The 57,671-nt window shown below is 41.2% G+C and carries 51 protein-coding genes (1 of these 51 running past the window's edge); 39 read left to right on the top strand and 12 right to left on the bottom strand.

Annotated features, from left to right (window positions below; translation table 11 throughout):
- The 12 genes from MKX41_RS14745 to MKX41_RS14690 all read left to right on the top strand — a co-directional run.
- Positions 1–360 carry the 3' portion of a hypothetical protein gene (locus MKX41_RS14745; RefSeq protein ID WP_340971461.1) on the top strand. 186 nt of this gene lie to the left of the window's left edge, so only the last 360 of its 546 coding nucleotides appear in the window; the start codon falls outside the window, past its left edge; the stop codon is at positions 358–360.
- 18 nt (positions 361–378) lie between these two features.
- Positions 379–810: an HIT family protein gene (locus MKX41_RS14740; protein WP_340971458.1), complete on the top strand. Its 432-nt coding sequence runs from the start codon at positions 379–381 to the stop codon at positions 808–810.
- A 233-nt stretch (positions 811–1,043) separates the two neighbouring features.
- Positions 1,044–1,688, top strand: coding sequence for a YhbD family protein (locus tag MKX41_RS14735; protein WP_076284615.1), 645 nt, complete (start codon positions 1,044–1,046; stop codon positions 1,686–1,688).
- An 11-nt stretch (positions 1,689–1,699) separates the two neighbouring features.
- The gene (locus MKX41_RS14730; protein ID WP_340971455.1) at positions 1,700–2,383 is read left to right on the top strand and encodes a hypothetical protein; all 684 of its coding nucleotides are present in this window, start codon (positions 1,700–1,702) and stop codon (positions 2,381–2,383) included.
- The gene (locus MKX41_RS14725) at positions 2,380–3,036 is read left to right on the top strand and encodes a hypothetical protein (protein ID WP_340971453.1); all 657 of its coding nucleotides are present in this window, start codon (positions 2,380–2,382) and stop codon (positions 3,034–3,036) included. Before MKX41_RS14730 ends, MKX41_RS14725 begins: the two co-directional genes overlap by 4 nt.
- 46 nt (positions 3,037–3,082) lie before the next feature.
- Entirely contained in the window at positions 3,083–4,621 is a 1,539-nt protein-coding gene (locus MKX41_RS14720; RefSeq protein ID WP_340971450.1) for an MDR family MFS transporter, read from the top strand.
- Positions 4,622–4,912: 291 nt separating this feature from the next.
- A complete protein-coding gene (locus MKX41_RS14715) occupies positions 4,913–5,872 on the top strand; it encodes an ABC transporter permease (RefSeq protein ID WP_340971448.1) in 960 nt (319 codons plus the stop codon).
- Between the two features lie 17 nt (positions 5,873–5,889).
- Positions 5,890–6,786 (top strand): carbohydrate ABC transporter permease, encoded by an 897-nt coding sequence (locus tag MKX41_RS14710; RefSeq protein WP_042190000.1) that lies wholly within the window; start codon positions 5,890–5,892, stop codon positions 6,784–6,786.
- A gap of 92 nt (positions 6,787–6,878) precedes the next feature.
- Positions 6,879–8,714, top strand: a complete 1,836-nt coding sequence (locus MKX41_RS14705) for an ABC transporter substrate-binding protein (RefSeq protein WP_340971445.1) — start codon at positions 6,879–6,881, stop codon at positions 8,712–8,714.
- Between the two features lie 139 nt (positions 8,715–8,853).
- The gene (locus tag MKX41_RS14700) at positions 8,854–10,599 is read left to right on the top strand and encodes a sensor histidine kinase (RefSeq protein ID WP_340971443.1); all 1,746 of its coding nucleotides are present in this window, start codon (positions 8,854–8,856) and stop codon (positions 10,597–10,599) included.
- Complete coding sequence (locus MKX41_RS14695; protein WP_340971438.1) at positions 10,592–11,995, top strand: response regulator transcription factor; 1,404 nt, start codon at positions 10,592–10,594, stop codon at positions 11,993–11,995. Before MKX41_RS14700 ends, MKX41_RS14695 begins: the two co-directional genes overlap by 8 nt.
- Complete coding sequence (locus MKX41_RS14690; protein ID WP_340971436.1) at positions 11,992–13,662, top strand: extracellular solute-binding protein; 1,671 nt, start codon at positions 11,992–11,994, stop codon at positions 13,660–13,662. The genes MKX41_RS14695 and MKX41_RS14690 overlap by 4 nt, the downstream gene beginning before the upstream one ends.
- 305 nt (positions 13,663–13,967) lie before the next feature.
- On the opposite strand, the gene MKX41_RS14685 is transcribed toward MKX41_RS14690, so the two are convergent.
- Positions 13,968–14,387 carry a MarR family winged helix-turn-helix transcriptional regulator gene (locus MKX41_RS14685; RefSeq protein WP_340971434.1) on the bottom strand — a complete coding sequence of 140 codons (420 nt, stop codon included), beginning with the start codon at positions 14,385–14,387 and terminating at the stop codon, positions 13,968–13,970.
- Between the two features lie 164 nt (positions 14,388–14,551).
- On the opposite strand from MKX41_RS14685, the gene MKX41_RS14680 reads away from it, so the two are divergent.
- Entirely contained in the window at positions 14,552–16,015 is a 1,464-nt protein-coding gene (locus MKX41_RS14680; protein WP_149646877.1) for an MFS transporter, read from the top strand.
- A gap of 28 nt (positions 16,016–16,043) precedes the next feature.
- Here the strand turns inward: MKX41_RS14680 and MKX41_RS14675 are convergent, their stop codons facing one another.
- Both MKX41_RS14675 and MKX41_RS14670 read right to left on the bottom strand, forming a co-directional pair.
- Positions 16,044–17,117: a glycosyltransferase WbsX family protein gene (locus MKX41_RS14675; protein ID WP_340971430.1), complete on the bottom strand. Its 1,074-nt coding sequence runs from the start codon at positions 17,115–17,117 to the stop codon at positions 16,044–16,046.
- Positions 17,118–17,130: 13 nt separating this feature from the next.
- Positions 17,131–18,168 carry a glycosyltransferase family protein gene (locus MKX41_RS14670; RefSeq protein ID WP_340971428.1) on the bottom strand — a complete coding sequence of 346 codons (1,038 nt, stop codon included), beginning with the start codon at positions 18,166–18,168 and terminating at the stop codon, positions 17,131–17,133.
- A gap of 206 nt (positions 18,169–18,374) precedes the next feature.
- On the opposite strand from MKX41_RS14670, the gene MKX41_RS14665 reads away from it, so the two are divergent.
- A complete protein-coding gene (locus MKX41_RS14665; RefSeq protein WP_340971426.1) occupies positions 18,375–18,785 on the top strand; it encodes a hypothetical protein in 411 nt (136 codons plus the stop codon).
- 89 nt (positions 18,786–18,874) lie between these two features.
- Here MKX41_RS14665 and MKX41_RS14660 read toward each other — a convergent pair whose 3' ends face one another.
- Positions 18,875–20,230 (bottom strand): PFL family protein, encoded by a 1,356-nt coding sequence (locus MKX41_RS14660; protein ID WP_256716384.1) that lies wholly within the window; start codon positions 20,228–20,230, stop codon positions 18,875–18,877.
- A 13-nt stretch (positions 20,231–20,243) separates the two neighbouring features.
- Positions 20,244–20,513, bottom strand: a complete 270-nt coding sequence (locus MKX41_RS14655) for an ACT domain-containing protein (protein WP_340971424.1) — start codon at positions 20,511–20,513, stop codon at positions 20,244–20,246.
- Between the two features lie 217 nt (positions 20,514–20,730).
- Here MKX41_RS14655 and MKX41_RS14650 point away from each other — a divergent pair, with 217 nt between their 5' ends.
- From MKX41_RS14650 to map, 6 genes are all read left to right on the top strand, one after another.
- Positions 20,731–22,362, top strand: a complete 1,632-nt coding sequence (locus tag MKX41_RS14650) for a diguanylate cyclase (RefSeq protein WP_042189978.1) — start codon at positions 20,731–20,733, stop codon at positions 22,360–22,362.
- Between the two features lie 21 nt (positions 22,363–22,383).
- Complete coding sequence (locus tag MKX41_RS14645; RefSeq protein ID WP_076284629.1) at positions 22,384–22,758, top strand: response regulator transcription factor; 375 nt, start codon at positions 22,384–22,386, stop codon at positions 22,756–22,758.
- The gene (locus tag MKX41_RS14640; protein ID WP_340971420.1) at positions 22,745–26,002 is read left to right on the top strand and encodes an ATP-binding protein; all 3,258 of its coding nucleotides are present in this window, start codon (positions 22,745–22,747) and stop codon (positions 26,000–26,002) included. Before MKX41_RS14645 ends, MKX41_RS14640 begins: the two co-directional genes overlap by 14 nt.
- Before the next feature lie 267 nt (positions 26,003–26,269).
- Entirely contained in the window at positions 26,270–28,132 is a 1,863-nt protein-coding gene (locus MKX41_RS14635) for an assimilatory sulfite reductase (NADPH) flavoprotein subunit (RefSeq protein WP_340974924.1), read from the top strand.
- A gap of 45 nt (positions 28,133–28,177) precedes the next feature.
- Positions 28,178–29,902: an assimilatory sulfite reductase (NADPH) hemoprotein subunit gene (cysI, locus tag MKX41_RS14630; RefSeq protein ID WP_340971418.1), complete on the top strand. Its 1,725-nt coding sequence runs from the start codon at positions 28,178–28,180 to the stop codon at positions 29,900–29,902.
- 239 nt (positions 29,903–30,141) lie between these two features.
- Positions 30,142–30,888 carry a type I methionyl aminopeptidase gene (gene map / locus MKX41_RS14625; RefSeq protein ID WP_042129378.1) on the top strand — a complete coding sequence of 249 codons (747 nt, stop codon included), beginning with the start codon at positions 30,142–30,144 and terminating at the stop codon, positions 30,886–30,888.
- 81 nt (positions 30,889–30,969) lie between these two features.
- On the opposite strand, the gene MKX41_RS14620 is transcribed toward map, so the two are convergent.
- Complete coding sequence (locus MKX41_RS14620) at positions 30,970–31,374, bottom strand: CBS domain-containing protein (RefSeq protein ID WP_042189973.1); 405 nt, start codon at positions 31,372–31,374, stop codon at positions 30,970–30,972.
- A gap of 181 nt (positions 31,375–31,555) precedes the next feature.
- Between MKX41_RS14620 and MKX41_RS14615 the strand changes: the two genes are divergently transcribed.
- From MKX41_RS14615 to MKX41_RS14595, 5 genes are all read left to right on the top strand, one after another.
- Positions 31,556–33,664, top strand: a complete 2,109-nt coding sequence (locus MKX41_RS14615) for a methyl-accepting chemotaxis protein (protein WP_339266073.1) — start codon at positions 31,556–31,558, stop codon at positions 33,662–33,664.
- 284 nt (positions 33,665–33,948) lie between these two features.
- Positions 33,949–34,149, top strand: coding sequence for a cold-shock protein (locus MKX41_RS14610; RefSeq protein ID WP_036685790.1), 201 nt, complete (start codon positions 33,949–33,951; stop codon positions 34,147–34,149).
- A gap of 121 nt (positions 34,150–34,270) precedes the next feature.
- Positions 34,271–34,498, top strand: a complete 228-nt coding sequence (locus MKX41_RS14605) for a helix-turn-helix domain-containing protein (RefSeq protein ID WP_042189969.1) — start codon at positions 34,271–34,273, stop codon at positions 34,496–34,498.
- Positions 34,499–34,702: 204 nt separating this feature from the next.
- Entirely contained in the window at positions 34,703–35,794 is a 1,092-nt protein-coding gene (locus MKX41_RS14600; RefSeq protein WP_340971413.1) for an LCP family protein, read from the top strand.
- A 44-nt stretch (positions 35,795–35,838) separates the two neighbouring features.
- Positions 35,839–36,324, top strand: coding sequence for a DinB family protein (locus tag MKX41_RS14595; RefSeq protein WP_340971411.1), 486 nt, complete (start codon positions 35,839–35,841; stop codon positions 36,322–36,324).
- 18 nt (positions 36,325–36,342) lie between these two features.
- Here MKX41_RS14595 and MKX41_RS14590 read toward each other — a convergent pair whose 3' ends face one another.
- Positions 36,343–36,552, bottom strand: a complete 210-nt coding sequence (locus tag MKX41_RS14590) for a hypothetical protein (protein WP_042189964.1) — start codon at positions 36,550–36,552, stop codon at positions 36,343–36,345.
- 123 nt (positions 36,553–36,675) lie between these two features.
- Here MKX41_RS14590 and MKX41_RS14585 point away from each other — a divergent pair, with 123 nt between their 5' ends.
- Positions 36,676–37,827 carry a GntR family transcriptional regulator gene (locus MKX41_RS14585; protein ID WP_340971409.1) on the top strand — a complete coding sequence of 384 codons (1,152 nt, stop codon included), beginning with the start codon at positions 36,676–36,678 and terminating at the stop codon, positions 37,825–37,827.
- Between the two features lie 228 nt (positions 37,828–38,055).
- On the top strand, positions 38,056–40,164 hold the full coding sequence (locus tag MKX41_RS14580; protein ID WP_340971407.1) for a DUF5054 domain-containing protein: 2,109 nt from the start codon (positions 38,056–38,058) through the stop codon (positions 40,162–40,164).
- Positions 40,165–40,239: 75 nt separating this feature from the next.
- Here MKX41_RS14580 and MKX41_RS14575 read toward each other — a convergent pair whose 3' ends face one another.
- A complete protein-coding gene (locus MKX41_RS14575; RefSeq protein ID WP_340971406.1) occupies positions 40,240–41,547 on the bottom strand; it encodes an ATP-binding protein in 1,308 nt (435 codons plus the stop codon).
- Positions 41,540–42,277, bottom strand: coding sequence for a LytR/AlgR family response regulator transcription factor (locus MKX41_RS14570; RefSeq protein ID WP_339266062.1), 738 nt, complete (start codon positions 42,275–42,277; stop codon positions 41,540–41,542). Before MKX41_RS14570 ends, MKX41_RS14575 begins: the two co-directional genes overlap by 8 nt.
- 193 nt (positions 42,278–42,470) lie before the next feature.
- Here MKX41_RS14570 and MKX41_RS14565 point away from each other — a divergent pair, with 193 nt between their 5' ends.
- The 8 genes from MKX41_RS14565 (at position 42,471) to MKX41_RS14530 (ending at position 49,664) form a co-directional block, all read left to right on the top strand.
- Positions 42,471–43,382, top strand: a complete 912-nt coding sequence (locus tag MKX41_RS14565) for an ABC transporter ATP-binding protein (protein WP_339266060.1) — start codon at positions 42,471–42,473, stop codon at positions 43,380–43,382.
- Between the two features lie 3 nt (positions 43,383–43,385).
- Positions 43,386–44,183 (top strand): ABC transporter permease, encoded by a 798-nt coding sequence (locus MKX41_RS14560; RefSeq protein ID WP_339797273.1) that lies wholly within the window; start codon positions 43,386–43,388, stop codon positions 44,181–44,183.
- A 156-nt stretch (positions 44,184–44,339) separates the two neighbouring features.
- Positions 44,340–46,127 carry an ABC transporter ATP-binding protein gene (locus MKX41_RS14555; RefSeq protein WP_339266058.1) on the top strand — a complete coding sequence of 596 codons (1,788 nt, stop codon included), beginning with the start codon at positions 44,340–44,342 and terminating at the stop codon, positions 46,125–46,127.
- A 94-nt stretch (positions 46,128–46,221) separates the two neighbouring features.
- Positions 46,222–47,496, top strand: a complete 1,275-nt coding sequence (locus MKX41_RS14550) for a radical SAM/SPASM domain-containing protein (RefSeq protein WP_340971403.1) — start codon at positions 46,222–46,224, stop codon at positions 47,494–47,496.
- Positions 47,493–48,554: a TIGR04066 family peptide maturation system protein gene (locus MKX41_RS14545; RefSeq protein WP_340971399.1), complete on the top strand. Its 1,062-nt coding sequence runs from the start codon at positions 47,493–47,495 to the stop codon at positions 48,552–48,554. Before MKX41_RS14550 ends, MKX41_RS14545 begins: the two co-directional genes overlap by 4 nt.
- Positions 48,555–48,568: 14 nt before the next feature.
- The gene (locus tag MKX41_RS14540) at positions 48,569–48,796 is read left to right on the top strand and encodes a hypothetical protein (RefSeq protein ID WP_339242538.1); all 228 of its coding nucleotides are present in this window, start codon (positions 48,569–48,571) and stop codon (positions 48,794–48,796) included.
- A 94-nt stretch (positions 48,797–48,890) separates the two neighbouring features.
- Positions 48,891–49,034, top strand: a complete 144-nt coding sequence (locus MKX41_RS14535; RefSeq protein ID WP_280786537.1) for a hypothetical protein — start codon at positions 48,891–48,893, stop codon at positions 49,032–49,034.
- 270 nt (positions 49,035–49,304) lie between these two features.
- Positions 49,305–49,664, top strand: coding sequence for a hypothetical protein (locus MKX41_RS14530; protein ID WP_340971394.1), 360 nt, complete (start codon positions 49,305–49,307; stop codon positions 49,662–49,664).
- Positions 49,665–49,698: 34 nt separating this feature from the next.
- On the opposite strand, the gene MKX41_RS14525 is transcribed toward MKX41_RS14530, so the two are convergent.
- Positions 49,699–50,961, bottom strand: coding sequence for a serine hydrolase domain-containing protein (locus MKX41_RS14525; protein WP_340971392.1), 1,263 nt, complete (start codon positions 50,959–50,961; stop codon positions 49,699–49,701).
- Positions 50,962–51,027: 66 nt separating this feature from the next.
- Between MKX41_RS14525 and MKX41_RS14520 the strand changes: the two genes are divergently transcribed.
- The 4 genes from MKX41_RS14520 to MKX41_RS14505 all read left to right on the top strand — a co-directional run bounded on the left by MKX41_RS14520 (position 51,028) and on the right by MKX41_RS14505 (position 56,267).
- The gene (locus MKX41_RS14520) at positions 51,028–51,711 is read left to right on the top strand and encodes a response regulator transcription factor (protein WP_076300532.1); all 684 of its coding nucleotides are present in this window, start codon (positions 51,028–51,030) and stop codon (positions 51,709–51,711) included.
- Between the two features lie 3 nt (positions 51,712–51,714).
- Positions 51,715–52,983, top strand: a complete 1,269-nt coding sequence (locus MKX41_RS14515) for a HAMP domain-containing sensor histidine kinase (protein WP_339266047.1) — start codon at positions 51,715–51,717, stop codon at positions 52,981–52,983.
- 165 nt (positions 52,984–53,148) lie between these two features.
- The gene (locus MKX41_RS14510; protein ID WP_340971389.1) at positions 53,149–53,922 is read left to right on the top strand and encodes an ABC transporter ATP-binding protein; all 774 of its coding nucleotides are present in this window, start codon (positions 53,149–53,151) and stop codon (positions 53,920–53,922) included.
- Between the two features lie 2 nt (positions 53,923–53,924).
- Complete coding sequence (locus MKX41_RS14505; RefSeq protein ID WP_340971387.1) at positions 53,925–56,267, top strand: ABC transporter permease; 2,343 nt, start codon at positions 53,925–53,927, stop codon at positions 56,265–56,267.
- Between the two features lie 87 nt (positions 56,268–56,354).
- On the opposite strand, the gene MKX41_RS14500 is transcribed toward MKX41_RS14505, so the two are convergent.
- Positions 56,355–56,783 (bottom strand): VOC family protein, encoded by a 429-nt coding sequence (locus MKX41_RS14500; RefSeq protein ID WP_042189935.1) that lies wholly within the window; start codon positions 56,781–56,783, stop codon positions 56,355–56,357.
- A gap of 190 nt (positions 56,784–56,973) precedes the next feature.
- Positions 56,974–57,372, bottom strand: a complete 399-nt coding sequence (locus MKX41_RS14495) for a DUF2871 domain-containing protein (protein ID WP_042189934.1) — start codon at positions 57,370–57,372, stop codon at positions 56,974–56,976.
- Between the last annotated feature and the right edge of the window lie 299 nt (positions 57,373–57,671).

The following is a 57,671-nucleotide window of genomic DNA, read 5'->3' as shown; positions in this document are numbered from 1 at the left end:
AAGGACAAACAAGGCAACTTTATTGGAGATAATCAAGAAGATTTAGTCACATATACGAAAAACAAAGGGAAACTGGAGAAGTTAACAAAGGAACAAAAAGCGTCCAATGAAAGAGAAATCATCTACGGACCTTATCAAGGAGAAACACTCATTGAAATAACCTATAGCAATAATCAAGTTGATTTGAATGATGCTGATATTATTGGTATTAGCGGCGATCAGGTGCAAAAAATAAAAAAAGATGATTATACGTTTTTAGCATTCAATGCTTCAAAAGGTTCAATCACTTTAAAGTTCAACAGTTTGGATGAGGATACAATTCTAAGCATTGCTCAACAAGTAGTAAATGAAAATAAATAGGATGGAGTGCTGCTGTACATGGAATGCTTAGGATGTAGAATCGCTAACGGTATTGAACCTGACTTGAATATTGTTTATGAAAATGAATTTATTACTTGTGTGCTTGATATTGCTCCTTTTAATGAAGGACATACTCTAATCCTCCCCAAAAAGCATTACTGTGATGTCGAAGAGATGGAGTCAGAGACTGCTTATGCTATCATGGATGCTTCGAAAAAACTTTCAATTGCTTTGAAAAGCGTGTTTAAACCTGACGGTATAAGAATTTGTCAAGATGGAGGGAAGTTTAACGACCTTACCCATTACCATATGCATCTCATTCCGAGGTACGAAGGTGATGGATTTATCTGGGGTGAACCATTACACCCACATGGTGCTGAAAAACGATTAAGCCAAACCAAAAAAAAGATTCTGAAGACATTAAGTGAGGAAAAGAGAAGGAGTGGATAAAGACTCCTTCTCTTTTTGTCATAAATTAATATGCCTAGCTTAAATCAAAGAATACAGTGCGGGTAAAAGAGCGAAGATCCTCCTCTAGACGGAGGTACGCTCTTTTTTTATGCCGTAAAATCTTGGAGGGAAACTTTAATGCAATGATTTGTTTCAGTAGGAGATTTAAGGGGGAGTGTTTTATTTACAACGTAACAGTGTTATGTTACGATGTTTTCGAGGAGTGATCGCATATGGAAGATGATTTGATTTCGAAGAAGCAACTGCTGGATTTAACCGGTATTTCATATGGGCAATTGTATCGCTGGAAAAGGAAGCAGTTAATCCCCGAGGAATGGTTTATTCGCAAATCTACCTTTACTGGACAAGAGACTTTTTTTCCTAAAGAGATGATCTTGTCGCGAATTCACAACATTGTGAATATGAAAGATGGGCTTTCTTTGGATGAAATGGCTGATAAGCTATCGGATAAGGCATCCTTTGAGAAGGTGAGTTTAACTGCTAAGGAAATTATAGAACGTAACATTGTTTCGACAACAACACTGAGGAAATTTGGAGAAAGTCTCGGTGATGAAAGTAAATATACTTTTGAGGAGCTCGTTCATTTATTCGCTGTAGACCGCCTGCTTAGTGCTGGGGAAATGAGTATGGAGGAGGCGGAGCTTCTGTTTCGCACTTTGCAGGAGAAAGTTTCAAGGCTCGAGAGTGGAAGCTGGGAGTTGTTTTTTGTCCGGAAAATGGGGGTTTCATCCTTCATTCTGGCACAAGCGCCTGCGGAGTTATGGTTTGATGAAGGGGTTAGATTAGTCAGTAAAATGACATATGCAGATTTGATCGAACAATTGAAAGGTAAGCTTGCCTACAAGCTTGTTGAATAGGAGGAAGAGTAATGGACAAAAATCAGCTGCCTGATTTAATAATAAACGGGGTTAGTGGTGGGGCCGGAGGTACTTACAACAACGTAAACATGGATGGTGTAGGTAAAGTAGTCGGACCGATTGTGGCGCGAATGTTTAAAGGAAATGGGCATATGAATTTGAATGATGATCTCGCAGCAGAAGAAGCAGAATGCAACGGGGTCATCAAAGTGATGGGTAATATGCGTTTTGGTACCCTAAAGGTGGATGGGGTTCTTAATGTAGGTAAGAGTTTTCGAGGTGAAAGCTGTACCCTTAACGGAATGGTGAGTATCAAAGGGGATTGTGAACTTGAGGATTTCGTAGGTGAAGGTAGCTTTAGTGTTGGTGGTTTACTAAGTGCCGGTCATGTGGATTTCAAACTGCAGAGTCAAGGGAAGGCTAATGAAATTGGTGTGGAAAGCCTCGTGATACGGCAAGTGAATAATGGGTTTTGGAGTAAGATGTTTAGCGGAATCATCCCTAAGCTTCGGCCTGAGCTATGTGCTCGAACGATCGAGGGAGATTTTATAGATGTAGAATATACAACTGCGGATATCATCAGAGGAAATATTGTCATTATTGGCCCAGGCTGTACACTCGGACGGGTAGAGTATCGCGAACAAATTACAGTGCATCCAGAGGCTAAGGTTGGAAAGGTGGAGAAGGTCCTGTGAATGATAATCTGAAAATAATTGGAACAACATCTTCAGCCGGTGGTTCTTTCAAAGATGTTAAGATCACTGGAGAATGCAAATTCGCTGGAGATGTGAATTGCGAAAAGATGAATCTGACTGGAAATGCCAATATAGCTGGAAATCTGCATATGAAGCAAATGAAAATCACTGGCGAAATTGCACTCGAGGGTAATCTTGAAGGGGATTCCTTACGTGGACAGGGTGAAATAAAAGCAGCCTCCGTAAAAATCGATGAGCTTCATCTCTACGGAAATTTGGATGTGAAGGGTGATTGTGAAGGGGAAAAATTACAAATTTCTGGTGCCTTAAGCGTAGCTGGATTACTTAGTGCTGAGCATTTGGAGATTAAATTGTTTGGTCCAAGTAGTGCGAAGGAGGTTGGGGGCAGTATCTTAACCATTAAGAAGAGTAAAACGGGGAGACTGCTGCATATGATGAAGCCAACTTTGAAAATACTGTTTGAAGCGGGGCTAATCGAAGGCGATGCTATTGATCTGGTCAATACAAAGGCTAATATGGTAAGGGGAGAACGTGTAATCATTGGTCCGGATTGTGAAATTGAAACGGTGGAATTCCGCGATACACTAGAAGTTCATAAGCACGCAACAGTGAAGCATCAAGTGAAGATATAAAGAGAATTGTATAATCATTTTTTTGAGAAAAAGAGGAGTGGAACATATGAGTGCTGCCAAATCGCCCAATCTGGGTATTGTAATCGCAGGTCTCCTATTAGGAATTCTTATGGCCTCCATGGACAGCACCATCGTTGCAACTGCAATGGGTAATATTGTTGGGGAGCTTGGCGGAATGGACAAATTTGTCTGGGTGACATCAGCCTATCTCGTAGCCGAGATGGCGGGTATGCCCATTTTCGGCAAGCTGTCTGATATGTATGGTCGTAAGAAGTTTTTTATTTTTGGAATTATCGTATTCATGGCGGGTTCGGCTCTCTGTGGAACGGCTGATACAATAACTCAGTTAGCTGCGTACCGGGCCATTCAGGGCATTGGTGGCGGGGCGCTGGTGCCAATCGCTTTTGCCATCATGTTCGATGCTGTTCCGCTGGAGACGCGGGGCAAGCTCGGCGGGGCATTCGGAGCAGTATTTGGATTGTCGAGTATATTTGGTCCATTACTGGGGGCGTATATTACCGATCATATTGCTTGGCAATGGATATTTTACATTAACTTACCCCTTGGACTGTTGGCTTTTGCGATGGTCGTATTCTTTTATAAAGAATCGCATGAGCATTCTAAACAGCCCATTGACTGGTTGGGCGCGGGTACGCTGCTTGGTTCAGTCATTTGCTTAATGTTTGCGCTGGAGCTAGGCGGGAAAGAGTATGCTTGGAATTCTTCCATGATTTTTGGTTTATTTGCAGCCTTTGCCATCCTTGCAGCAGTGTTTCTTGTTGTAGAGACTAGAGCGAAAGAACCGATTATTTCCTTTGCCTTGTTTAAAAAAAGATTATACGCGGTGAGCATTATCTGTGCACTATTTAGCGGTGCAGCCTTTATTGTGGCTTCTGTGTATATTCCGATCTTTATTCAAGGGGTGTTGGGCGGATCAGCTACAAATTCAGGACTTGTATTGCTGCCAATGATGGTTGGCTCAGTGGTTACAGCTACGATGGGCGGATTTCTGATGTCAAAAACCAGTTACCGCAGCCTGCTGATTCCTACATTCGCACTTTTGGTGATCGGTACTGGACTTGTAGCGACACTCACGCCGGATGCTTCACGACTGCTTGTTACTTTATATATGATTTTAATTGGGCTAGGGATTGGTGCTTCATTCTCAGTGCTAAGTACGGCATCTATTCATGGATTGACGGCACAGCAACGTGGATCTGCCAGCGCAACGCTGAATTTCATTCGTTCACTGGGCATGACCATAGGCATTACCACCTTCGGTATCATTCAAAGTCACTATTTCTCAGGCAGTCTTACCAAGCTACTCTCGGCTAATGGTGGAGGAGCGGCTCCGGCGGGAGTTATGGATTTTAAAGATCCGCATGCTTTGCTCTCACCTGAGACTAGGGCGCTCATTCCACCTGAAATTCTGGGTAAGATTACAGCTGGGTTGTCCTCATCCATTGTAAACACCTTTGCTTGGGCGGTGATTCCCGCTGCTTTAGCGTTACTGGCTTCGTTCTATATGGGACGTCAGAAGATGGATGCCTCTGCGGAGGGGGATGTTCAGGCGTCTGGGCATTAGCATGTAGTCTAGATAATATTCGTTTGGTTATGTTTCAGTGAAAATAGACATATAAAAAAACGACCACCACTTCGGGTACTTTCTAAGTGGTGGTCGTTTTTTGTCTAAAGTCATATATGCCCTCCATTACTAGTCCCGCAAACAGGTAGAAAATGGTCGATTGTACTGCGAATTTGGTTCACAAGTATCTGACGGTTTCCCTGATAAGGCGTTCTGCTCTCTATCTCGCCAGAAGCTCAGATTCTGATACTCTGAAAACGTAATCAAAATCTGGGTATAGGAGATTCCGATATGGGGGTACCTGCTGGCGAACTGCTTCCCAGCGTCGATCCGGTTCATCGATCCCGCTGGAAGATGAAGAACAAACATAAGTTGTTCTTCATGGCTTTTCCATTTCTTGTTGTCACCTTTATTTTCTATTATCTGCCGATCAGCGGATGGATTTATGCCTTTTATGATTTCATTCCTGGAATACCGTTGTCAGACACGCCTTACGTTGGTTTGAAATGGTTCAAGACGATTGTATCTAATCCGACGCAGACCGCAGAGGTTCTGCGGGTGCTGAAGAACACGCTTGCCATGAGTTCACTCGGATTAATTACATCCATCTTTCCAGTGATCTTTGCCATTATGTTGACTGAGATTAAGTCAGGCTGGTATCGCAAGTTGGTGCAGACACTAACCACGATTCCAAACTTTATCAGCTGGATTCTGGTATATGCATTGGCATTCTCGTTGTTCTCTGTAGATAACGGTGTCATCACTCACATTTTAGTGCAGTTTGGAGTGGTAGATGAAGGGTATAACTTCTTAGCCTCCAGCTCAAATATTTGGGTCACGATGATCGTTTGGTACTGGTGGAAATCGTTAGGCTGGGGTGCCATTCTCTACCTTGCTGCAATCGCAGGCATTGATCAGGAATTGTACGAAGCTGTTGAGGTGGATGGTGCAAGTCGGTTCCGCAAAATTTGGCATATCACCATTCCAGGTCTGATTCCAACCTTTTTTGTACTGCTTCTGCTCTCCATAGGTAATCTAGTCAATAACGGGATGGAGCAGTACTTTGCCTTTCAAAATGCGATGAATAAGGATTCTATTGAGGTGCTGGATCTTTATGTATACAACATCGCCTTCGCGAACAACTTTCCTTTTGCCACGGCCGTCAGCATGTTGAAATCGGTTGTCAGTGTAATTCTACTATTCGCAGCGAACACGTTGTCTAAGATGGTGCGTGACGAATCTATCATTTAAGTCAGGGGTGATCCCATTTGAGAAAGAAAAAACTAACGGCTGGAGAACTTATCTTCCAGATTATGATCTATACACTCTTTGGATTGTTCACCCTGTCATGCATTTACCCATTCTATTATTTGTTCATCAATACGATCAGCTCGAATGATCTTAGTGCAGCGGGGGATATCAAATTTTATCCAAGACAGATCCATTTTGATAACTATAGTAAGGTGCTAAGAATCAGCGGTTTAGGACATGCGGCAACAGTCTCCGTGTATAGAACGGTTGTCGGGACGTTGCTTACTGTGGGGTCTTCAGCTTTTTTAGGATATTTGTTCACCAAAAAGGAAATGTGGGGCCGGAGTATTTGGTACCGGAGTGTCGTGGTTACGATGTATTTTAGCGCAGGTCTGATCCCTTGGTATATTACAATGCACAATTTGCATCTGACCAATAATTATCTGGCTTATATTTTGCCTACGATTATTACGCCATTCAACATCATTTTGGTCAAAACCTTCGTTGAGGCCATTCCTCCATCCCTTGAGGAGTCAGCGTCTATGGATGGCGCTGGTTACATGCGGGTGTTCTGGAGCATTATTGTACCGCTTACTACGCCAATTTTGGCTACGATTACGATTTTTTCCGCAGTGAATCAGTGGAACTCATTTATTGATACGGCGTTTCTGATGACAGATACGAAGTACTTTACGCTCCAATTCTTGTTATGGCGTTATTTGAACGAGTCCAGCTCGCTCGCAGCTTTAATTCGTAATTCACCAGATATGGCCGCTAGTGTAGCGAATATGCAGACTCCAACCTCTGTACGGATGACCGTAACGATGATCGTCGTATTGCCGATTCTAATCGTGTACCCATTCTTCCAGCGCTTTTTCGTCAAAGGGATTATGATCGGTGCGGTTAAGGGCTAATGAGCTACCGGATCGGTAACGAAATGGGGTTTTCCTCTGCTAGGAGCAGAGTTGAACTATAAGTGAAGATACGAAAGGGAGGGTATAAAGCAATGAGACTAAGAAGAGCATCGCTTGTCATGCTATCCGTAATCCTGGTCTTTGTTCTGGCAGCATGTGGCGGGGGGAATAATACGGCTAACTCGGGTAAAAACATGAGCACAGAGAAGCCTACTTCCGCTGCAACGAATGCGCCGGCGGAAGAAACAGCAGCACCGGATGACGGAGCACTTGATCATTCCAAGCCGCTTAAGCTGACCGTATTCTCTACAACAGCTAACTATGCGGGTCCACAAACCGGATGGTTTGCCAAAATCATCAAAGATAAGTTCAATATTGAGATGGATATTGTAGCTTCAAACCTTACAGGTGGAGATACCAAAATCTCTGCAATGATGGCTTCCGGAGATCTTGGGGATATCATTATTTTCGGTGATGACAAAAACCATTATCCAAATGCGATCAAAGGAAAGCTTCTCTTAGACTGGACACAAGACGGACTTCTGGACAAATACGGAAAAGACATTGGGAGTACATTTCCAAAAGCTATTGAGAAAGCAAAGGTTGCTTTTGGTGGTGGATCATCCGTTTTTGGCATCGGAAACAGCGTAGCTTCTAATCCATCTGGACCTTCTGAAGGGAAAGATATGACTTGGGGGCCAGACCTGCGATGGGATCTTTACCAACAAATCGGAGCACCTGAAATTTCAAAGATTGAAGATTATTTGCCCGTGCTGAAAAAAATGCAAGAGCTTGAACCAAAAAATGAGCAAGGAAAGAAAACCTATGCTTTCTCGATGTGGTCTGACTGGGACGGCAACTATAAAATGACATTGGCTAAACAGTTCGCCAACATGATGGGCTATGACGAAATTCCTGATACCGCTGTATATGTTAAAGCAGACGAAGAGAAATATTATGACTTCTTATCCGAAGACAGCTGGTATATGAAGTCGCTCAAACTGTATTTTGAAGCTAACCAAATGGGTCTGGTGGATCCAGATTCTATGACACAAAAATTCGACGATGTTGTAGCGAAATACAAGGATGGTCGTCTGTTGTTCTCTTGGTTCCCGTGGCTAGGGGCAGCAAACTACAATACACCGGAAAGAACAGCAGAAGGTAAAGGTTTTGCATTAGTTCCGTTCAAGGATGAGCTGATGTATTCCACTGGCTTCAATGTATACGGTGGTAACGGTATTATAGCAATCGGTGCAAAAGCTAAAGAACCTGCTAGAATTATGGAATTTATTAACTGGATGTATACTCCGGAAGGTGCAATGATCTCTGCAGGAAGCGGAACAGCGGTGCCTAACGGACCTAAAGGTCTAACCTGGGATATGGATGCAAGCGGTAAACCTGTCGTGACTGACTTTGGTTGGAAGGCTTATGCCGATCAACAGAATACACAAGTGCCTGCAGAATATGGTGGTGGTGACTACTATTACGGCTCTAATCAAATGAACTTCTCTTTTGTAGTTCCGGCGATGGTGAATCCAGACAACAAAGAGCCATACGATCACAATCTATGGACGACAACCCTAGAGCGTAATCCGTCTAAGCTTGATAGTGACTGGAGGGCGAAGATGGGCGTTCTGACGCCTAAGGAGTATTTTGAGAAAAATAATCTATTGGCCGTAGCACCACAAGGCTTCACTGGAAAAGAACCATTGATGATGGACAAAACACTGGAGCAAAAGAACAAACAAATTGGTACGGTCATTCAACAAATTTCTTGGAAAATGGTTTTTGCTAAAGATCAAGCTGAATATGACAAATTGAATAAAGAAATGCATGATAAGGTGAATGGTCTCGGCTATGCCGAAGTTATGGATTTCTCGATTAAAAAGGCAGAGGAATTGTTCGAGGCTCGTAAAAGCGTAAAATAAGGTGTGATTAGAAAAATACAAATAGGGCGGGGCGGCGTGGAGGCTGTTCTGCCCTATTCTATTCAATTAAGGATAAATGTGGTATTCTCACATTGATATATATAGAACGCTTACAGGAAGAAGGAAGAGGATCATTCGGATGGTAAGAGTACTTAAGCGTAATCATACCCCAGTTGTCAAATCCTTACGGAATACCTTATTCATCTATCTAGTTATCGGAACACTTCTTCCGCTTCTCTTAGTAGGATTCGTAACCTACACCTCTATTTACTCTATTCTTTCAGGGAAAATTGGCAATGGTATAAGTGCAAGCTTGAAACAGGAAGCCTCTAGCTTGGAGAATGCCATCGACAATATGGATTTTGCCTCTAAACAGTTTGCGCTGGATGGTCAGATTGTGGAAGAAATGTCCTCATTTATTCAGGAAAAGCAAATTTATCGCAAATCGCAAATGATGAACTCCATCAACCAGAAGATCAACCTCGTTAATTTTACGAATCCCTACATTGGACTTACAGCCTACATTATGCCAAGCAGTGATGATCCGGTTCTGTTTACGAATATGAGTGCGCGCAGAAATTTCGATATCAGTACGTTACCTTCTTTTATGCGATATAACGGAGCTGATTATTATGGACCGCATTCTACGATGTATGCCGTCGGCGATAATCTCGTGTTCTCAGAACAGCGCATTGTACGCGTACCAGGTGAACATAAGCTATATATTTATTTAGAGACGAATTACAGCCTGCTTCGCAAAATATTTAATCAGGAATCTTACGGAATGCAAGTAAACCATCTACTTGTGAATCAAGAGGGCACTAGCACTTATGTCATTGATGGTAAATTACCTCAAGGAATTATCAAAGCTGCTGGAAGCAACTCTAATCTATCACATGAAACACTTACCGGATATCATCTGTTTCGATACGCTAGTCCACAGGGATGGAAGCTTATTGCAGTAGTTAAAAAGTCCGAATTCAACAGTGAAATTTATTCTTGGTTCTATAAAATGATCCTGCTCGCGTTCTCGACACTACTCTTTGCCGGAGTTCTGGCTTGGATGATTTGGAAAAAGATTTATGGTCCTTTGCGCAAGGTTAACCTTGAAATTAATCGAATGGCGGAAAATGTTACCTCTCCGGTTGCCTACACGAATGTGGAAGAGTTTGATTTTGTGCTTAGTAACTTCCAGCAGATGAAGAAACAGGTGAATGAGCTGATTGTTGCGGTAGCCCATAATGAGAAGCAGAAAAGCCAATTCGAGATTGAAAAGCTACTTAGCCAGATTAACCCTCACTTTTTGCATAATACATTGAATACGGTGCAGTGGATGGCAAGGCTTAACGGTCAGAAGGAGATCGACAAGCTGGTTACTCTTCTTGTAAAGGTGCTGCATTATAATCTGGGCAAACAAAGCATCATTGTTACCCTTGGAGAGGAAATTGAAGCGATCCGAAATTATATGGAACTGCAGCGCATCCGTTATGACTATGAATTCGAATTTAACGTGGAGGCTGATGAGGATGTATTGTCTGTGGCTGTCCCCAGATTCTTACTTCAACCTCTTGTTGAGAACTCGATTTATCATGGACTAAGCGATAATGGCAGGGTGGACGTCTTGATTACAGAGCATGGTGAAGGAGAAGTTCAGCTGTGTGTAAGAGACAATGGGGCTGGAATGGATGTGGATACGTTAGATCAACTGCTGTCAGAGGATGGCGCCAAGAAACGGGGGCTCGGAATCGGATTCTCGTACGTGAACCGGATGCTCAGAACCTACTATGGAGAACAAATGAAGCTAGAGATGTACAGCAAGCTAGGGGAAGGTACGGTTGTATCTATCGTGATTCCGAGGAAAGGTAAGGAGGACTTCGATGATTAAGGCTGTAGTGGTTGATGACGAGAGACTTGTGCGGAAAGGCTTCATATCTCTAATTGATTGGTCATCCTTAGGGGTTGTGATTGTCGGCGAGGCGGGAGATGGCAAATCGGCCTTGGAGCTACTTCAACAACAGGATGTGGATCTGTTATTTGTAGATTTGACCATGCCCGGCATTTCTGGGTTCGAGCTAATTAAACTAGTAAGGCAGCGTTTCGCAGGTATTCGCTGTGTTGTGCTTACTTGCCATCATGAGTTTGACTATGTGCAGGAGGCCATGCGTTTAGGAGCCGTTGATTATATTGTCAAAACTCTATTGGAGATGGAAAATGCGGACGAGACTATACGTCGCCTGGTCGATCGCATCAAATGGGAGGACAATACAAGGGATGCACTGGTTCATGGTGAAGGTAAAAGGATAGCTGCAGACAAGGCACTGCTCTATTTACCATTAAGCAGCCACTGTAATGAAGAAGAGTTATTTCACCTATCCTTCGTGAAGAATAATCCGCTGATTACCTTTCATGAGATGTGGATGTCGCCCTTGCTTCACCGGTTCTCGGAAGAAGAGGGGAAGCGTGAGATTAAGAACCAGCTTTCTGGGAGATGGCAGACCGCGCTCATCAGTGGGTTAAGAGATCAGTCACTACAGGAATTGGAGGAGCAGCTAACCACGAAGCTTCGGCATATGCTATTTTATCATTCTAGTGCTGAAGAACTGACCTGTCTGAATTATGAGGAACTAAAGAAGGAAATAGCGGTTCCCCATTTAAAACCGGATGAAGCTGATCTATTCGTGCAAGCTCAAAATCTCAAGTGGACGATTGATGGAAACGAATGGGAGAATTTTGTAACGAACATACTCTTGCAGAAGCCAAGGCAGGATAGATTTCTAACGTTCGCCCATTCCCTTTTGCAAAGCTGGAGTTCTTTACTTTTGAAGTCAGAGGATGCTGTTCAACTGGAACGGGATATTTCGTTTAATTTGAACTGGTGCCATTGGAAGACTTGGCTGCGCCGATTTTCTGATCATGTGGGAAGGAGAATGCTCGAGCTAGGATTGACTAAAGAGGTGATGTCTTGCCTTATTCGCGCAGTTCGTTACATGCAGAGCCATGCAGGTGACAAAATCAATCAGAGCGACGTAGCGGCGGAAATTAATATGAGCCGTGGTTATTTCAGTCAATGTTTCGCTCGTTTTGCCGGGGAGACATTCGGTGAATGTTTACGGGGAATGCGGCTTGAGTTGGCTAAATCATTATTGCGGGAGACTTCATTACCCGTCTGTGAGATTGCTTCAAGGTCTGGCTTTGAAGATGACCGTTACTTCAGTAGACTGTTCAAAGAACGTATTGGTCAACTCCCGAGTGAATATCGTGCGGAGGGGAAGGACCAATGATGAGATTGTGTAGATCTATCCTCTTACTTGTAATGATGATCGGACTTACATCATGCCGTGACCAGAACAAAACAGTAGATTCTACTCGAAGTCCTCAGGGTGAGGTCGAAGATGCTTCTATAGCGTATAGCAAATACGAAGATCCGATCGTGATTCGTGTAGGATTTAAGGTTCCCGATTCCAGGCTAAATACAGGTGACAGCAACGACAACAATCCTATCACCCGTTATTTGGAGAGCATTACGAATATCAAGGTAGTTCACTCTTGGGAAGCGAAGGGTGAAGATGCTTTTAATCAAAAAGCACAGCTTGCGATCGATAGCAATGATTTGCCGGATGCGATGGTTGTTGATCGAGATCAATTGAAGAAACTCATTGATAATGACATGATAGAGGATCTTACAGAGACCTACAATGTATATGGCTCTGATTTAATTAAGGATATGTACAATTCTACTCAGGGTGAGGCATTATCCGATGCTTCTCGATACGGCAAATTATACGGATTGCCTAATGTAGCCATTGATGCGGATTCGCCTGTTCTGCTCTGGGTGCGTCAGGATTGGCTGGATAAACTGGAGCTGCAGGCACCGCAAACCTTCGAAGATATTGAGAACATAGCGAAGGCTTTTATTGAGAAGGACCCCGATGGCAATGGCAAAAGAGATACGGTCGGACTTAGCGGCTACAAGAATATCATCTATGGGACAAAGCCATTAGTAAATGGTCTGGATGCTGTGTTTAGTGCATTGCATGCTTTTCCCACCAATTGGATCAAGGATAACGCTGGGAATATTGTATATGGATCCATTACACCTGAGACCAAACAAGCGCTTGCCAAACTGGCTGATTGGTATAAAAGAGGGCTCTTGGACCCTAATTTTGCACTTTATAAAGAAACGCAAGAGCCTATTATTACAGGGAAATCAGGCATGTTCTTTGGCCCGTGGTGGATGCCATATTATCCTTTGTCAGAGGCGGTTGCTCTCGATACGAAGGCAGAATGGAGAGCGTATGCTGCTCCACTTGATGAGTCTGGTAAGTTTGTTGCTCATTTGGCTCCGGTAACAGACCGTTACCTTGTTGTGCGTAAAGGTTTCGAGCATCCAGAGGCGATTATGAAGCAGTTGAACGTGTTTACAAGACTTGAGAGAAGACAAGACCCTAATTCGGAGGAAGTTAAGAAGCTGGATGATTTCTCTGCGCAAACAGGAATTCAGCTGCGTGCTTATTATCCGTTTGACCTTTTAATTGATTATTCGGATGCGATAGAGAAACATTATGCAGATATCCAGCAAGCTTTGCATGGCAAAATAGACCCAGATACATTAAATCCAGATACCCGTCTCATTTATGATCAATGGGTGGAGGACACTGAACAACCAAAGAAAGATCTGGAAGGCTGGAAAGCAGCGAATGCATATAAATATGGAGTTGCCGTCTTAACCTCAACTGCTATTGAGGGAGTGCGGGGAGTATTTTACGGAAACACCCAACTAATGAAGAGTAAGTGGACGGAGCTGCAAAATCTGGAGAGCGAGACATTTTTGAATATTATTGTGGGCGATTCACCGCTTAGTGACTTTGATGTTTTTGTAGCGAAATGGAAGAGCCTTGGTGGGGATGAGATTACGAAAGAAGTTGCTGAAACTGTAAAGGTGAAGTGAGCACGGGATGATATAGATTTTTTCGCTAAAAGTAGCGGAGCGAATGGACTGATTGTGGAAAAGTGGAGTGTCCTCACCAAGGAAACTGGAGCACTGATCGATAATTAGGGAATTCCTCCCTGTAATTCTGAGATTTCTGCTCATCTGACTAATAATTAGGGAAATTCTCCCTATAATTTCGCTGATTTGTTGGCAAATACCGATATTACTCTGATTTTTAGGGAGCTTTTCCCTAATAATTCTCAAAAAAAGAAGCTGTCCCTTAAGTAGCCTTTACTACTTTTGAGACAGTTTCTTTTTTTGTCCTATTCTTCGTCAGTGCTGATTTTTTGAAGTAAGTAGCGAAGCTGCTCTACTTCCTCGCTGGTTAATTTACCAACTAGGCTCTTGTTATAATCATCTAAAATAGACTGAAGAATAGGCGAAAAATCGATTGCGTTAGGCGTTGGATACAGTAGTTGAGAGCGTCGATCATTAGGATCTGGTTTACGTTCAATATAACCCGAATCCTCTAATTGCTTCACGGAGCGTGCGGTGGTGGCTTTATCGAATTTTAGTTCAGAAGTTAGTTGATCTTGTGTAATCCCTGGTCTGGAAGTAATTAGTTTTAGAAAACTATGTTGCCCGCCACTACCTATTCCATAGGGCATGAATTTTTTTACCAATTGCTTTTGATTTTGACGATGAAAATAGGAAATCAACTTTCCTATAGGCTCTTTTTCCAAGATATAGACACCTCTTTGGGTTTATAGTTCGCGCATTTGCTACTCTGAGACAAAGTGTACAATAAAGTCGTTGCGTGCGCAACTAAATTGATGTACACTGGGTAAGTAAGTTTTGTTGCGTACGCAACTAAACGTTGATTTTATATTCAATGAGGTGTTAGTTTATGAGTTCTATTAGCGCAACCTATCAGGAAGACAAGGAAATTCAGAAGAAACGCTGGATGATTTTAATTGTTCTGAATATTTTCACCTTCATGTCCACACTTGATGGTAGTATTGTCAACATCGCTCTGCCAGAATTATCGAAACAATTGAAGCTGCCTATGGCACAAATCGAATGGGTAACCACAGGATATTTGATGGCAATTTGTGCTGCGATTCTTTTCTTCGGGAAGCTTGGAGATATTGTCGGGAAGATTCGAATCTTTAAGATTGGTACGATAGTTTTTGTTATTGGTTCTATGCTGTGTGGATTTAGTTTAAGTTTACCTGCTTTACTTGCTTCGCGTGTCATTCAGGCTATCGGAGCTTCGATGACAATGGCGAACAGCCAGGGAATCGTTACGGATATCTTTCCTGCCAATGAGCGGGGTAAAGCGCTTGGTTTCATAGGTACATTCGTGTCTCTGGGAAGTATAGCTGGCCCTAGCTTAGGTGGGATTATGGTTTCGACATTAGGCTGGGAGTATATCTTTTGGGTGAACATTCCTATTGGAGTGATCGCTATCCTGTTAGGCTGGAAGGTATTGCCTAAGGATTTAACTAGGACGAAATCTACAATAGACGTTCCGGGTAGTTTACTCTTCGCTATTTTTATCATAAGTTTGTTCGCAGGGCTTTTATTGGGACAGCAGCTCGGTTATGGCGATAGCTTAATTGTGACGTCTTTAATCGTAGCTATAGTCAGCTTCATTGCTTTCTTATGGACGGAGCTTCGCCGGAAAGAACCGCTACTGCAATTGTCATTATTTAAGAATCCGTTGTTTTCATTAAGTATTTTATGTGGGTTTCTCGTGTTTACAGCGAACTTCTGCTTTAATATCATCGCGCCGTTTTATGCACAGAATATGCTGAATCTATCGCCCTTTGAAGCGGGATTCCTGTTGATGCTGTTACCGATATGTATGGTAGTCGTAGCACCAATAAGCGGTGCTTTATCGGATAAAATCGGGTCTGAATTCCTAACTTTTGCAGGGCTGGTAGTCATGGTTATTGCTCAGTTTGGATTAGCTGAGCTTCATGAAGGAAGCTCTGTTGTGCTGGTAGGCGTGTGGATCGCTATGTTAGGAATAGGGAGTGGTCTGTTTCAGTCGCCAAATAATTCACTTGTGATGTCTAAGGTGCCTAGAACTCAGCTTGGTTCTGCGGGCAGCGTCAACTCGCTTGTTCGTAATGTGGGGATGGTCGTTGGTATTACGATAGCTACGACGATTCTCTTTCATGTGATGAGCAGTGAAGCTGGTTATCGGGTAACAGGTCTAGTTCCAGGTCGACCAGAGTTATTCATCAGTGGGATGCATGTAGTGTTCATGACTTCGGCATCCATATGCTTTGTGGCTGCACTGCTAACGGGTTGGAGAATGATTAGTGCAAGAAGCGCCAGAGTGCAGACTTCGGAAAGACCATAAGGAATAAAAGAAGAAGATCCTTCTGACGCTACGGCGTGGAAGGATCTTCTTTGTGATGATATTGAAGGGCTTTCTTAATGGCTTGCAAGTATTGATACCGATAATGATCATCCGGTTCTAAATAGGCACCCTCAGCCCACTCGTTCCAAGCGTTAATATAAATAAAATCACTTTTGAACATCTTCTTGGTCCTCTCAATTTGTCGTGACAGGTATTGACCGAATTTGTGAGGATTTGCACCTAAAGTACTTTGTCCGGCAGCACCTTTGCGTGGTGTATTATCCCAGTTAACAAATGCTCCCGGATATATAATTTCCCCATCCCTATGAGGTGTCCGTTCTAACATAGATTCCCATAATTCATCGTAATCAATGACAATATGCTTTTGATCCTCCACCTGCTTGGAACTCCATAAGTGCTTTACACCACCATGTGCGAATGTGTAGTGAGGCTCGAATTCTAGACTGGCGTCGAACCCGTGCTCTGTCTTTAGGGGGAATCCGCCCAGTGTCCGGACAAGATGAAGGCCCTTAAGTCCGTTTTGCTGTGCTAAATCACGCCAACATTGAAGCATTTCATCACACCGAGGGATGCTGGAGGATCTATAGATAATAAATACTGGTTTGCCGTCTACGCAAATATATCGTTCATCTTTGAAGGCCTCTAACAAAGCATAAAAATGCATTCGCCAATCCCGTTCTTCTCCATATTCCTGTGGCATCAAGACATCTTCTTCAGTGCCATCCCAGCTTCGTGTCCAAGGTTCGTTAGCCCAAGACAGACAAAAGGGGAAGTCAGGCTCTTTGCTGGCAAGAATCTGCTGAACCGGTTGTTCCAGAAGTCGCCTGCCATTGAACCAATAGTGATAATAACAAAAACCGTAAATGCCATGAGCTTTTGCAGTTTCTGCCTGCCATTGTTTCACATTAGAGTCCGTTAAATCGTAGTAGTTATTATTTAATGGTTTTTTCGGTTGATCATGTTCAGGATAAAGGGCTGTAGCCTTCCTGACATTTGTCCATTCTGTAAATCCCTCTCCCCACCAGGAATCGTTCTCTGCTATCTGATGAAACTGAGGCAATACAAAAGCGATGCATTTCAAGTCAAGTCACCCCCTATGGTTCCGTGAATATTTTTTTGAGAAGCAGCTTTCCCTGCTGAAGATACGAATGATTGTACTTCACTTCTTTTAGAGCACGAGTGGCCGAACTTCTCCTTGCATCACTATGAGCAATATAGTACTTGAAGCTCTCAGAGAGCTCTTTAAAGTTTTGGAAACGAATAAGGCCTTCTTCTGTGATGGGGTAACTTTGAAAATGGGGATGATCTTCCACGAACTGAAATACGCCGCAAGCAGCGACCTCCATAATTTGCTGCACAGATCCTGTGCAATTGATGATGATCCTTGCTCCATTATAATAGTTAGATATTTCTGCTTTATCGTAGGTGATGTCTATGAAATTTTTGGTGGGCTCCCACCCGCTACCAATGGTCATTATTTTGAGACCATGAAGTAGTTCCGAATGAGCTAGGGTGTCAAGAACACTATTCATTTGAAAATGGCCGAGAATGAGTACGTCACTGTGGTAACGGTTCTCGACACGTCTTGGATAATAGAGTTCTGTATCTGGAGCATAAGGGAGGTAGCACGAATGTTTCTCACGTAAACCTTGATAATAGATTAGATTAGCTATGTTCTGTGTGAAAATATAATCGAATAACAACGCTAGATTACGTTCTGTTCGGGTAAGGCAGGTCGCGTCTGCCATCCATACGGCCTTAGGAGCGTTATAAGCTTTGAGGGCAGGAATATTCTCCTCAGGGAACAGGGATTCTGATCCCAAGGCTAGTATCATATCAGGCTGATAGTGTGCTAAATATTCTTCTAGATTATGATGTAACTTAATGGCAAGCACTTCTTTGACCAGATGCCTTAGCTGATCTTTAAAAAGTCGTACATTAGGCATTTTATCACTTATCTCTGAGGGGACCAGAAGCAATACTCTTAATTGCTTTAGTTCCCGTGTTATGGTTTCCGCTCTATAAGAGTTCTCGAGAATGAGATTATGGTGTTGCGATTGATGAACTTGGCTGATGGAGACTTCGTGAGTTGAGGTCCTTTGAGGAGTGAGCCTAGTAGCTGTCTTCTTCATAATTCCTCCTGTATTCATTGGAGCCAGTCGTTCGCTCTAGCACCTAGTCTTGCTAATCATTATATGTGTAGGGGGTTCATTTGACTTTAGGTATAAGACCATTAATCTGAATCTTGAAGGAAAAAGCGGATTTAGTAAAAGATGTATATCTATCTATGACCGGATTGTCTTGTCTAACATAAGATATACTATAAAACCTGAAAGGGATGATCGTCTTGCCAACCTTCGATAATATTCTTGTTACAGGAAGTCAGACCATTCAAAATGATCTGCATGTCAACGGGAATGAGACTATCGATTCAAACTTGCAATTAAATGGTAGTCAGACTATTATGGGAAGCCTTCAGGTGAACGGCAGTCAGTCCCTGCTCGGTCATTTGGGGGTTACCGGTGAAATTAGCGGTGCAGGCACCATCAAAACTGCGACCCGTTTGATCGCGGTGAATCAGGCTTTGTCACCAGTTTCAGCACCTACGAGCCTTCAACAAGTCAGATATTTCGCTCTGGGAGTTGCAAGTCAGACAGGACTCGTGCTGAAGGGCACGGATGGAAATGACTATGTATTATTTATCGATTTGACCGGCGGAACACCTAATATTGGGATCCAGCGGGCTTAAATCTATAACATTAACATCTTCAAGCTCTGAACAATAAAAAACAGCAAGTCGCCTAGGTACGAATAGGGACTTGCTGTTTGAGGTTTCTATTAGTTCTTAAAGCTGTGAATTGGAGCAGGAATTCGTCCGCCTCGGTTGATAAAGTTGGCACAATTGAAGCCGTTAACAGCCATGACAGGCGCATATCCAAGTAGGCCGCCAAATTCAACGATTTCGCCTACATCCTTGCCAATGACAGGAATGACGCGAACAGCGGTTGTTTTGTTGTTGACCATTCCGATAGCAGCTTCATCGGCGATGATGCCAGAGATCGTCTCTTTGGTAGTACTTCCCGGAATAGCAATCATGTCCAGTCCCACAGAACATACACAGGTCATGGCTTCTAGCTTCTCAAGCGTAAGAGCACCACGCTGTACGGCTTGAATCATTCCGTGATCTTCACTAACTGGAATAAAGGCTCCACTGAGTCCGCCAACATAGGAGGAGGCCATCACGCCACCTTTTTTAACATTGTCATTTAGAATCGCCAGAGCGGCTGTTGTTCCTGGTGCACCAGCTTCTTCCAGACCCATGACTTGAAAGATCTCCGCAATGGAATCCCCAATTTCTGGTGTTGGAGCCAGAGATAAATCGATAATCCCAAAAGGCACGTTCATCCGTTTCGATGCTTCCTGCGCAACTAGTTGTCCCACACGCGTAACTTTAAACGCAGTCCGTTTGATCGTTTCACACAGGGTTTCGAAGTCCTGCCCCTTCACTTCCTCTAATGCACGCTTGATTACACCCGGGCCACTGACGCCAACGTTAATGACACATTCCCGTTCACCAACCCCATGAAAGGCTCCAGCCATAAAAGGATTGTCCTCGACAGCATTACAGAAGACAACCAGCTTAGCACAGCCGATGGAATCCCGATCCTTGGTGCGTTCCGCAGTTTGAATAATGATATCACCCATTAATTTCACAGCGTCCATATTGATTCCACTTCTGGAGGAGCCGACGTTGACGGACGAACAGACTCTTTCAGTGACTGCGAGTGCTTCTGGGATACTGTCGATTAGAATACGATCACCTTTGGTGCACCCTTTTTGTACAAGCGCAGAGAAGCCGCCAATAAAGTTAACGCCAACTTCTTTGGCAGCCTTGTCCAAAATTTCCGCTACAGGCACATACGTATCCGTCTTCACGGCACCAGCAGCAATAGCAATAGGAGTCACAGAAATCCGTTTATTAACAATGGGTACACCGAATTGTCTTTCCAGATCTTCACCTGTTTTGACGAGCTTCTCGGCGGATCTAGTGATTTTGTCGTATACGTTTTGGTTAAAAGTTCTCATATCTGTATGTGCACAATCCATGAGGCTGATCCCCATCGTTATAGTACGTACATCCAGATTCATTTCACGGATCATCTTATTCGTTTCTTGTACTTCCACCAGTGATATCATGGTCATCCTCCTAAATGCGGTGCATAATATTAAAAATATCCTCATGCTGAAGCTTGATTTCCACGCCGATCACTTCTCCGATCAAATGTAAATCCTCAACAATATCCTCAAATGCTTTAGTCGCGCCAGAAATGTCTACAATCATCATCATGTTAAAATAATCTTGTACAATCGTCTGAGAAATATCCAGAATGTTCAAATTGTGCTCGGCAAGATATGTACATACCTTGGCAATAATCCCTACTTTGTCTTTTCCTAATACAGTAATAATCCCCTTCATAAATACAGCCTCCCTTTGTATATGGTGATTACGCCGTGTAAACGGAATGAACCATTCCAATCATTATTACAAATGCTGAAGCAAGCTTCAACCAAAGGTTTTTTGTCCGTTTGATCATTTTTATATAAAGTCCTATGAATTTAAAGAAAATTCGATTGACAGTATATGAAAAATATGATGAAGTGAGAGATTGATACGATACTCTGAAGGAGTAAATATGACTACACAAAAATATAAAAATATGGTTGAAGAGCGGACCAAACAAACCCTCCAGGAATGGTCGGAACTGTCGGAAGTTAACGAGAAGGACATTTATCGTTTTTTGCATAATTTGAAAGGTACGGCAGGAACAGTGGGGTTACAAGAAGTTGAACAGTTTGCCGATGCAACGTTGCCCTATTTCATGGAAAGTAGCCTTAAGAGCTGGTCTATTGAAGAGTGGGGCGATTATTTGTATCCGCTTATTCCACTGTTTAACCAAGATTCATCGGTTTCTCTAGGTTCAGTTAAGCCGTTAGACAAAAAAGGAAATGATGTTGCACTCCCACATAATGATATTTTGCTTATTGATGATGATGTAGAATTAGTGGCTTATTTAAAAGAATCATTGGAGAAGCAGAACTATTATGTAAGCATAGCCTTATCCGCTGAACGGGGTCTCAAGATTTTTTATGAAACCAAACCGGATCTAATTCTTCTGGATATTCTTTTGCCTGATATCAGCGGAATTGAGGTCTTGAATCAAATTATCGGCAAAGCCAAAAAAGAACGTATTCCAATCATCATTATAAGTGGGGAGTACTCCAAAGCGACTCAACTGCATGCGTATAGGCTGGGCGTGATGGATTTTTTATCGAAGCCTGTAGATATTGATTTATTTCTGGCTTTGATTAAAAACCGCTTTGAGTTAAAGCGGGAGTGGCAGGAATCCATCATTGTGGATGAATTGACGGGTGCGTTTAATCGAAAACACTTTAATCAAGTGATGAAGCAGCTGATTTGCGATTTTAAGCGCACGGAACGGGTGTTTTCTTTAGCACTGATTGATCTGGACTATTTCAAAAAGATTAATGATACATATGGTCATCTAATCGGAGATGAGGTATTACAGTCCTTGTCTGAGCTTGTAAAGGGTTCGATTCGTATGGAAGATACCTTTTGCCGCTTCGGTGGAGAAGAGTTTGCTGTGTTCCTGCCAAATACGGATGCAAGTTCTGCATTGACAGTAATAAACCGTATTCAGGAGCAATTTGCTGCCACCGACTTTTTTGCGAAGAATGAAGTCTTTCATGTGACCTTCTCGAGTGGGATATCAGAGGTAACAGAAGCTGAGAATATTGCCGATAAAATTGTAGAAGAAGCAGACCAAGCTCTCTATGCCAGCAAAGATGCCGGAAGGAATCAGACTACACTCTACACGGACCATTTATCGTCGACTAAAAAGCATTCGGTTCTAAATGTAATTGTTGTGGATGATGATGCGTTGATTCGAAAAATAGTGACTCATCAGATTGATACTTGGGAGCCGGAGGATATTGCTGAGGTGAATATCAGCAGTTATGCGAATGGGCTGGATTTCTTGCAATCGGATTGGTATTCCATAGATGAGAAATATATTATTCTACTGGATGGTGTGATGCCGGATCTTGATGGCGTTGAAGTCCTGGAAAGAATTCGCAAGACGTATCCGGAAGTGAATATATTAGTGATCATGCTGACAGGGAGAAATAATCAGGCGGATATTGTACATGCCCTGCAGATGGGTGCCGATGATTATGTAGTAAAACCTGTCCATATGCCTGAGCTGTTGTCCCGAATGGAACGGTTGGCTCATAGATTTTTGTTCTAACACGAAGGGAATTGTGCGAATATGCAAAAAATAATGGTAGTGGATGATGAAGAAGTATTACGGATGTTAATCGAGGATACATTGGAAGATTTGGAGAATGTTGAGATTCACACAGCGGAGAATGGGTTGGAAGCTCTAACTAAGCTGTCTACGGATCCTTATGATTTGGTGATTCTGGATTATATGATGCCAGAAATGACAGGGATTGAAGTGCTTCAGCAGCTGGATGAGGAGAAAAAGAAAACTACAGCTATATTAATGTTAACGGCCAAAGCTCAAGATGTAGATCGAATTCGAGCAGTTGAAGCAGGTGCGCGTTACTTCATGCCGAAACCATTTAGTCCGATGGAACTCTTGCAGATTGTGGAGGGGATCCTGAGTGGTGAAGAAAAGTAACGCTAATCACAGCATCAAAAATAAATATTTCCGCATCATTGTATTAGTGTTTTCTTTAATCATTCTTATGGGAACTGTTTTTTTTATTTTCATAAACTATGAGCAAGATGAATTAAGTAGAGAACGTGAAAGTTTGCAGTATAAAGCAGACACGATCAGCGAGATGGCGAGCACGTTAAATGAGGTGTTTTTCCGAGCTAGGGGATTCACTTTGCTTAAGGACGAGAATGAATTAAAGCTCTTAAATGCAGCCTTAGTAAAATTTGATCAAATACTGGATACGTATTCTAATCTTAATTTATCCGCCGAAGAAGCCTTGTTTAGAGATGGTTTAAAATCATTTTATGTCCAGTATAAAAATAAAACCTTACCGGAAGCAATTCGGCTTGTCGAGGCTGATGATTATGCTGCTTTAAGAGTACTATCCGGAGATGGTATTACTAAATCAGTGAATGATTTTCTAACGTATACGAAAGAGTACAGACAGCGATCCGATGCAGCATTAAATACCATGGCTATGGATTATATTAAACGAGCTAACGAATTCACCTTTATCGCCTTCTTTTTTAGCACGATTATTCTACTGTTCTTTACCTTTATGATCTGGCGGATTCTTAAGAATTTGATTAATCCTATTTTGAAGCTGGAAGGGGCCACTCATTCCTTGGCTGCCGGTGAGGAAATTCTTCTCGGCAAGCTTAAGCATCAAGATGAAATTGGTCGGCTTTATAATGCATTTCTAAATATGGCCAGAAGTATTCAGGACAAAGAAGAAGAATTGATGATGCAGAATGAAGAGCTGCACGCGCAGCAAGATGAACTTCAGGATCAGCAGTATAGACTGCAACGTTCGCTTAGTGAAATAGAGAGTATGATGAAGGCACTCGATCAATCCTCAGCGGTGGGGATCCTTACAGATAAAGGAGTATTTACCTACGCGAATGATAATTTAAGTAAATATACCGGCTATAAAAATTCTGAAATTATCGGTTTTACCTATAAGTTATTTGAACTCTATAATATTTCTAGAGAACAAATGCAGAAGATCTTCAACAAATTATATACGGGCGGGGTATGGAGCAATGAACTCCAGATTCTGACTAAAGACGGATTGCCAATCTGGATGCATCTGACTGTCGTGCCGTATCTGAACAATGAGGGTGTGATTTATCAGTACATTTTTATCGCGTATGATGTCACCTCTATGAAAAGTGTACAGCTGGAGCTAGCGGAAACGCTGAAGAATACAGAACAGACCAAAAAAATGCTTGAACTTAATAATCAGCTGAATCATGACATTACATACACCTTAGATAAACATGAATTTGCAGATAAGTTTATTCAGTTCATGCATCACCTGTATTCATTTGATTCGAGTTTCTTCCTTCTTGTAAAAGATAAGATCGCGGCTGTTAAAGGGATTCCTCAGGAAAATGTAGACCGTTATCTCGATAATGAGAACAATGAAATGTTATATCGTTTGAAGACGGAAAAAACCTATCTGATTAAGCGTCTAGCTACGCAATCGGAACAGGGAATTTCTGCGAATGAGGTCTACTGTTATGATTTCTATACCACTGTTGTAAATGCAGAAGATGAGATTCTAGCTGTATTTTGCGGAACCCGGATTGGACATTCTTTCAGTAAAGAAGAGATTAATGAGGTTCAAGGAATGATGAACCGCGTAGCTCTGGCGATTGAACGTTTATTCATGTACGAAGAGATTGAACATGGGCGAAAGCTGAACCGCGATATCGTGAATAACGTAAACGAAGGCATTCAGTTCGTGAGTACAGAAGGCGTGATGCTTCAGATGAATAAGGCGCTGTGCAACATCGTTAACTATGACTGGATTGAAGGTACACTGACTCCTAGAAAAGAATGGATGGATTATTTCATCGAACGCTCGAATGAGAACCATGAGCTTCGGTCGTTTTTTGAACAGGCAATCTCTGAGGATGCTCTGGAGTCCAGCAGTATGCAATACTCCATTGGAACGGAATCCAAGAAGCATATTGATGTTTATGCGATTCCTGTTTTCCGCCGGGAGCTTAGAATTGGTACATTGTTTGTATATAGAGATATCACTAGGGAGTACGAGCTGGATCTTATGAAATCTGATCTTGTCAGTACGGTAAGTCATGAGCTGAGAACGCCATTGTCGAGTGTATTAGGATTCACGGAACTGCTATTGTCCAAAACCATGAAGCCTGAGAAGCAGCTGAAGTATTTGGAGACGATTCATAAGGAAGCGAAGCGGTTGACTGAGCTTATTAATGATTTTCTGGATCTGCAGAGAATGGAGTCAGGGAAGCAGCAGTATATCACGGAGCATGTAAATCTTAGTGAAATTGTCCTTGGGGTTATCGATCAATATAAACTTAGTAGCACACATCATGTGCTATTGGTGGATGAGGCTCTGAATGCGGAGGTAGATGTGGACAAGGATAAGATCGTCCAAGTTCTAACGAATTTGTTAAGTAATGCGATCAAGTTCTCACCCTCTAACAATGAAGTGAAGGTACTGCTGCATAATGAGCCGGATCATATTATTGTGCGTATCCAGGATAATGGTCTGGGCATTCCAAAGGATCAAATCGGACAGCTATTCCAAAAATTCAGACGAGTGGACAACAGTGCCTCCAAAAGAATTGGTGGAACAGGTCTCGGTCTTGCCATCTGTAAAGAAATTATTGAGAAACAAAAGGGAACCATCGGTATTGATTCGGTAGAGGGTGAAGGGACAACCGTTTGGTTTAGCCTTCCAATCCTTAATGCAGAAGCAAGCCGGCAGCAAGATGAGCTGAATAAATGGAATGCCGATAAAGAGCTCAAACCTAATGTAATGATTGTTGAAGATGATTATAGTCTTTCGTTGCTTTTATCAGAAGAGCTTAAAGGGAAGGGGTTCCGTGTTACCCATCACTATCATCCACAGCAAGCTTTTGATCAGGCCTTGAAAACACCATTTGTTGCGATCGTGGTTGATTTGATGCTTGGTGAAGAACTGGACGGCTGGGATTTGATCCGAATGCTAAAAGAGGATTCGAGAACAGAGAATATTCCGATTGTTATCTCTTCTGCTCTGGATCAATCAGATAAGAACCAACTGAATGATGTGATACAGAAGTATTTAACGAAGCCTTATCCGCCAGGTGAGTTATCGAATACGCTTGAAGAGATTGTGAAGATAAAGACAGGGGTAGGCGAAGTATTATTTCCCGAAAGTAAGAAGGATTTATAGTTTTTATTTATCACAATATTTTATAAATAGTATCATTTTTTATAATGAAACCGATCAAAACAGGGCAAATCATACTGTTTTGATCGGTTTTTACGTACTTTATTGATACTTTTTCAATAATTAACAATTTTTAGGTGAAAATGACTTCATTGATCGTTTACAAATATTGTGATAGCCTGATTTTATGAGGTTCTAAAAAAGGCTCAGATAAATTCAATTGAGGCACGGATCATAACCAGATTTCATGTTTAGGAGAGGTGGATATTGTTGCAACTACAGGTAACGAACAGTCCTTTTAACGAGAACCAAGTCGAGCTTCTCAATCGTCTTCTACCAACCTTAACGGAGACGCAGCAAATATGGCTTAGTGGATTTTTGTCCGCGATTGGACGTACTACGGCGGCAGCGCCAGCAGGTGCTGAACTTCAAGTGCCATCGAATACGATTGGAAACACAGAGGTTGGCACTTCCGTAACGAGCCAACCAGCAGCCTCACGGGAAGTGACCATATTATTTGGTTCGCAAACGGGGAATTGCCAGCGACTTGCGGGGAGCTTGTCCCGCAAGCTGGAAGAGCAAGGGTTTCAGGTCACACTCTCCGCGATGAACAATTTCAAACCTACAGCGCTTAAAAAGGTTGAGAATCTACTTCTATTGGTGAGTACTCATGGAGAAGGTGAACCACCTGATAATGCAAGGATTTTTCATGAATTTCTTTACAGTAAAAGAGCTCCTCAATTAGAGAACCTGCGGTTTTCAGTTCTGGCTCTGGGAGACACCTCTTATGAATTTTTCTGTCAGACGGGTAAAGAGTTCGATCAGAGGTTAGAGGAGCTTGGTGGTAAGCGCCTAAGTCCACGTGTAGATTGTGATCTCGATTATGACGATTCCGTTGCCGAATGGTTTGAAGGTGTAATTGGTGCATTAAATGCAGATTTAAATGCTCCAGCCATTGCTGCAAAAGCGGTTCAAGCCGCGGAGGACGCAGAGTCACAAGAACCTCTATATACTCGTAATAATCCTTTTAAGGCAGAGGTACTGGAGAATCTGAATTTGAACGGACGCGGTTCGGACCGGGAGACTCGCCATTTGGAACTATCGCTTGAAGGCTCTAATATACAGTTTGAACCTGGGGATGCACTGGGAGTATACCCAGAGAATCATCCTGAACTGGTGGACGCTATTATTCATACTATGGGCTGGAATCCTAATGATAAGGTTCCGTTTAATAAGAAAGGTGATGAAGGAGCCTTACGTGAGGCACTTCTGCATCATTATGAAATCACTGTATTGACCAAACCTTTGCTGGAGCAAGCGGCAAAGCTGTCTGCTTCAAACAAGCTGAGTGAGTTATTAGCTCCAGACCGTGCTCCGGAGCTTAAAGCGTATATTCAAGGACGCGATCTACTCGATTTGATCCAGGACTTCTCACCGTGGGAAGGTCCAGCCAGCAGTTTTGTGACGATTTTGCGGAAGCTTCCTGCACGGCTATATTCTATCGCTAGCAGTTATAAAGCTAACCCGGATGAGGTTCATCTAACCGTCAGAGCTGTACGTTATGAGGCTCATGGTAGGGAACGTTACGGAGTCTGCTCAGTGCATTGCGCAGAAAGAGTAGAGCCGGGAGATACATTGCCTATTTACATTCAGCATAATCCTAACTTTAAGCTGCCGACTAATCCGGAAGCACCGATCATCATGATCGGACCAGGCACAGGTGTTGCACCATTCCGCTCTTTCCTAGAGGAACGTGGGGAGCTGGGAGCGGAAGGAAAATCTTGGCTGTTCTATGGGGATCGGCATTTTGTAACTGATTTCCTGTATCAGACTGATTGGCAGAGAATGCTAAAGGATGGCGTTCTAAGCAAGCTGGATGTCGCCTTCTCACGTGATACCGAAGAGAAAGTATATGTACAACATCGCATTTTACAAAAGAGTCGTGAGGTTTATGAATGGCTGCAAGAAGGTGCTCATATCTACGTTTGCGGTGACGAGAAGTACATGGCGCATGATGTTCATTCTGCACTGCTTACGATAATTCAGAGTGAGGGCGGACTGAGCCCTGAAGCGGCAGCGGCTTATCTGGAAGATATGCAACAGAAGCAGCGTTACCAGCGTGATGTCTATTAATGGATAGATGGAGTTATCGAATGACTTCGGGGGGAGATAACAACAATGGCAAACAATGAGAAGGTTAAGCCGATCGGCGGGCCTCCAAGTGATGTTGAGCATATTAAATCGGAGAGTAACTATCTGCGGGGTGCATTAGTTGAGACACTAAGCAATCCGATTACGGGTGGTCTACCTGAAGATGATAATCGGCTGCTTAAATTTCACGGAAGCTATATGCAGGATGACAGAGATTTGCGCAATGAACGGGAACGTCAGAAGCTGGAGCCAGCATTCCAGTTTATGCTCCGCGTAGTTGCCCCAGGTGGTGTAGCTACACCGGAACAATGGCTGGTGATGGATGATCTGGCACAGAAGTATGGTAACGGAACCTTACGTCTGACTACAAGACAGGCATTTCAAATGCATGGCGTTCTCAAATGGAACTTAAAAAAGACCATCCGAAGCATCAATGATACGCTAATGACAACCCTTGCAGCTTGTGGGGATGTCAACCGTAACGTAATGAGCAATCCGAATCCTTATCAATCTGAGGTGCATGCAGAAGTCTATGAATGGGCGCGCAAAGTTAGTGATCATCTATCCCCACGTACTCCTGCTTACCATGAAATTTGGCTAGACGGTGAAAAGGTAGTGGATAGTTTAGGAGATCGGGCAGAAGTTGAACCGATCTATGGTCCGGTATATTTACCGCGTAAATTCAAGATTGGTCTTGCGGTGCCCCCTTCAAATGACGTAGATGTGTTCTCGCAGGATCTAGGCTTCATCGCTATTCTTGAGAATGATAAGCTGGTAGGGTTCAACGTTTCTGTAGGCGGCGGTATGGGAATGACGCATGGCGATACCAGCACGTATCCTCAGCTTGGCCGTATCATTGGTTTTTGCCGTCCTGATCAATTGATTGATGTAGCGGAGAAGACAGTAACGATTCAGCGAGACTATGGAAATCGTTCTGTCCGCAAAAATGCACGGTTCAAGTATACGATTGACCGCCACGGTCTGGAATGGTTTGTCGATGAGCTGCATGAAAGACTCGGATGGCAGCTTGAGGCGGCACGTGAGTACCATTTCGACCATAATGGAGACCGCTATGGCTGGGTGAAGGGTACCAATGGAAAATGGAATTTGACGCTTTATATCCAAAGCGGACGGATTCATGACCAAGAAGGGTACACATTGATGACTGGACTGCGGGAAATTGCCAAGATTCATACCGGGGATTTCCGGCTTACGCCGAATCAGAATTTAACGATTGCTAACGTAACCACTGCCAAAAAGCGAAAATTGGCTGAGCTGGCTAAACAGCATGGACTTACGGACGGAGCTCATCTGTCTGCGCTACGACGCAGTTCGATGTCTTGTGTGGCGCTACCAACCTGCGGACTTGCAATGGCTGAAGCAGAACGTTATTTGCCTTCGTTGATTGATAAGCTAGAGCTTGTCCTTGATGAAGCTGGTCTACGCGATGAGGAAATCGTGATCCGGATGACAGGCTGTCCTAATGGGTGTGCAAGACCGGCACTAGGCGAAATCTCGTTTATTGGTAAAGGTCCAGGCAGATATAATATGTACTTGGGAGCAGGTTTTACGGGAGATCGCTTGAACAAAATGTATAAAGAAAACATAGATGAAAAAGAAATTCTGGAGACGCTGGAGCCAATTCTTCATCGTTATTCAAAAGAACGTCTGCATAGCGAGCATTTTGGAGATTTCGTGATCCGTGCAGGTTATGTCAAAGCGGTTTCGTCAGGTCTTAATTTTCATGACTAATCTAATTTAGACTGAAATGGGTGTCCCAGAGCCTGCATTATGGCTGCTGGGACACCTCTTTGTTGGTTGGCCTTACCTAGAATAAGGGGAGTTTTTTAGTTTCAGACAGGAATAAATATTTTTTTTGCTTAATGATTTGGATTTCTCGTGTTTTTCTTTCATAATATAAAGGGGAAACTAAATACAAAAGAAGAGCCATTGCCCGAGAGTGATGTGTTCTGTACAGAAGAGGCGATATTATGATTATCATGAAAACGATGGAAGAGATCGAAAAAATGCGTGCGGCGGGAAAAATTCTCGCTGAATGTCATCGTCAAATTGCGCAAATTCTACAGCCGGGAATTACTACCTGGGAGATTGATGAATTTGCAGAAAAATTTATACTGTCTCAAGGAGCGACTCCTGAGCAAAAGGGATATAACGGATATCCGTATGCAACCTGTGCATCTGTAAATGATGTAATCTGCCACGGATTTCCGAAGAAGGAACCACTTAAAGATGGAGATATAGTAACCATAGACATGGTAGTTAACTTAGATGGCTGGTTGGCAGATTCCGCTTGGTCATATGGGATTGGCAACATTAGTGAGCAGGCGACTAAATTGCTAGACACCACAAAGGAATCTTTATTCCGTGGTATCGAGCAGGCAGTTGCAGGCAACCGTATCGGGGATGTCGCTCATGCTATTCAAGTTTACGCAGAGTCTAATGGTTTTTCTGTTGTGCGTGATTTTATTGGCCATGGGATTGGTTCAGAAATGCATGAAGCACCAGAGGTACCTCACTATGGTCCAGCTGGCAGAGGACCTCGTCTTAAAGAGGGGATGGTATTTACCATTGAACCGATGCTGAACACAGGCAGCTACAGAACAAAAATTGATGCGGATGGTTGGACTGCACGTACCATTGACGGCGGTCTGTCAGCACAGTATGAACATACATTAGCTATCACCCCTCAAGGAACCATTATTCTGACTGAACTATAATTTAGGGTGGAAAATAGACCTGATTAGCTTCATCTTCTCATGATGTTGCTGATCAGGTCTATTTGTTGTTCAATTAATCAGTTAATCAGTAATGTTGCGAGTATAATATTCAATGATATCTTTTCGACGAATAATTCCGACAAACACGCCTTCTTTATCAATCACAGGAACAAAATTCTGATCTGCGGCGAGCGTCAGCATATCCTCCATTTCGGCATTTATGAGAACGCTCTCGTTATGAACATGCTTCTGGATATCGCTTACTGGAACTTCTCCTATATTGTCAAAAGTTAGACCTGCTGTGTTTTTCAGCTTCCACAATAGATCACCTTCCGAAAGTGTTCCTACATATTTTCCTTCATTATCAATAATAGGGATAGCCGTATAATGGTGCTGCTCTAATTGTTCTAAGGCTTCCAGCATGGATAGTGAGTTAGTGATATAGGCAACTTGATCTTTAGGCAACAAAAAAGAGGATATTTCCATCGGCATGAACTCCTTTGTATTGAAATTTTTTTAGTTAGGCTACTTTTATTTAAACATACTTTTTGAAGGGATAGGTGTTTTAAATTTTATTATTTAATTATAGGTGAAAAGACCTATTTAATGATAGTCGTAATTTGTCGATTAAAGATAAGGTATATTATCCTAGAGTGGAGTTGTTCAGATGGCGTTATATCGTAGGCTTTCTTTAACGGTTAAATTTGTTCTGGTAGTAAGTTTAGTTATCATTGTTATCTTTTTCTTTAGTCTAATCGCGAATCTGCTTAATCTGCGAAGTGTGAGCATATCGAACGGTGAACTAGAGGCGGAAGTTGCTGGGCGAAGTTATGCGGAAACTATTCAGAATAGTATGGTAGACATAGAGTCGGCAGCAAAGGTATTCACAGAAGTACTGGTTGAATCAAGAGAACATCAAACTTTGAGTCGTGAAGAAGTTATTTCTACAATGAAATCGATGCTTGAGAATAGACCCGAGCTTTTTGCAATTAGTACAGTGTGGGAACCCAATGCCTTCGATCAAAATGATCAGGCTAATATCAATAAGACGCCATATGATGATGGTACGGGGCGTTTTATTCCTTATGTTCTTAGGAATCAAGGTTCAATAACGGTTGAACCCTTAAAGAATTACGATGTAGAAGGTGCGGGTGATTATTACCTTATACCTAAAAAAGAGAAAAAACCGATCTACATTGAACCCTATTCCTATGAGACGACTGGTGGGGCTATAGAGATGATTTCGGTTATGCTGCCCATTTTGGACAAATCGGGCACTTTTCTTGGGACGGTAGGATTTGATGTTTCGTTATCAAAGCTCCAGGAGGATGCTGAGAAATATAAACCTATGGGTGGATACGTTTCTCTAGTCACGGGTAATGGTAAATATGCAGCTAATCCTAATGATCCAGAAAGTGTACTTAAAGATTTCGGTGATACGGAAGAGAAAGCTGCACTGTGGAGACAAGTGAAGAATGGGAAGTCGGTTCAGGGGTACACCAATAATTCGAAAGGAGAAAATGTACTTCGTATTTTTGTTCCGATTCCACTGCCAGAAAGCGATCAGGTATGGTATACGCAGACTGCGATTCCTAAAGCTACAATCATGGCTGATTACGAACAAACGAAAACAGAATCATTTATTATCATGATTGTTGGGATGCTGATTCTAGGAATAGTTATAGTCTTACAATTATGGTTAATGGTGATCAAACCGCTTCGAGTATTATCTGAGAAATTGCAGCTTATGGCTCAAGGGGACTTAACACAAACATTGCAGGTTCGAAATGATGATGAATTCGGTAAGATGTCTTCACATTTTAATCAGATGACATATAAGCTTCGAGAAATGTTTGGACTTGTGGCTGATTTATCGATGTCAGTGGGTGCTACTTCTGAAGAGTTGACAGCGAACGCGGAACAGACAGGGAAAGCTGCTGAACAGATTGCTGTGGCTATTGGACGAGTCGCCGAGGGAGCGCAACTGCAGAATGGTTATGCAGGAGAATCTTCTCTGGCCATGAGCGATCTTAGCATTGGAGTGCAACGTATCGCTGACTCTTCATCAGCGGTGTCTGCATCTGCAGACGAAGTAACCGATCAAACGAAGAGAGGCAGTGCACAGCTTCAAATGGCGGTGAACCAGATGACAGAGCTTAAGCAATCCGTGGACGAGACCAGTCTGGCGATTGAACGACTAGGTGAAAGATCTGTACAGATTAGTGGGATTATTGGTCTGATCTCAAATATTAGTAAGCAGACTAATCTATTGGCATTAAACGCAGCAATTGAAGCATCCAGAGTGGGTGAACAAGGTCGTGGATTTGCTGTAGTAGCTTCGGAAATACGGATGTTGGCGGATCAAACGAAACAAGCTGCCGAACAAGTTACTGAATTAGTCGAACATGTGGTCCAAGATACTAATCAAGCCTCACAGGCTATGGCCGTTGGTAATGAGCAAGTACGTATCGGTGTGCAGGGTGTATCTGACAGTGATCTTTTGTTTACATCGATTCTTGCTGAAATGACACAGGTTACAGATCAGATTCAGGAAGTATCTGCAGCTGCACAGCAGATGACTGCTGGTACAGAGCAAATTTCAGCTAGTGTAAAAGTATTAGCCGAACTTGCATCAGAAGCGTCCGCAGATTCACAAAGTGTAGCAGCAGCCTCAGAGGAGCAGCTTGCTTCTATGGAAGAAATCTCAGCTTCGACGGAATCGCTCAGCTCAATGGTGCAAGATTTGCTGGACAAATTGTCTTATTTTAAAATTTAAACTGATGTGATATCGTGATTACAGGTGGGAAACCCTGTCCTTTTATAAAGGATTAGGGTTTTTTCCATTTCTTACATAATCTAAAAGGTATCTACATGCCATCGGATGTGCTATAATCAATATATCGAAAGTAGTTACCTGCTAATTCACATAGCGTAGAGGGTTATTCTTAAGATGACAATAACCTTGTACCATATGTGAATTTTTATTTTTTTAGAGATTTTGTAAGAGATTTTTTTGGGATAAGAATAACATGTAAATTAAAAAAAGGTGGTAATTATATTATGCAAACAGGAACAGTGAAATGGTTTAACGCAGACAAAGGCTTTGGTTTTATCGAGGTTGAAGGCGGAGAAGACGTATTCGTACATTTCAGCGCAATCACTGGTGACGGATTCAAGTCTTTGGATGAAGGACAACGTGTAGAATTTAACGTAGTTCAAGGCAATCGTGGTCAACAAGCTGAGAATGTTGTAAAACTCTAAAGTTGTGAAAAAAATCCCCAAACTTATAGTTTGGGGATTTTTTTAAATATAAGAAATTATAAGTTTCACACAATACTTTATGTCTTATATTTCTCGCTTAGTAGAAAGGTGGCGGATGTAAGTGCAGGTGTTTGAAGACTGGAATTTAAAAGTGAAGAAAACCTTTAACGCTACAAGCAACAAAGAAGTATTGACTGTGTCTGAAGCCGGTAGCTTGCTTGGTCTGTCTAAAGATCAAATGAAAAGCTATGTAGACCAGCATAAGTTAACCAAAGTCCCAATTATGAGAAGTGTTGTCAGGTATCTTTTACTGAAAAGTGAAATCGATACGATCCTGAACAAAACCTAATGTAACCTCAATAAACTTAGCAGACCCATCCTTGATAGGATGTGGTCTTTTTTTTGCCTCAAAAATTTCTTATAAAAAGAAACTTATCGATCCAATGATCGTCTATAATAATGGGATATTTAGGTAATGGAGGGTAGGCACAAATAAAAAGTGATGTTCATTAATGGTGAGAAGTCGCATAAACAGAAAGGGTAATTCATTCAAATGAAAAATAAACAGAGCACTCATCCACCTGCTTCATTTGGTTTAAGTAGAATCGAGAAAAAGAAAGTGAAAAAGAATAAAATCAGCAAGAAAATGAAGATTTGGTATTTTTCGATCGCTACCTTACTTCTTGTTGGGCTGGGAGCCTTTATTTTCCGTAAAGAACTAATGATTTTTGGGTTTAATAATATTGTAGCACCAACTATTGAACACACCCTTGAAGAGTCCTATGTGCCGTTGGAAGACACTGAAGAATCTGGATTACAAGCAACGACGGAAAATAAAGACCGTCCTTTCTCTATCCTTCTACTAGGCACCGATCAGCGTGGCAAAGAAAACGGACTATCTGATTCTATTATTTATACAGTTATTCGACCTGTAGACCATAAAGCACTGCTCGTCTCCATTCCCCGTGATTCATATACTGAAATTATTGGAGCAGAAAATATCAAAGGAGCACGAAAAGAAACCAAGATTAATGCAGCGCATTCCTACGGTGGTCCTCAGATGAGTGTGGATACCGTTAAGAATCTACTGAACGCACCTATTGATTACTATGCTACTATTAATTTTAATGGGCTTGTGGGTGTTACAGATGCTCTTGGAGGAGTGGTGCTTCCAATCACCAAGGTGATAGAGAATAAGAGCCCCGATCATGAGAAACTAAGAATTGAGCCGAACAAACCGATCTATTCCGGTAAGGAAGCTTTAATGTATGTAAGATATCGGGAAGATTCTGATTTTAAGCGAACAGAGAGACAACGGATTTTCCTAAAAGCAGCGCTTGATCGGATGAAAAGAATAGATAATATTCTTAATATACAGAACATTATTGAAATTGCTGGCAGTAACTTTAAAACCAATATGAAGTCAGATTTTATTTTGGATTTGGCTAAGAAGGTAATTCTTGAAGGTGGAACCCCTGAAATAACGAGTCATATGCTCCAAGGGGAAGGAAAACATACGGATCAATGGTATTATATACTCGATGAAAATGATGTAAAGCGTACCCATGATATGATTGAGATTTGGCTGAATCCAGAATCTACTGAGGCTGATCTAATAACTGCTTCTAAGGATGATGCTGCATAATATTTTTGCTATTCTATTTTATATTCACACGGAGGTTAGCTTCTATGGCAGTAAAATCAAAGGAGCAAATGATACTCGAATTTAAGTCTCTTATTCCATTCGTGAAATCATTAGAAGAGGTGCCAGATAAACATTGGGATAAGCCCATAGCTACTGGTAAATGGACCGTGAAGGATATTCTCTGTCACCTCATGCTCTGGGATAAATATTTCTATGAAGGTGCTATTAAGAAGATTATTTTGAAAGAACCACTAACAACGAAACATTTGGATTTTAACGAATTTAATGCTAACGCGATTGAGTATGCCAAATTGTTATCCAAGCAAACCTTGATTGAACAATTTGTGCTCTACAGATCTAGAATTTTAGATGCAGTCTCTGGATTATCGGATGAAGAATGTGATTTGGAATATAAGGATGGAGACCGCAAGAAGTTCAGTGTTCGCAAGTATATGAGAAGTTTTATACCACATGATAATCATCATAAAAAACAGATTGAACAATTTCTAAAATACATACAGCAAGGTTGAAAGCTTGCCTTTTATGGTTTAAGCTTTAGCGCGATTCTGAACCAATTTCATGGATTGGCGAATGAGTATTGGGCCGAACATGCTGCCGGCTGAGGCGGCTATAAAGGAATGTAAGGGAAACCTAATGGCAAAGTAAATGACCGTTCCAGCTACAAAGTCAATAAGAATGAATTTCTTGATCTCGGATAGTGGGATTGTGACGAATACAAATGATTCTTTATTTTTCAAGTGGTTGACCTCCTATTTGATAACGCAGCATATAAATCCACTGTTCATTCTATTTTGAGAACAAGATGTCCCATTCGAAATATTTAGACTAACGGCATAGAAGAGTAAAGGGTGAAGACTCGAATGGATAATCAGGATCATCAAAAAGAGCGGAAACCGCTATTATATATACAGACAGCAAATCATGTTATGGAAGAAATAAGGAAGAGAAGGCTTCAGTCACATGATCTTGTCCCATCTGAAGGGGAAATTGCGAAGTTGTACGGTGTCAGTCGCATGACGGCGAAGCTTGCTCTGCAGATCTTGGAGAAAAAAGGGATCGTTTATCGCCATGCCCGTCGTGGGACATTCATATCCGCTGATTACCAGCATACACATTCCGGTGAACAGATGCTGGAGAAGGTGATCGAGGAGAAGAAACCGATACGAAGGATTGCATTGGTGATTCCTAATATGGATGATTATATTGGTAGAATAATTACTTCCGTCGAAAAAGAAGCGCGTGAAGCGAATTGTCATTTACTCATTCGAATGACTGGGGACAAAGAAGACGAAAGCATATGCTTGCAAGAACTGTACGATGATCAAGTGGAGGGTATTATTTTATATCCGCGTGGGAGTACGCAGTGCAGTGAGAAAGTATTGGAGCTTAGTCTATTAAACTACCCTCTAGTTATCATTGATCGTATCTTTCGAGAGGTGCAGATTGACTGTGTCTACCATGATCATTACCAAGGGGCTTATAAAACCACCCAGTATTTGATTGAGAAAGGCCATCAGGAAATCGGATATCTTTCAATGGCATTTGATGGTGTGACGAGCAGGGAAGACCGGTATAGAGGTTATCTTCAAGCTATGCTGGATCATGATCTGCCGGTAAACAGCCGTAAAATTTACTTGAGCTGCTCAGAAGATTATATGCATCAGTTGAATGCTCCGAATGTGCAGTTGGCGTCGTTTTTAGGTAATAATTCCGCTTTAACGGCAGTCGTATGTGCAGACGACTATATCGCTGCATCATGCTTGTATACGGCAATCTCCATGCAAATATTGGTTCCGGATCATTTGTCTATCATAGGGTTTACCGACATTCAATTGGCAAGCTTGCTGCCGGTTCCATTAACTACAGCAAGACAAGCTACAGAGAAACTCGGACAAGCAGCTGTCCAGCGAGTTGTTAAACGGATGGATAATTCACGTGAAGGGGCGCTAACGATTAAGATTGATACCACCATCGTCGAGCGAAGCTCCGTTAGACCCAACGTTATTAAATAATTCGCTTGTAAATTAACTTTTGAGGCTCTTTCCCCACATTTTTGTGGAGGGAAGAGTTTTTTTTATATCAGTGATATAAAATTTCGACATTGTATTTTTCATATTATTTAATGTTATTATTTCGGACTATTTGGTTGTATAGATCAGTGACATATAATAATCTGAAAATAGATCGTTGGAAATTCCAGTTTTCTATAAGCCATAATCTAACGGAAGCAGGTCGGGAAAATGAATAACACTAAGAAGGTCCATGTTGTATTTAAAACGCATTTGGATATTGGGTTCACGAATTTGGCTGCGCATGTATTAAGACAATACATGGAAGAGTATATTCCGAAAGCGATCGCTTTGGCCGATACATTAGAGGCTGAAGGAGGCCGCGCGCAATTTGTATGGACGACTGGATCCTGGCTAATTCGTTATTATTTGGATCGCGCACCTGCTTCGGAAAGAGAAGCGATGGAGAAGGCAATTCGTAAAGGACATATAGTGTGGCATGGGTTACCGTTCACTACACATACAGAGCTTATGGATAAGGAGCTTTTCCAATACGGGCTAACGATCAGCCAAGAGCTTGATCAACAATTTGGAAAACAAACGATAGCCGCCAAAATGACGGATGTGCCAGGTCATACCCTGTCCATGGTTCCGTATATGCAGAAAGCAGGCATTCAGTATATTCATCTCGGAGTTAACCCAGCATCTATGCGTCCTGATGTACCAAAGCTGTTTCGCTGGCAGGCAGAGGATGGCAGCGAATTAATTGTGAACTATGCCGGAAGCTACGGAGAGCCGGTTGAGATTGAAGGGATCGACGATATATTGCTATTTGCGCATACAGGTGACAATTGTGGGCCGCCAAGTGCTGAGGAAATCGAAGAGCAGTTCCGTGAAATCCAAGAACGATACCCTGACGCTGAGATTATAGCGTCTTCACTAGATGCATTTGCAAGAAGTCTTATGCAAGTTCGCGAGCAGCTTCCTGTGGTTAGTGAAGAAATCGGTGATACTTGGATTCATGGTGCAGGGACAGATCCATTAAAACTTGCCAAGCTTCGTGAGCTTCAACGTTTGAGAAGCAAATGGCTGTCCGAAGGAAGCTTAGACGAGCATAGTACTGCCTATAAAGGGATGAGCGATGCTATGTTGATGGTAGCAGAGCATACATGGGGTTTAGACGTAAAAAAATGGCTTCCTGACTTTCGAAACTATGCGAAAATAGATTTCAATGATGCTAGAATCAAGGACGAGATTGATGTAGACGATATTCCTGCGAAATTCAATTATATTGGTGCATTCGCTATGGATGAATTCGATAAACATTCTAGTGGTTTATTTGCCTCAGAACAGAGCGTCCGAAAGTATTCGATGATCGAACGTTCTTGGGCGGAGCAACGAGGCTATCTGGATCAGGCAGTCGCATGCCTGGATAAAGATAAACAAGCGGAGGCAAAGGAAGCGTTCGGTAGGCTAGAGCCTACGAGGAAAGATTGTTCCGCTGATGCTGAGCAGGTTAGTGTCCAAGAGGTGTACGCGGTTGAGGGTTATAAACTGACCTTTGGTGTGAATGGCTCACTTGTTCATTTATCGGACGCTAATGAGAAAGTATGGGTAGACGAAAGCCATCCCTTCGGCGTTTACGCCTATGAGACGTTTGGAACGGAGGACTATGCCAGATACTTCCGTACCTATATGCAAAATTTAAGCTTCACCCATCCATGGTCTGATGCCGACTTTAATAAGCCTGGCTTTGAATTCGTTCGACCATTACCTAGCCATCAACTATATGAGCCCATCGTAACTGATATGATGCGAGTAAACGGCAAACGGTTCTTGCTACGTTTACGCATGCCGGTACAAGCCTATGAATTATATGGTGCGCCGAAGGAACTTGAATTAGTGTATGATTTTGAGCATGAAGGTACGGTTGACGTATCACTGCAATGGTTCGGAAAAGAAGCGAACCGCCTTCCAGAAGCAAGCTGGTTCGGTTGTGCATTGAATGTCGATAATCCAAATCTTTGGATGATGGATAAGATGGGCTTGCCAGTCTCACCTTTGCGTGTAGTGAAGGACGGGAATCGTAATCTTCATGCCATTGGACGTGGCGTTAGTTATCAGGGGGCAGATGGGAGCGCCTTTATCGAAACCATGGATGCTGCTTTGGCTGCACCGGGTCAAAAAAGACTGCTACAATTTGATAATTCTTTTGTTTCTCTAGATAAAGGATGGCATTTTAATTTGCACAACAATATCTGGGGTACCAATTTCCCTATGTGGTACGGTGAAGATGCAGTATTTCGTTTTCGTCTAAATTTACAATCGAACCATAAGTAAAATAATAGATGTACTTGTGACTGAAATGCACCCCTTAGAATAAACATTGGAAAAACCTCTGGGTCCGATGTCTTTCTATGAGGTGCATTTTTGCTCAGTTTCTGCAACTGATAAGATCTCAATGTTAAAAAGACAAATTTCCACTTGGAAAATTTGGTTTTCATAGATGATATCCCATATTCCGCCGATTTCTTCTACCGCATTCTTTACGCTTTTTAGACCGATACCATGAAAATGCTTGTCTCGTTTTGTTGTGGCTAATTCCCCGAAATGATTCATACGTATTGAATGCTGATATGGATTCTGTATTCTGATAAATAAAGTACCCTTATGATAATGAAGTTGGAATTTAATATAGGGCTGAGTCACACCTGGATGCTTGCATGCTTCTATGGCATTATCAAGGGTGTTCCCTAGAATAATGCTAAATGCATAAGCATCAAGGTCAAGCTGAGGTGGAATCTTAATATCCGTTTGAAAGGAAATACCCAGCTTTTTGGCAAATTGCGACTTGTAATTAATGATAGAGTCGATTAGGATGGAGCCGGTATTACTTTCACCTGAAGAGAGTTCTATTACTCCAAGAAGCTTATCCACATCATTCAGTCCGGCTTCTTTTTCCCCAGCTTGTAATTGAGACCTCAGGCCGAGCAAGATATTCCTGAAATCATGTTGAAACGTAAAGACTTCTTGCTGCCTTTCTTTCGTGAGCAGATACTGGTTCATATAGTAGGTGTTTTGCTGTTCCAACAAGTAGTTTTTATTCTGTGCCGATTGTATGGTTAATACACGATCACACAAAAGAATGATCAGGAAGTTGATTAACAGCAATCCTCCGGACAAAGTCGGATACAACGCCGGATATTCCCGCAATGACAGATCGCCCGATAATTTTGCAATACTGAGGATGCTGATAAACGGAAAGCAGAACAGCCCGATCCAATACCAACTGCTTAGACTGCCCTCGCCAAAAGCTTTGGTAAAACGAAGCGTGATCTGTACCAGTATAAACATCAGAATCTTCGACAAAAACAAGGTAAAGATGTATCCGCTTGTCGAATACACAGGTGCAGTAGCTGCATCCGAAAGAATAATCAGTGCGACTATAAATAAAGCAGCACCAATTCGCCATTGTATTTTTCCTTTATACAAAAAGGACAAGAGAACGATCCCCACTATATTAAGCCCTAGCATCCATAAGCCGGGGAATGGGCTGTAATGAAGGAGGAGTACGAAAATATAATAAGCAGTGTATACGGAATAAAGGATTACTTTGGATTCCCAAAGCCGTGGGAAACAATGATCATAGAAATAATGAATGATAAATGGGAGAGCTGCCAGTGTGAGGGCATAGAACAGCTCATCCAGTAGAATATTATTCAAGCAGACTCCCCCTGAATTGCAAATAACTCTTTTTCACTACGGTGCTTTGCTTATCGCTAATCGGAAGTTCTTCCCCACTCGTTAATACAATTTTTTTGCCCTGAATTTGTTTTATGTAATCGAAATTCACAAGATACGATTGATGAATCCGCACAAACTGCTTCGAAGGTAGCTTTCCTTCTTCTATAGATAAAGTACTGTAATATTCCGTTTGATCTTCCGTTGTTTGCAAAATGATTTTTCGGCGATCACTTGCCAAGTACATAATATTACGGATTGGAATAAGTAGTTTAGTTCCGCTTTGGTGTACAGGCAGTAATTTTGGTTGATTTTGCTGACGCTTGACCTTTATTTGCTGAATCATAGAGATTAGTTTTTTTTCAAAAGACTCGTTATGTATAGGCTTCTTTATAAAACCAGAAGGTTGAACGTCAAATAGTTGAACATGATACTCTTCGTGGCTCGATACGTAAATCAACCGAACCCTATCATTATCACAATCTCTCCGTAATATATGACCCGCTGTTATTCCGCTTATTCCCTTCATTTCTATATCCATAAAAATAAGATCAAATGGACAACCATGTTGAATGGCTTTCGTGAAACTTTCACCAGAATAGAATATGGATACCTCTATCTTTACGGTCTGCTGAATGGGATGGTTAAGGATCAATCTCTCAATACATTCTGTTGTCTTAAAATCATCATCACAAATAGCAATATGTATCATGTGAAATTCCCCTCCTGTGTATAAATAATAATACATTATATGGGAGTATAATCAACCTTTATCCTTTTAGGGATCACTTGGAAGTGGTGAAAGTTACATTTATTCCAGTGTTTTTTACTATTGCGATTAGTAATTCTAGTAAACATGCTAATTTAATATCAATTAGTAGTAGACGGTATGGAGGAGTTGAAAAATGAATACAACAATCTTTGAAGCTGAGGGATTAACTAAACAGTACGGCAGTGCAAATGCGCTTCAAAATATAAATATGCAGATTAAACAGGGTGATATCTATGGTTTTGTAGGTGAGAATGGAGCAGGTAAAACCACACTCATGAAAATAATTAGTGGCTTAGTTTACCCTACAAAAGGGACTATCCAATTGATGGGTAAAAGTAGTGAGAAGGACATCGCACGAGTCAGGAAAAAAATGGGGGTTTTAATAGAGCTACCTGCCCTCTACCCCCATATGAATGCTGAAGAGAATTTAAGCTTTTATTGCAAGATTCATGGTATTTCGGATTTTAAGAGAATTAAAGATGTGCTGAATTTAGTGGGACTAACGGATGTTGAAAACAAAAATACAACGGAATATTCTCTGGGCATGCGTCAACGCTTAGGGCTGGCAATTTCCCTTCTCAATGAACCGGAATTTTTAGTGTTGGATGAACCGATTAATGGACTTGATCCTACAGGAATTGTAGAAATGAGAAAATTATTGGCTAAGCTGGCACATGAAAAAGGGGTTACCATCTTGATTTCCAGCCATATCTTGAGTGAGCTCCAATTGTTAGCTACCAAATTCGGGTTTATTCATAAAGGGCAGTTCATTAAGGAAGTCTCTGTGGAAGAACTCTTACAATCAGCCGAAGCGCAAATTTGTATTAAGACCGTTGAAATAGCTGCGGCAATAAACGTGCTTAAGAACGATCTTAATATTCATTCGATCACATTGTCAGAAGCCGGAGAAATATTGGTTCCCAAGGATTTGACAGATCTTGAACAGTTAATGTCAACGTTAATTAGAAATGGAATTCCACTTGAAGGAATTAACCTGTCCACAGCAAATCTTGAGCATTATTATATGGATCTGATAGGAGAATGAGCAATGAGGGATTTTCTGAAAGCTGAGTCTTACTTTATAAGAAGGGATATCATGTTTAAGGGAATTTCTCTTCTGTTCCTTATAGCAAGTCTGGTATTAGCAATCTGGATTGGCGGTAAAGCTGGTTTTGAAATCGGTAATCTCGCGGAACCCTTAACGATTGTGACACCTTTATCTTTATTTTTTTATTTTATTATTCCAGTTTACGTATGTTTTTTTGCAACCGAAGGATTTGAATATGGATCTATCAAAGTTATCCTGGCTTCCGGACAAAGTAGGTTTATCTATATCACGGGGAAATACCTTTCTGTTTTTAAAATTATTATATGGTGGATTTTACAATTTACAGTAGTGTTTTATCTCGCTTATATGATAGCTGCTTTGATAATTGGGACTGACATCGGTAATCGTAATTTTTCTGCTGACTTGATTCAAGTTTCCCGTGTACTGGGATTAAATATCCTTTATTTATCAGCTTATGCTGCTCTAATCATTATGGTAGGTATTCTTATTAAAAGAACGGCTTCAGCGGTGGTTGTAACTTTTCTAATTATATTTGGCGACTTCATGATATCCGGTTATTTCCGTGATGCTTCCTCCGCATTGTTAAGGGGGATTTCAGACCATGCTTTAACGACCCAAGTTATGAAGTTTTCCGGAATTTACGTCGTTAATTCACAACATATAGTCCTAACCGGAGCAAAGAGCTTTATGGAAGTGGTGCTGATTCCTGTGATTATCATAGCTATTAGTTTGTCTGTCACCTATATTTCGTTTGGAAAAAGAGATATACACGCGTAGATAAAGGAGGAATTGAAATGGACAGGGGTAATAGATCACCAAAAACGATCGTTATTGTAGGTGCGTTGCTAGCTATTGTAGTTTTTGTTGTTCTTTTTGTTGGTATTGAGATGGGATGAGGCTAGTCTCAGTATATGTTGCGGGGAGTTATGTGAAATGAAATACAATGTAGTATGGATCAGCATTAAAGAGTTATTTCATCCTTACCGTAAAAACATTTGGATAATCAGTATTGTTATGTTGGTGACTTCTATAGGGAGCTTTTTGACTCCTTGGTTTACCAAGCAACTTATTGACATTGGTATTCTAGGTTTGGATTTTTATCGAGTTATTCAATACGTAGGGCTAATTTTTTTAGTATTCCTTATCCAACAATTACTTGGTATTTTTCAATTCTATTACTATAAGGAAATAAGTGTGAGAATACCATATGACTTAAATAAGAAAGCTTGTAAACATGTGTTATCCGTACGCACGAAATTTTTTAAAGACAGAAATTTCTCAGTAGTGATGTCTGAGCTTTTTCAAGATATCGCCAACATATCGTCTTTGACAGACACGCAATTTTTAACATCTTTCGTTAATCTATTTAAAGTTTTCGCCGGCTTAACAGCATTGTTTTATATTAACTGGAAATTAACTCTAGTTATGCTCGCTACAATTCCAGTCAAAATGCTAATTAGCAGTTTTTTATATAAAAAGCAAGTAAAGGTATATGAAATCATTATGCACTTGCAATCAAATTTCTCAGAATGGTTAGGGGATGCAATTAGTGGCATTGAAGCGATAAAAGTATGGGGGATTACTGGAAAACGACTAGCGAAACTGAAAGTGAATCTGGATGGAAGTAAAAATGCTAAATCCAAGTTAATGCGTTATGGATTTATTGATAGTATATCGGGTTCGTTTATGACGACATTGTTTACTTGTGGTCTTTACTTGTACGGTGCTTGGTTAATCCAAAAAGATGAAATCACCATTGGCGGTCTGGTATCTTTCATTTCGTACTCATCATTGGTATTTGAACCAATTACTATCATATCGTATTTGATTACGCAATTATCCAGCGTGAAACCAGCCTTTGAGCGGTTTTTAAAATTTCTAAATACCGATGCTGAAATTGATAAACCGGAAGCGAAGGAATTATTAGAATCAATATCTATCAATGATCTGAAATTCGAAAACGTATCCTTGGTTTATGAGAATGAAAAAGCTCTGGATCAAGTGAATTTTACCATTCAAAAAGGTGAGAAAGTAGCGATTATTGGTTTGAACGGCAGCGGCAAATCATCTGTTGTAAATCTGCTGCTAAGATTCTATGAGCCAACTGAAGGCATCATCAAAATAAACGATAAAGATGTGAAAGAGTATACTTTTGAATCCTATCGCTCAATATGGAGCTTGATGGCTCAAAACAATTATCTTTTCAATGATACTGTGGCGAACAATATCAACATTTCTGAAGAGCTTACACTTACTGAGATATTGGAAAGCTGCAAACAGTCAGGGGCATATTCATTTATCCAAGACCTACCCGAAAAAATGGACACTCGAATTGGTTATAATGGCGCTAAACTATCGGGTGGACAAAAACAAAAAATAGCACTTGCCCGAACATTAGCACGTAAGGATACAAAAATTCTGCTATTGGATGAAGCAACCTCAAGCTATGACTATTATTCGGAGCAGGTTTTTAACGAGGAACTGTTATCTTCAGATCGTTATATGATGACTATCATTATCACGCATCGACCGGAAGTATTAAAGAGATTAGATAAGATTATTTATTTAAATGGTGGCAAGGTTCTTGGGATAGGAACTTTTGATGAGTTGTATACATCTCAGGAGAGTTTTAGAGATATGATTACTAGTACTCAAAGGGAGGAAACCCCGGATGCCTTTTATTCCTTTTCAAACGAGAGCGAATCTACATTACGTCTATGACATGAATAGAAACAGTATTTATAAAATCAAACAGAATCAGTATGAAGCGTTAAGTCATATTTCTGAAGGCAGTTATGAGGAAGCTGATGTAAATGTGCTTAAAGATTTTCAAAAGAGAGGGCTTTTAGCTGAATCTCCGATTCTACAAATTGAGCATCCGGCAAGTCAAATGTTGGAGTACCAGTTAGAGCGCTGTGTTAACTCAATCACTTTTCAAATGTCTCAAAATTGCAACTTGCGTTGTGGTTACTGTCCTTACTCAAGCAATGAAATTTATAATAATCGTTCACATTCTGCTCTGAATATAACCTGGGATACTCTGCAGCAAGGGATTGATTTCCTTGTAGCCCATTCTAAAGACGTGGACCACTTGCATGTAGCTTTTTATGGTGGGGAGCCTTTGATTGAAAAAAAACTAATCATAGATACTATGAAATATACACAGGAAAAAGTCAGCGGCAAAGAAATTTCCTTTGGTATGACTACTAATGGCACACTTCTGGATGATAGTTTTGCAAGGGAAGTTCGTGATTTTAACATATCCATTATGATTAGCCTGGATGGACCGAAGGATGTTCATAATGAAAATAGGACGTTTGTAAATGGACGTGGTTCCTATGAGAATGTATATCGTAATGTTGTACATATTCGAGATAACTATCCTGATCTATATCAAAAACTGAAGTTCAATACAGTTATTAGTCCAGATGGTAAGTTCGAAGAGATCTTTGATTATTTTAGAGCGGGAGAAGGAGTTAGTGACCTCTCTAAAGTTAACTTTAATACACTATCCATGAACTATACAGAGACGGAATTCGTTTATGGTGAGGCTTATTTTGAAGAGCGAAATTACGAAGCTTTGAAGGCATACCTATTGCTGCTAGGAAAAGTAAAAGAAGAGCCTGTGGCCTATCATAAACGTGATATTGAAACCATTTATAGCTACAAAGAGTTTCTTTCGCCAATCAATGAGACCCCGAAAATTGCTCATCCTAGCGGGACTTGTATACCAGGCTTGAAAAAACTTTTTGTAGATGTAAACGGTAACTTATTTCCTTGTGAGCGTATAGATGAAAATTCTTCACTAATGAAAATGGGAAATCTTCAGGATGGTTTTGATATTAAAAAGGTTCGAGAAATTTTGAATGTTGGAGCAGTTACGGAACAACACTGTAAAGAATGCTGGGCCTTTCATTGCTGCTCTATATGCCCCGCTGCAGCGGATAATGGAAAGGATGAACATTATTCAGAAAGCTATAAGCTTAGCAAATGCAACAGGGTTAAAGCGTCGGCATTAGAGAATTTGAAGAACTATACGATGATGAGGGAATTTAAATATCAGTTTAAAAGAGAGGATATTTCACTGTGAAGAAAAAACTGGCGGTTTACCCTTTTCACAAAGGTCTGATACCTTTATTGCTAACAGAAAGTGGGCTTCAGAATTTCGAGCTGATGTATGCCGTAGTTCCAAAAGGCTGGGAGTCATTCGATGAAGTGGACGACACTAAAAAGGCTTTAATATGTGATGAAGAGAGCTTTTATTTAAATGATCTGATTAACTCAGTTGATGTACTGTTATTATGTAAGCCTCAATTTCAAGTTGATGAATCAGGTTACTGCCGGTTAACTTCTCTTGCAGAAGAGAAGGGAAAGCATATTATGTACGTGTCTGAATTAAAAACTGTATTAAACCAATCAACCATAGAGGGTTGGGAGTGTCTGGATCTAGAGCATCCTTCTATATCGAAACAGAATGCATTAGCGAGTATCGACGTCCCAGTTATTTTAATTATGGGGATGGGGGAAAACTGCGGAAAATGGAATTTGCAGCTTAAACTAAGTGAAAACTTTCGCAATTCGGGATATAAGATGAGTTTGATTTCCAGCAATGCACTATCTAGATTATGGGGATACCATACAATCCCAGACATTATAGACGGCAATGATCTAACGTTTTCAGAACAGGTCGAGAGTATTAATGCCTATATTAAATATATAGAACAAGCTGAGAATCCAGATGTCATTATTATTGGAGTTCCAGGAAGCATTCTTAAGTATAGCACTTCAGTTCCCAATGGATATGGGTATATACCTTTCCTAATCAGTAATGCAGTCACACCAGATATCACAATATTAAGTTTGTATAACGGAAATTACGAAGAATCTCATTTGAAAGAAATGAAGTCCACTTGTTTATATAAATATGGCGTTAATATTGATTACTATCATATTTCTGAGAATGTTTGTTTATATAATCCAGAAGCAAGACAACTAGAATACTATTCTGTAGATTATCGAGACTCAATGGAAAACAATTCCTATTCTCAAGAGGGGATGTATACTTTTAATCTTTCTAATTCTACAAGTCAGGAAGAGGCTTTTAGAAGAATTATAAGTGAGCTGCAAAATAATATTCCGATGATTTAAAGGAGGGGAAGGAGTTGTTGTATCTAAACGAACAGGTTATAGAAGAAACAGTCAAAAATTATGTCAAAGAATTCGATAGAACGACCAATCTATTAGGTGTAACTTCTGTTAGAAATATCATTTATATTTTAACAGATCTCGAGAATGAACTAGGATTCCAAATCAATGATTCTTTTATCCGTGAAATCAAAGACTTAACTGTAGAAAAACTTATTGAAGTTATACCGAAACATCTAAAGTAGTGGCATAGAAATTTCGCTCTATCATTCTCAATGCTGACATAAGAGATGTATTCAAAACAGACCCTATGACAAACTGAAAGGAGGGGACTAAACAATGGAACTGAATAAAAACGCTTCTCAACAAGTAGCTCCTATGGTCTCTACATTTGCAACTTGCTGGTGTATGTGTCTATGCCTTATTTTTACAGAAAAAAGACATAGTGACCAATTAGATGCTTTGAATGCTGTTAAAAATTAGTGAATTTATGCATCATTAATTGAGATCCTGTTTTTGACGAAGTTTTATTAGAAAATTGGCTGTTTTGGATACATCCTTTATGTCAGCATTTAAACTCTAATATAAAATCTCCGGCAACCATATTGCCAGGAGATTTTTTTGTTCAGGGCTTGTTTTGATTGGGCTGATATCGGAAGAGTACTGAAAGTCACAGAGGATTATTTTAATTACAGATATAATGAAAGCGTTATCTTTTCATTGCAGTTTACTTAAATTAAAAGGAGATAAGCTATGAGAGTGAACAAAGTTTCTTTTAACCAGCTTGTGTTTATTTGTTTAGGGATTCAATACATGTTAATGCATTTGTTCTCTGCAGGCGAGGCGATTGTCATCACATCCATAGAGCTTGTTATATACATGATTTTTACCGTTGTTGGCCTTGTAGGATTTTTTATACGGAGCAGAAAAGTGGATAGTGAGGCTATTTCCGGATTGGTCGCATTATTCTTCAGTGTATTATGGATGGTATCTTTATTCTCGCAATTTAAGAAAGAAAGCTACCCAGATGCTTTAACGGTAATTAATTCGCTTGGCGTTGCTACTGCCCTACTTGTGCTTCTGGCTGAGTTCATCATTATAGCTAAGGCCTAGCGTAAACACAAACAAAAAAACAAGACAGGTCTATTTAAGACTTGTCTTGTTTTTTATGCATTCCCAGAAATGAAAGCACACCCTGAGCATTCCGCTTAAATTCATATTCTGAATCATGCTTCGTATGATGGAATCTTGTTTCCGAGATTGGATAAAACGGAGTGACCTCTACATCATTCCAGACAAAATAGTAATCTTGCCCACTACGCTCGACGCTCGCTTTGCAGCCATATCCCTCATAGGTTCCCATAAATGAAGCATAAATGCTATCATCAAGCGGGTAGGCTTGCGGAGAGATCGGCACCCTTACAGGTTCGCCGAAGACTAATCCAGCTAGCGATTCCGTTAACTTAGTGACGGGTACGCAATCATAATTAGTCAACATGATTATGCTTGTTTGATCTTCAGGGTATCTATGCAGTTCACTTCGGAAGCCGCGATAGGCACCGCCGTGATACATTCTTTTTCGATCAAAACGTTCGTCCAAGAACCAACCAAATCGATATTTGAGGTTACTGGAATGAAAAGCCATCTCTAGGGTGTTATGAGACACTAATTGATCGGAGTATAAGGCTTGATCCCACAGGAAAAGATCGGCAGCGGTCGAATACATCCCGCCAGCAGATAAGATAGAACTCATATCTATGTATTCCCCCTGAGTATACTCTCCCCAAGAAGAATGATAAGGTGAGGCTAATTTTTGAATAATCTGCTGATTGTTATAAACTCCTGTATTTACCATGCCCAGAGGCTGTAATATAAAAGTAGTGATATAATCTTCAAATGTCATCCCTGTAATCTTCTCAATAATCATCCCCAGCAAATAATAACCTGAGTTGTTATAGGCAAATGAAGTGCCAGGCATAAATGCAGGGGGCTGACTCACAAATAGCTGTAACATCTCCTGTGGAGTCAGCTTTAGCTTATTTAATTTTTGATTATATTCGGGTATGGAAGTGTAGTTGGCTATACCAGAGGTATGTCCCAGCAGGTGAAGGATGGTAATCCCCTCTAGTGCATGCTGCTGAGGGAGATATTTTAGGATTGGATCTTCCAGTCTGAGACGTTTTTGTTCTTTTAGCATCAGGATAGCCATGCCAGTGAATGATTTGGTAAGTGACCAGATCCGGAATTTGGTATCTAAAGTGTTGGGGACCTGATGTTCAAGATTCGCATATCCGTACGCTTTATGTAACTTGATTTCTCCACGCTGAGCTATTAAGACTGTGCCACTTAATGGCCAGCTTTGTTCGTATTTATCTAAATAGTGCTCCAGACGCTGGAACTGTGTATCCACAGGTAACCCCTCCTTAAAGGCATATTCTAACATAATAATAAATTCAGTTGAAGTGGAGAGAAATCGATGAGATATGATTGTTTGATTATTGATGATGAAATTGAGCTTGCGGAGACCACCTGCGAATATTTTAATTTGTTTGATGTTCAAACCGCATTTGTTACGAGCGCCGATGCCTGTCGGAGCTTTTTGAGTGAGCATCAGGTGTCGATGTTACTCCTAGATATTAATTTAGGTGGTGAATCCGGCTTCCAGTTATGCAAAGAACTGCGTCAGACGACCGGGATTCCCATCCTGTTTATTAGTGCCCGCTCCAGTGAGGATGATGTATTAATTGCGCTAGATATCGGGGGAGATGATTATATTCATAAGCCATATACCCTGAGAGTGCTGCTGGCAAAAGTAAAGGCGGTGCTTAAACGGTACAACAACGAAGTTGTAGCCGAGTCCTCCCTTCTTGAATCCGGACCCATCCAGATTGATCCCGAACTCAGAAGGGCAAGTCTTAACGGCGTACCCCTCAAGCTGAAAACAATGGAATATAAATTGCTAAAGTTTTTGATCCAGCATAAAAATCGGGTAATCCCTAAAGAGGAGCTATTTACAGGGGTATGGGGGGATGTTTTTGCGGGAGATGGCACCTTAAATGTACATATCCGTCATCTTCGTGAGAAGATTGAGCAGAATCCTAACGATCCGCAGTACATCCGTACCGTATGGGGCATCGGTTATGCTTTTGAGGATAAATAAGCTATGACTAAAAAACTGCTGATAGCTCTGATGCTCACTATACTCGCTGCAAGTATAACTCTCTTATTGCTGATATTTAATTTGAAAGTGGAGACCTCAACAGACCGAGTGGCGATCAATACCATTGTTAAGCTTACAGAGCAGCATTGGGATAAGCTTGAGCCGAAACTGTACAAGGAAAGTCCTTATGATTTCGCCATTATTGATACTTCTGGTGAACTTAAATATCAGACTGAAAATGCGATTTCCGTTAGCGTTAACGAAGCTATCAATAATCGGGATACCTTAGTTGATGTTGTTGTTCGGGATCAGCTGGTGGGTAAAGTAATTATTAATAATGATTACCGTACGATTTTTATACATATGAAACAACAATTTATACAAGTTTCTGTTGCGATGCTGCTTTTGCTTACAATTTTAGGCATCCTCTATATTTGGTTCCTGAATAGATCCATTCTTCGTCCGTTTCGCAAAATGCAGCTATTCGCAAACCATATCGCAAGAGGCGATCTTGAAGTGCCTCTGGAGATGGATCGTAATCATCTATTTGGTGCTTTTACCGAAAGCTTCGATATGATGCGGGAAGAGCTAGCGGCGGCTAGGCACAGTGAATATTTAGCGAACAAGAGTAAGAAGGAGCTGGTTGCTAGTCTCAGTCATGATATTAAGACACCCGTCGCTTCGATGAAGGCGATTACGGAACTGATGTTATTAAGCGCAAGAGATGAGAAGACAAGCAGACAGCTAAATACCTTGTATTCCAAAGCGGATCAGATTGATCGTCTGGTCACAGACATGTTCCATTCCACCTTGGAGGAACTGAATGAACTAAACGTCAGCTTAACGGAGGAGAATAGTCACCTCCTGACCCAAATTATAAATAATGTGAACTTCTACGAACGGATTTCAGCTGCATCTGTGCCAGACTGTATCATTATGGTGGATCCCTTACGGCTGCAGCAGGTCATCGATAATGTGGTGAACAATTCCTATAAGTATGCCTACGCCGGTACACCCATCGATATTCAATTCGAGATTAGGGATCATTATCTGGAGATTGATGTTCTGGATTATGGTCCGGGTATCCCTGAGGAGGAATTGCCTTTAATATTCAATAAATTCTTTAGGGGCAGTCTGGCCGTGAGCCAGAACGGTGCAGGTCTAGGTCTGTACATTTCTCGTTATATGATGCAAAAAATGCAGGGCGACATTGTATGCTCCAATCGGGAGGATGGATTTACTGTAAAGCTGCTGATTCCTTTAGCAGGATAGAATTAAGAATTCGCTAAGGATTGCACAAAGACATGTTAAGAACATTTAACGTACGATTAGGTTGCAATTACGAATGAGTCTGTAATTGCAGCCATTATATTGTGCGTAGAGCTAGGGTTACTATTAGCGTAATTAATGAGCATGAACGTAAATGGAGTGTTCAACATGAACGAAGTGAATAATAAAGTATTGATGCAGACCCATAAGCTTGGAAAAACCTTTTCCCATGGAGGAACTCAGCAGCATGTATTAAAAAATCTGGATCTGACCTTATATCATGGTGATTTCACGATTATCATGGGCAGCTCTGGTTCTGGTAAATCAACACTGCTGTATGCCATTTCGGGAATGGATAAGCCAACGCTTGGAGAGGTCTTGTTTGAAGGTCAAGATATTACGGCGATGAGTAATGATCAGCTGGCGATATTCCGGCGGAAGAATTGTGGATTTGTGTTTCAGCAGATCCATCTGCTCGATTCAATGAGTGTCCTCGACAATGTATTATCAAGTGCTTTTCTTGTCCAAAAGGATAGAGCTAGGGCTGTGGAAAAAGCCAAAAAGCTGCTCTTTGATGTAGGCCTGGATGACACCATCTGGGGTAAGTTTCCAGCGCAAATTTCAGGAGGAGAAGCTCAGCGTGCCGGTATTATCCGGGCCCTTATCAACAGTCCAAAAGCGGTCTTTGCGGATGAGCCGACTGGAGCGTTAAATAGCTCAGCAGGAATAGGGGTACTGCGTGTCCTAACCGAGGTAAATAAGCAGGGGCAAAGCATAATTATGGTAACCCATGATCTCAAAACTGCGCTGCGTGGTAATCGGATCTTGTATCTGCAGGATGGGGTAGTCATCGGAGATTTGCGCCTTTCCCCTTATAGCGAAGATAGTGGACCTGAACGGCAGCAGCAATTACAGTCCTTTCTGACCGAATTGGGGTGGTAGGGATGAGAAGCTTAATAGGAAAGCTTGCTTGGTCCAATATTCGTAAAAGAAAAAGTGCAACGATTACGCTCTTCGTATTGATTATGATTGCTGCGCTGCTGCTGAACATTGGCCTCACGGTCAGCTTGAAGCTTAATTCTTTTCAGCAAGAAAAAATATCGAAGCTAAATACACCTGATATCACCGCTTATTTTCCTTTAAATGAGAATGTGAAGAATTATGAATCTCTGGTGGATAGCTATCCTTATACTGAAACATGGGAGAATGAGGCGGCGCTTCTGCTACCTGATGTAAAGATAAACTACGGGGGAAACAATACAGCTATTGCTTTCTTGATTCTTAATAAGGATTCGCAGCGCTCTATGGGACTATTTAATACCACTTCTCGGTTGGAACCTGCGGATCAAAATACAATTTATTTGCCGTATATCTTTCACGGAGGCTCAGGGTATAACCTTGGGGATACGATCTCGTTTGAATACGATAACAACAAATTCACTTATACCATCGGTGGATTTACGGAGGAACCCCTTTTTGGGACATTGACGAATGGGGCTTTGAAAATATTTTTAAACGATGAAGGTTATAAGCAATTAGAGGAACGGCTTGGGAAAGAAGTTCAATTTAATTTTTTATCTGTACAATTAAACGAACGGGCGAAAGAAGTCAAGCTGGAGCAAAAGTTGAGTGAACAGATTTTTGGATCTGGAAACACAAGTTCATTTTTAGTCATGCGAACTGATGTGGGGCTCGAAGGTAACCGCGTTTTTGTGAATATTTTAGCCGCTATTCTGATTGTATTTGCATTGATTATGGTTGTAATCTCGTTGATTGTGATCAGGTTTCAGATCTTCGGGAATATTGAGGATAACCTAACCAACATCGGTGTTTTGAAAGCGAACGGTTATACGTCAAGGCAGATCATATCCTCATTTCTGTTACAGTTCGTCTCAGTATCTATAATGGCCTCCATACCGGGAAGTTTGATTTCTGTTCTAGTCATGCCCTTAGTAGGTAATATGATTTCGTCTTCGGTTGGACTGTTGTGGCCGACAACTTTTGAATTATTAAGTGCTTTGTTGAGTTTGCTTATCGTTACGGTGCTGATTCTCTTAGTTGCCTACCTGTCTAGTAGAAAGATTCGAAGGATTACTCCGATAGCAGCTCTTCAGAGCGGGCTTCTTACCCACAATTTTAAGAAAAATCATTTTCCGCTAGCGAGCACTTCATTGAATTTGCAATTCGCCTTAAGTCTGAAGTCTTTATTTAGACAGACCAAGCAGAATTTTATGATCGTGCTGATCGTTGCAGGGTTGACCTTTTCGAGTATATTTTGCTCCATCCTTAATTTTAACTTTAAAGGGGATACTTCAGCCGTTTTAGATTTAGTGGGTCTAGAACGTACCAATTTGCAACTTGATCTAAAAAAAGCTGATCATGATCCAAAGATATTTGCAGAAGTAGAGGCCATGCCTGAGGTTCAGAAGATCTCCATATTGGAAGGTAGAGTAGCTTCTATAGATGATTCCAGTTTTATGATCCGTGTATCTGATGATTATGCCAAGCTGGAGACGCAGACGGTCTATAAAGGTAGGCAGCCCATTTTTGATAATGAAATTGCGATATCCGGTGTAATTGCAAAAATGAAAAATAAATCGATTGGGGACGAGATTCCAGTTACGTTTAATGGGGTAACCCAAAATTATTTGGTGACTGGTCTTAGCCAGCAGATTAATCAGTTAGGTATGGTAGCTACCATAACAGAAGATGGAATGAGAAAATTGCAGCCGAATTACTCAGTCCAGTCCATTAATGTGTACTTAAAGGAAGGGGAAGATCCTCAAGTCTTCATTCAAAAGCTTGAAGAACGTCTCCCTGGACAATGGAACGTAACGAACATTTTAGACATGTTAGAAAGTACGCTCAGTACATTCACTTCAGCAGTATCTTCTATGACAGCAGTCATTACCGCGGTCACAATTATAGTGGTTAGTTTAATTTTGTATTTGGTGATTAAGACGTTGATTATGAAACGTAAGCGGGAATTCGGTATTCTTAAAGGTATCGGATATACGACCTTTAATTTGATGACACAGATTACGTTCAGTCTTTTTCCGGTGATTGTAGTTGGAGTATTATTGGGGAGTTTAGCAGGTTATTTTTTCTCGGATTCGGCGTTTGTATTATTGCTTTCAAGTCTAGGCATTTATAACGTTCAGCTGGCGGTTAGTCTGCCTCAAGTGCTTCTACTGTGTGCTGTCATTCTAGTTGTTGCTTATGTGGTATCCATGTTAGTTGCAAGACGGATTCGGAAGGTCAGTGTATATGATTTGATTATGGACTAAGAGCTTGAACAAGAAACAACGAGCTGGAGGTAGGCTGCACCTGTATTAATAGGTTCCACAGCCACTCCATACTCGTTGTTATTTTTATTACATATTCATTCGTCCGTCATCATAATTGAATTGCCAATCGATGCCGAATTTATCTTTTAGACTACCATAACACGAGCTCCAGAAGGTTTCTTGTAATTCCATACCTACTTTTCCGCCTTCTTTAAGCTTATGGAAATATTTCTTTATGCCATCCAAATCCTTACTAACTACCGAAAGACTAATGTTATTTCCTTCCACAAAAGGCATGCCCGGAAAAACATCAGAGAACATTACATTACTGCCTTCGATATTCAAGCGAGTGTGCATAACTAAATCTTTGGCTTCTTCAGGAAGAGTGAAATTGGGATCAGGTGGTGTTTCGCCAAAGGTCATGATTTGTGGACGTTCAACGCCAAATACCTCCGCGTAAAATTCTGCGGCTTGACGGCAATTCCCGTTGAAATTCAGATAAACATCGATAGACATTTACTTCACTCCTTAAAAGTTTTATTGGCATCGAAAGCATGGTTTAAAGTTAAAATTTAAGATATCTCGCGACTTCCATATTGTATCATTTACCAGTGTATAAACAAATATACTTATAGTCTCATTTGGTATGAGCTTAAATATGACTAATCAAAAAAAGCCGCTGGAATATGATCCAGCGGCTTTTTTCCTATGATTTAATTCGTTTACCGAGCAGAACTAGTAGCCAAATGATACCAGCACCTACTATGGCATGACCGAGACCCGCAATATGCGGTAAGAAGCTGATATCAGTCCCGTTAATTTGCAGCATCCCGCGAGTGGCCATAGTACCGATCGTGATCAGGAGACCAATGTTATATACAATGTACCATGCGCCAAAGGATTTAGCTTCATGGATATTAAATAACTTGGCTAGGATCAATGCGATTATAAAGAAGAAGAAGCCCAGTACAAGGATATGAGTATGAAGTGCAACTAAGATGGTGTTTCCTTCGAAATCATTCATTTTGGTAATTTCACGATAAGCAACACCTGCTATCAAACCAAGAATGGCATAGAAAAAAGACGTGTAATACAATTTTTTCATGATCATGACTCCTTTATGTTTATTGTTATATTGAAATCATATCTTTCAAATAAGAACGCAGTATGAACAAATGATTATATAGTGATTAATTTCACGGAATTGACAAAAATTAATCTCTTAAGCATGTCCCACATAGTTTCCACACAATATTCATCTATAATCATTAATATTATTGAACCCCACTATTCATTGAATTCAGGGTGTTCGATGGCACGGGAGGATGAATATGAAAAAAGCGGATTGGATCATAGCCATTCTAGTTATGGGAATGGGTCTGATGTGCATGTTGGTTTCAGCAA

It is taken from the genome of Paenibacillus sp. FSL R5-0475, from assembly GCF_038004585.1.
In the GTDB taxonomy this organism is placed as follows: domain Bacteria; phylum Bacillota; class Bacilli; order Paenibacillales; family Paenibacillaceae; genus Paenibacillus_AQ.
Note: the sequence above shows the minus strand (reverse complement) of the source record. Positions and strands in the feature narration are given on the sequence as shown.

Excerpts from the sequence above, each read along its gene's own strand:
- MKX41_RS14740 (WP_340971458.1), top strand. The coding sequence starts at position 379 with ATGGAATGCTTAGGATGTAGAATCGCTAACGGTATTGAACCTGACTTG.
- MKX41_RS14735 (WP_076284615.1), top strand. The coding sequence starts at position 1,044 with ATGGAAGATGATTTGATTTCGAAGAAGCAACTGCTGGATTTAACCGGT.
- MKX41_RS14730 (WP_340971455.1), top strand. The coding sequence starts at position 1,700 with ATGGACAAAAATCAGCTGCCTGATTTAATAATAAACGGGGTTAGTGGT.
- MKX41_RS14720 (WP_340971450.1), top strand. The coding sequence starts at position 3,083 with ATGAGTGCTGCCAAATCGCCCAATCTGGGTATTGTAATCGCAGGTCTC.
- MKX41_RS14715 (WP_340971448.1), top strand. The coding sequence starts at position 4,913 with ATGGGGGTACCTGCTGGCGAACTGCTTCCCAGCGTCGATCCGGTTCAT.
- MKX41_RS14705 (WP_340971445.1), top strand. The coding sequence starts at position 6,879 with ATGAGACTAAGAAGAGCATCGCTTGTCATGCTATCCGTAATCCTGGTC.
- MKX41_RS14700 (WP_340971443.1), top strand. The coding sequence starts at position 8,854 with ATGGTAAGAGTACTTAAGCGTAATCATACCCCAGTTGTCAAATCCTTA.
- MKX41_RS14695 (WP_340971438.1), top strand. The coding sequence starts at position 10,592 with ATGATTAAGGCTGTAGTGGTTGATGACGAGAGACTTGTGCGGAAAGGC.
- MKX41_RS14690 (WP_340971436.1), top strand. The coding sequence starts at position 11,992 with ATGATGAGATTGTGTAGATCTATCCTCTTACTTGTAATGATGATCGGA.
- MKX41_RS14680 (WP_149646877.1), top strand. The coding sequence starts at position 14,552 with ATGAGTTCTATTAGCGCAACCTATCAGGAAGACAAGGAAATTCAGAAG.
- MKX41_RS14670 (WP_340971428.1), bottom strand. The coding sequence starts at position 18,168 with ATGAAGAAGACAGCTACTAGGCTCACTCCTCAAAGGACCTCAACTCAC.
- MKX41_RS14665 (WP_340971426.1), top strand. The coding sequence starts at position 18,375 with ATGATCGTCTTGCCAACCTTCGATAATATTCTTGTTACAGGAAGTCAG.
- MKX41_RS14655 (WP_340971424.1), bottom strand. The coding sequence starts at position 20,513 with ATGAAGGGGATTATTACTGTATTAGGAAAAGACAAAGTAGGGATTATT.
- MKX41_RS14650 (WP_042189978.1), top strand. The coding sequence starts at position 20,731 with ATGACTACACAAAAATATAAAAATATGGTTGAAGAGCGGACCAAACAA.
- MKX41_RS14645 (WP_076284629.1), top strand. The coding sequence starts at position 22,384 with ATGCAAAAAATAATGGTAGTGGATGATGAAGAAGTATTACGGATGTTA.
- cysI (WP_340971418.1), top strand. The coding sequence starts at position 28,178 with ATGGCAAACAATGAGAAGGTTAAGCCGATCGGCGGGCCTCCAAGTGAT.
- map (WP_042129378.1), top strand. The coding sequence starts at position 30,142 with ATGATTATCATGAAAACGATGGAAGAGATCGAAAAAATGCGTGCGGCG.
- MKX41_RS14620 (WP_042189973.1), bottom strand. The coding sequence starts at position 31,374 with ATGGAAATATCCTCTTTTTTGTTGCCTAAAGATCAAGTTGCCTATATC.
- MKX41_RS14615 (WP_339266073.1), top strand. The coding sequence starts at position 31,556 with ATGGCGTTATATCGTAGGCTTTCTTTAACGGTTAAATTTGTTCTGGTA.
- MKX41_RS14610 (WP_036685790.1), top strand. The coding sequence starts at position 33,949 with ATGCAAACAGGAACAGTGAAATGGTTTAACGCAGACAAAGGCTTTGGT.
- MKX41_RS14600 (WP_340971413.1), top strand. The coding sequence starts at position 34,703 with ATGAAAAATAAACAGAGCACTCATCCACCTGCTTCATTTGGTTTAAGT.
- MKX41_RS14595 (WP_340971411.1), top strand. The coding sequence starts at position 35,839 with ATGGCAGTAAAATCAAAGGAGCAAATGATACTCGAATTTAAGTCTCTT.
- MKX41_RS14585 (WP_340971409.1), top strand. The coding sequence starts at position 36,676 with ATGGATAATCAGGATCATCAAAAAGAGCGGAAACCGCTATTATATATA.
- MKX41_RS14580 (WP_340971407.1), top strand. The coding sequence starts at position 38,056 with ATGAATAACACTAAGAAGGTCCATGTTGTATTTAAAACGCATTTGGAT.
- MKX41_RS14570 (WP_339266062.1), bottom strand. The coding sequence starts at position 42,277 with ATGATACATATTGCTATTTGTGATGATGATTTTAAGACAACAGAATGT.
- MKX41_RS14565 (WP_339266060.1), top strand. The coding sequence starts at position 42,471 with ATGAATACAACAATCTTTGAAGCTGAGGGATTAACTAAACAGTACGGC.
- MKX41_RS14560 (WP_339797273.1), top strand. The coding sequence starts at position 43,386 with ATGAGGGATTTTCTGAAAGCTGAGTCTTACTTTATAAGAAGGGATATC.
- MKX41_RS14555 (WP_339266058.1), top strand. The coding sequence starts at position 44,340 with ATGAAATACAATGTAGTATGGATCAGCATTAAAGAGTTATTTCATCCT.
- MKX41_RS14535 (WP_280786537.1), top strand. The coding sequence starts at position 48,891 with ATGGAACTGAATAAAAACGCTTCTCAACAAGTAGCTCCTATGGTCTCT.
- MKX41_RS14530 (WP_340971394.1), top strand. The coding sequence starts at position 49,305 with ATGAGAGTGAACAAAGTTTCTTTTAACCAGCTTGTGTTTATTTGTTTA.
- MKX41_RS14520 (WP_076300532.1), top strand. The coding sequence starts at position 51,028 with ATGAGATATGATTGTTTGATTATTGATGATGAAATTGAGCTTGCGGAG.
- MKX41_RS14515 (WP_339266047.1), top strand. The coding sequence starts at position 51,715 with ATGACTAAAAAACTGCTGATAGCTCTGATGCTCACTATACTCGCTGCA.
- MKX41_RS14510 (WP_340971389.1), top strand. The coding sequence starts at position 53,149 with ATGAACGAAGTGAATAATAAAGTATTGATGCAGACCCATAAGCTTGGA.
- MKX41_RS14505 (WP_340971387.1), top strand. The coding sequence starts at position 53,925 with ATGAGAAGCTTAATAGGAAAGCTTGCTTGGTCCAATATTCGTAAAAGA.
- MKX41_RS14500 (WP_042189935.1), bottom strand. The coding sequence starts at position 56,783 with ATGTCTATCGATGTTTATCTGAATTTCAACGGGAATTGCCGTCAAGCC.
- MKX41_RS14495 (WP_042189934.1), bottom strand. The coding sequence starts at position 57,372 with ATGAAAAAATTGTATTACACGTCTTTTTTCTATGCCATTCTTGGTTTG.